Here is a 57,671-nt window from a genome sequence, read left to right as displayed (position 1 = left end):
GATGATTATACCCAATATACGGCGGTCATGTGCAGCGAAACGTGCAGCTACTATTATCACCACTATCAAAATAGGCAGGTTCAAAAAGTATGCTTACTGAAAGAAGACCTGGATAGGAAGGAGTTAAAATCGTTCCAGGCCAATCAAGAACAGGCGATCCACTCGCTTCAATGAAAGAAGGAACGACATGCAAAACAAAGCAGCAAACAGACTTACCTTATTAGGCATCAGCTTACATATCATTTATTGGTTAATGATTTTATTGGCGTTTTTTCATTTCAAACATCAGTTTGACTCTTATACCGTTTGGAATCCAAATGTCGTGAGCGGTTACACACAGGCTGCGACTTTCGTAGACATGCTTAAATTGATGGTTTACTCGGGCACTTTGTTTAACTTGGCCCTCCTTTTCATTTTGATCATGCTGATCGGCATTCTAGTGCAGTCGCTTATTTTTATTGCCCTGGAAATTACGTCCTATATAAAAATTAGAAAAAATCCATATTCGGCGTGGGGCTCTTTTATTTTGGCAATGGGCATCAAAAATATTTTCACAAATTTGTCAGGCATTCCTTTTCTGATCGCCGGCTTTATTCTTCATAAGCAGCAGGAACCGGAAGAAGCCGGCACAAAGCAGACAAAACAAAGGAAAACAAGAAGAGCGCCTTCATTGCTTGGACGGAAAGCAGCGAAAGCTAAGAAGTTGAGAAATAAGGGTATAAAGCCTTAGTTTGCTTATACTGGGAGTAAATTGATTCTCACTATTCTATTTTTATATGACATTCGTAATGAAAGCGTTGACATAAACAAAAGCAGGTGCTAAAGTAAAGTTACAAACTAATAGCACCAAGTTCCTAAGGATTGTTACTGCTAAGCAGGCAAAACCTAAGTTACGCATCGTTCCGGGAGATTGTCCCGTCAGCGTTGGCGTAATTTAGGTTTTTTTTATGCCTGAAATGAGGAGGTGAGGCGAAATTACTAAAATCTTAATCAAAGAAACACAATAAAAAAAGCCGGGTGAAGGCGGCCACCTTCAGTCCGGCAGATTCCCCCAAAGAGGAGGTATACTCATATGGATTATAATAAAGTATCAAAAGACATTTTACAACTCGTAGGCGGTGAAGAGAACGTACAAAGCGTCATTCATTGCATGACAAGACTGCGTTTTAACCTTTATGACAACACGAAGGCAGACCGCGTGAAACTGGAAAATATGCCTGCTGTAATGGGCACGAATATCAGCGGTGATCAATTTCAAATTATCATTGGAAATGATGTGCCGAACGTGTATAAAGCGATCATCGCCAACAGCGGTCTTAGCGACGCAAAGGCAGGGCAACCATCTTCGCAAAAGAAAAACGTGCTTGCCGCCATCTTTGATGTCATTTCAGGCGTATTTACCCCGATTCTGCCGGCAATCGCCGGTGCGGGTATGATCAAGGGGATTATTGCGTTAGCCGTGACGTTCGGCTGGCTGAGCGAGAAGAGTCAGGCGCACACCATTCTGTCTGCCATCGGCGACGGGGCTTTCTACTTCCTGCCTTTATTGCTTGCAGTCAGTGCAGCGAGAAAATTCGGCAGCAACCCTTATGTTGCGGCGGCTATCGGCGCGGCGATTTTGCATCCTGATCTGACGGCTCTGCTTGCTTCAGGCAAAAGCATTTCCTTTATCGGATTGCCTGTAACCGCTGCCACGTATTCGTCGACGGTCATTCCAATTTTGCTTGCCATCTGGATTTCATCTTATGTAGAAAAATGGATTGATAGAATCACGCCGACTTCTTTGAAGCTCATCTTTGTACCGACCTTCACCCTGCTGATTGTCGTGCCCGTCACATTGATCACGGTCGGTCCGCTCGGAGCGATTATGGGAAACTACCTCTCTGTCGGTGTGAACTATTTATTCCAGCATGCCGGCCTCATTGCGATGGTTCTGTTGGCCGGAACGTTCTCACTCATCATTATGACGGGAATGCATTACGCACTGGTGCCGATTATGCTCAACAATATCGCTCAAAACGGATACGACTATTTGATGCCGGCCATGTTCCTGGCCAATATGGGGCAGGCGGGCGCTTCATTCGCAGTCTTTTTACGATCAAGAAATAAAACGTTCAAATCGTTGTCGATGACGACAAGCATCACGGCGTTGATGGGAATTACGGAGCCGGCGATGTACGGTGTCAACATGAGGCTGAAAAAGCCGTTTGTCTCTGCGCTTCTCGGCGGAGCCGTCGGCGGTGCATTTTACGGTATCACAGGAGTTGCATCCTACATCGTTGGCGGAAACGCCGGATTGCCTGGCATTCCAACATTCATCGGTCCTACGTTCGTTCAGGCGATGATCGGGCTCGTCATAGCATTTTTTGCAGCGACGATTATCGCTTTTCTGTTAGGGTTTGAAGATGTGCCTTCAGAGGAAGATGACGCTCAGGCTAAAGCCGAACCTCAAGGTAATGCGGCGGCAGGAGAAATTATTCACAGTCCCATGAAAGGCGAAGTCAAAGCGTTAAGCGAAGTGGATGATGCGACATTTTCCGGAGAAGTGATGGGGAAAGGTGTTGCCATTGAGCCTGAGGAAGGTGAAGTGGTGTCACCGGTATCAGGGACGATTACAACGGTTTTTCAAACGAAGCACGCGCTTGGCATCACAAGCGACAAGGGTGCGGAAATCATTATTCACATCGGGATCGATACAGTGAAATTAAACGGTGAACATTTTACGGTGCATGTCCAGGAAGGAGACGTTGTAACACCTGGTGACCAGCTCGTCTCATTTGATATGGAGGCCATCAAGAAAGCCGGCTACCAGCTGATTACACCGGTCATCATTACAAATACAGAGCGGTATCAATCGGTTAAACCTGTGAAAACTGCTGAAAACGTCAAACCTGAAGAAGCGCTGATCGTGTTAACGTAGAAATAGCGAGCCCGCTTTTAAAGGGTGTTGGCCGACAAACTATAGATGAGGTGAAATGATATGAGTAAAAATGCAAAAAAATTTCCTGAAGGTTTTTTATGGGGCGGCGCGGTTGCCGCAAATCAGGTGGAAGGCGCGTTTAATGCCGGCGGAAAGGGACTTTCTACAGCCGATGTATCACCGAACGGGGTGATGTATCCTTTTGATGAATCAATGGATTCATTGAACTTGTATCATGAAGGTATTGATTTTTACCATCGCTACAAAGAAGATATCGCCCTCTTTGCCGAAATGGGCTTTAAAGCGTTTCGTACATCGATTGCCTGGACGCGGATCTTTCCAAACGGCGATGAGAGCGAACCGAATGAAGAAGGCCTTCAATTTTACGACAATCTGTTTGATGAGCTCCTAAAATACAACATCGAGCCTGTGGTCACCATTTCCCACTATGAAATGCCGCTCGGCCTGATTAAAAAATACGGCGGCTGGAAAAACCGGAAAGTGATCGAATGCTATGAACGTTTTGCGAAAGCGGTTTTTACCCGGTACAAAGACAAAGTGAAATACTGGATGACATTCAACGAAATCAACATGGTTCTGCATGCGCCGTTTACAGGCGGAGGCCTTGTGTTTGAAGAAGGCGAAAACAAATTAAATGGGATGTACCAAGCGGCGCATCATCTATTTGTCGCCAGCGCCCTTGCCGTAAAAGCGGGCCGAGACATTATTCCGGACGCTAAAATCGGCTGTATGATCGCCGCAACGACGACATACCCGATGACGCCAAAGCCGGAAGACGTGCTCGCCGCAATGGAGAATGAGAGAAAAACGCTGTTTTTCTCAGACGTTCAGGCACACGGCGCTTACCCAGGCTATATGAAACGTTTCTTAAAAGAAAACAACATTACGATTGAAATGGCTGAAGATGATGAAGGCATCCTAAAGGAAAACACCGTCGACTATATCGGTTTCAGCTATTACATGTCAATGGTCGCGAGCACGAATCCGGAAGACTTGGCAAAAACGGAAGGCAACTTGCTCGGCGGAATTAAAAACCCGTATCTCGAATCTTCCGAATGGGGCTGGCAGATCGATCCTAAAGGGATCCGCATTACGCTGAATACATTGTACGACCGCTATCAAAAGCCGCTTTTCATTGTTGAAAACGGGCTCGGCGCCGTCGATGTCGTCGAAGAAGACGGCTCCATCCAGGATGACTACAGAATCGACTATTTACGCGACCATTTAAAAGAAGTGAGAGAAGCGATCGCAGACGGTGTCGACTTAATCGGCTACACATCATGGGGACCGATCGACCTGGTCAGCGCCTCCACCGCGGAAATGAAAAAACGCTACGGCTATATTTACGTTGACCGCGACAATGAAGGAAGAGGAACGCTGAAGAGAACGAGGAAGAAAAGCTTTTACTGGTATAAGAACGTGATTGAAACGAATGGCGAAAGTTTGTAAGGCAATGATAAAGAGCTGTTCCCTAGGGGAGCAGCTTTTTTCACTATACATTGAGCTTTACGGGGGAGGGGCAGAACTTAAATATAAAGGTAATACAGGATTTTGATGAGGGTTTAATCGATTGAATGTTCACAGTGAAACATATTTCTCTTTGATGAGATTTTTAGGGCCGGCCCTTCTCTGTAGCACATGAAAATGTTTTGCTATACACTTGACATATAAAAGAAAAAAGTGCGGTGAGTCCGATGTTTAAACTGTTGCTGATTGAAGATGATGAATCACTGTTTCAAGAAATGAAAGAACGTTTAACTGGATGGTCATATGATGTGTACGGCATTCAGGATTTCAACCAAGTGATGCAAGAATTTGCGGAGATTAAGCCTGATTGCGTGATCATTGATATTCAGCTCCCTAAATTTGACGGGTTTCATTGGTGCCGGTTGATCCGCTCCCGTTCAAATGTTCCGATTCTCTTTTTATCCTCGCGTGATCATCCGGCTGATATGGTGATGTCAATGAAACTCGGAGCGGATGATTTTATTCAAAAGCCGTTTCATTTTGATGTGCTGATTGCCAAAATCCAGGCCATTTTCCGTCGTGTTTATGACTATAATACGGAGCCCAACATTCTCAAATCCTGGTGCGGAGCGACCGTGGATATCGAACAAAATCTCGTCAGCAATGAGGCAGGCGCCATTGAACTGACAAAGAATGAAATGTTTATTTTAAAGCAGCTGATTGAACAAAAAAATAAAATTGTGAGCCGGGAAGAGCTGATCAGAAGCTTGTGGAACGATGAGCGTTTTGTAAGCGATAATACGCTGACGGTCAATATCAACCGTCTGAGAAAAAAACTGGATGCCTTGAATCTGGGGCAATATATCGAGACGAAGATCGGCCAGGGCTACAAAGCGAGAGAAGAAGGATCAGTATGATGATCAAAGCGTTTTTTACTGAAAGGCGAAGCTGGATTGCCATGTTTTTATTTCAGCAGGTCCTTATGCTGTTCATTGCCTATGTCGATTCGTCCATCCCATTAACGCCGATCCTTTATATGGTCTACGTGTCTATTCTGATCTTTATTGTTTTTGTCTTGATCCGCTGCCGGAAGGAAACAGCGTTTTATAAAAGTCTTAAAGCATGGGAAAACAACCTTGATGTCACAAATATCAGTGAAGCGGAAACGCCTTTTGAATCGATTATTGAGAGAAGCATCACAGGACAGACAGAACAATTAAAGCAATCGGCAACACGGCACCGTTTAGCGTTAGAGAATGAAAAAGATGAACTAATGGCTTGGATACATGAAGTAAAAACACCGTTAACCGCTATGCATTTAATCATTGAGAGAACAGAAGATCAATCGTTAAAATCCCAGTTGGCATACGAATGGCTGCGCATCCACCTGCTTCTCGATCAGCAGCTGCATCAAAAGCGGATGTCATTTATCGAAAATGACCTGTCAATAGAGGTTCTTGAGCTCAAATCATTGATATTCAAAGAGATTAAAGATTTACAATCGTGGTGTATTCAAAAAGGGATCGGTTTTGATATTCAGCTTGCAGCAGAAGAAGTGCTCAGCGATGCGAAGTGGCTCTCTTTTATCATCAGACAGCTGTTGACCAACTCAGTGAAGTATAGTGAAGCATCTGATATTTTGATTAGAAGCTATGAACAAGGTGAACAGGTGCATCTCGAAGTGGAAGATTTCGGGCGGGGTATTGATCCCAAAGATATATCACGCGTGTTTGACAAGGGGTTTACATCAACAACGGAGCATCATGACCAAACTTCTACAGGAATGGGGCTGTACTTGGCGAAAAAAGCGGCAAAGCAGCTGCTGATACAGATTGAAGTATACTCAACTCCGGGGGCTGGTACAACCTTTACGCTAATTTTTTCAAAACGAAATGAGTTGGCGCAGGTGATAAGCGTGTGACAAAAATGTCACATGCTTTTCTTTTTTGTTAGCTTAATCGAAGGAAAACCATTGTACTCCTTTCTATAATAAAATTATCCAACTTAAAGGAGAATAAAAATGATCATTTTAGAAGCTAATAAAATTCGAAAAAGCTACGGAAATAAGTTCAATAAACAAGAAGTATTAAAGGGAATCGACATTCAGATTCAAAAGGGTGAATTTGTCAGTATAATGGGTGCGTCAGGTTCTGGCAAAACGACTTTGCTCAATGTTCTGTCCTCTATTGATAAGGTGAGTGACGGAACCATTACCATTAACCAGAACGAGATGACCAATATGAAGGAAAGACAGCTCGCTGAATTCCGCAAACAGCATTTAGGCTTTATTTTTCAAGAATACAATTTGCTCGACACGCTGACAGTGAAAGAAAATATTCTGCTGCCGTTGTCGATTACGAAAATGTCTAAAAAAGAAGCCAATCGAAAGTTTGAGGAAGTAGCGAAGGAATTGGGAATTTACGATTTGCGGAATAAATACCCGAATGAAATTTCCGGCGGGCAAAAACAGCGTACATCAGCCGCAAGGGCGTTCATACATGAACCAAGCATTATTTTCGCTGATGAACCGACCGGTGCGCTTGATTCAAAATCGGCCTCGGATTTGTTAAATAAGCTGAGTCACTTAAATCAAAAGCGTCATGCCACGATTATTATGGTCACCCATGATCCGGTTGCCGCCAGCTTCTGCAGCAGAGTGGTTTTTATACAAGACGGTCAAATTTATACACAGCTGAATAAAGGCGGCCAGGGCAGGCAGATGTTCTTTCAGGATATTATGAAAACACAGGGCGTGTTAGGCGGGGTTCAGCATGAACATTAATCAGCTGATCATTCGCAACCTGAAAAAAAATATACGGAATTATTACCTCTATGTGTTCGCGTTAATTTTCAGCGTGGCGCTTTATTTCGCGTTTGTCACACTGCAATATGACCCTGCGATTAATGAAGTGAAAGCTTCGATTAAAGGGGCGGCGGCAATTAAAACCGCATCTATTTTGCTCGTGGCAGTGGTATCGGTCTTTATTTTATACGCCAATACGATTTTTATTAAAAGGCGGAGTCAAGAAATCGGTTTATTTCAATTAATCGGCATGACGAAGCATAAAATCTTCCGCATCTTGAGCGCGGAAAATGTCATGCTTTATTTCGGCTCTTTACTGGTTGGGGTATTTGCCGGATTTTCGATGTCAAAGCTTGCTCTTATGATTTTGTTCAAAATTGTAGATGTTAAAGCGAAAGCGGAACTGCACTTTTCCTGGGAAGCATTGGTCCAAACCATCATTGTCTTCTGTGTCATCTACCTTTTGATTATGGTCATGAATCTTACATTTATCAAAAAGCAAAGCATTTTATCTTTGTTTAAGGCGACTTCATCTACGGAAGATCAAGTCAAAAGAATATCCGTTTTCCAAATGCTGATCGGTTTGCTGGGGATCTTGTTTATTTTGTCTGGATATTATCTTTCCACCGAGCTGTTCGGCGGAAAATTCAAAACGATAAACGAATTGTTCTATGTGATGAGCTTGATTCTCGGGTCTGTCATCATCGGCACATACCTCTTTTATAAAGGTTCAGTCACCTTTATCTCGAATATCATTCGCAAAAGCAAGGGAGGATACTTGAATGTTTACGAAGTGTTATCCCTTTCGTCGATTATGTTCCGAATGAAATCAAACGCTTTATTGTTGACGATTATTACGACCGTTTCCGCGCTGGCAATAGGGTTACTGTCCCTATGCTATATTTCGTATTATTCCGCGGAGAAAACAGCTGATCAATCCGTAGCGGCTGATTTTGCCATGACCAATCAAAAGGGTGCAAAACAGTATGAGCAGTTATTAAACGAAAATGGCATTTCGTATAGCAAAGAAGAAATCCATGTAGCACAAGCGATCTTCAACTTAGAAAACATTGTAGAAGGAGAACCTGAAGATATGGCTGGAGATCCTCGGAAACTACAGCTCGCAGTGGTTAGCGATAAAGAGATTGACGGGATTGACGTGCCGAAGGGAGACGCGATTTTCTCCGGATATACCGATCTTCTGCAAAAGTTTATGGCTTTAAAAGATTCCGGCAGGATTACAATCAGCGGTCGGCATAAGACGAATTCATTAAACTATTTAGGTTTGAGAAAGGAGTTTCTTTTATCCTATAACTTTACCAGCGGGGGATTGCCTGTTGTCATTGTGGATGATGAACGATTTAAACAGCTGAACAATGATAAAGATCCGAAATTGCAGCAGCAACCGAGTGTTTTTATTGGGATCAATGTGAAAGATGATGGTCAGCTTCAGCAAGCAAATGAGCTTTTTGCAAACGTAAATAAAAGCGATCGGCATTTATCACGCCTTGATTACAGTGTCGCTCAAAAGTCCATTTATGGCATTGCCATGTTTATCGTAGGCTTTTTAGGATTAACGTTCCTGATCACATCGGGATGCATCCTTTATTTTAAACAAATGGGTGAAAGTGAAGATGAAAGACCGAATTATACCATTTTAAGAAAACTCGGTTTTACACGGGGAGACTTGCTGAAGGGGATACGCATCAAGCAAATTTATAACTTCGGCATTCCATTGGTCATTGGCCTTTTTCACAGCTACTTTGCCGTTCAATCCGGCTGGTTCCTATTCGGAACAGAGGTGTGGACGCCGATGATCATGGTGATGGCTGTATATACCGTCCTGTATTCTATTTTTGGTTTGCTGTCGGTCCTTTACTATAAAAAGGTGATTAAGTCAGCGCTGTAAGCAGAGATTAAAAATAATAAACGCCCATCGGATTTCTACCGATGGGCTTCTTTCATTTCTTACAACTCAACTTCATAAAGCGTTTCCTGCTGTCCGCCGCCAGGGCCGCCTCTCATGCCCTGATGTGTGGTGCTGTCTGTGTTGTTTGAGGAGCTGCTGTATTCGTCAGACGAAATTTCGGTTCCGTTTTCTTTGATCCAAGAGACGAGCTCACTGTTGCCTGAGTTATCGCTGATCAGGAAATATTTCACTTTTCCTTCTTTGACGAGATTCTTCAGCTCACTGACCGTCAGGATTGGGTCAGTGCCGTTAAAGCCGCCGAGCGCCATGACGGATTCGTCGGCATTGATGATATATGGTGCTGCGGTCACTGTCGTCAAGGTAGCGAATAAGTACTCTTCGCCCGTATTTTGTTCCCGAAGGTATGAGAGCAGCCCTTCATCCATTTCCGAACTGAACATTCCGCCGCCGCTTCCTCCCATTGAGCTTTTCAGCTGCGGTCCTGATTCAGGAAGGACGCTGTTTCCGCCGTATAAAAGCGGTGTCGCCGACCAATAGACAGGTGTGAGAAGAAAAATGAACAAACTGATGATGGTCAGCTGCTTGCCGAACGGATGGCTTCGCTTGAGCATGAGAAGGGCGATGGTGACGCCGAGTCCCAGGATTGCCAAGACGTACATCCAGGCGCTGCCGATTTGTTCCGTATAACCACTTAAAATATAGACTTGGAATGCGGCCGTGATCAATACGGCTGCCGGAAGCAGGTAGCTTGCCCAGTCTTTTTGATTTTTGTATAAGCCGTACATGGCGTACCATCCGATTCCGGACAGCGCGGCGATCGGCGGTGCCAGCATGATCAAGTAATAATGATGGAAGAACCCTGCGATACTGAAAAATCCGGCGACAGGGACGAGCCATGCGGCCCAGAAAAGGGTTTCTTTCATTTCATCCGCTTTTTCGCGGCGGTCGCGGAACCAGCTGATGATCATACCAAGCAGTCCGAACAATGCGAACGGAAGCATCCAGCTGATTTGGCCGGAAAGCGCTGATTGGAAGAGTCTCAGCGGGCCTGCGTCGCCGGTGCCGAACATGTTCATGCTTTGTCCGCCGCCATTGCCTCCTCCTGGACCTCCGTTTCCTCCGCCAGGTCCGCCTTGTCCGCCGTTCGGCGGCTGCATACCCCCGTTAGGAGTGTTGCCGTCTTGCGTTTGAGAATGGCCATCTGATGAACCGTTTCCGCCCGGCGGCTGCATGCTGCCGTTAGGCATGTTTCCGTTTTGACCATTGGAGCCGTCAGACGAGTTCTTTCCGCCCGGCGCCTGCATATCCCCTCCAAAGCCGTTCATGTCGCCGCGTGCGTTGCCTGTCGTTTGCCCGAGAAGGCGCTCTGTGCCGTTGTAGCCGAAAGCCAGCTCAAGCACGGAGTTGGTTTGGCTGCTTCCGACATAAGGACGGCTGTCCGCTGATGTATAGTCGACGACAAACGCCCATGAAAGTGATATGCCGGTGAGGACAATAAGCGACAGTACAGCTGAGATGATTTTTTTCTTCCATTTCGCCTTTGCCGCGATCAGGTAAAACAGCAGAAAGGCCGGGAGCACCATGAAGGCCTGAAGCATTTTCATATTGAATCCGAGTCCGACGAGGCCGAATGCCGCCAATAACCAGATGAGCTTGCCTTGTTTGACCGCTCTCATCAGACACCATGTGCCGAATAGCAGTGTGAACACGAGCATGCTGTCGATATTATTCGTCCGGCTGACGGCCACGGCGATCGGGGTCAGCGCCATCACAAGAGCTGAGATGCGTGCTGCGCCTTTTCCGAATCTGGGCTTTATCATGATGTAGAGCAGATAGACAGAACCGACCCCTGCCAGCGCCTGCGGCAAAATCACACTCCACGTATGGACGCCGAAGATCTTCGCAAAAATCGTTTGAATCCATAAAACAAGCGGCGGCTTATCAACTGATACAAATCCGGAAGGGTCAAATGAAGCATAGAAGAAATTGTGGAAGCTTTGCGTCATGCTTTTGACCGCTGCCAAATAATACTGGTTGGCAGCATCATCCTGCCAAATGTTATATGTATTCAGAATAAGGGCTGCCAACAAAATTGCAGCAAGAATGAAATCGGGTTTTTTTATTTTCATCATCAAGTTCACCTCTTTATAATCCCTATTCTAAAAGAAAAATATGAACAAGTTATGAATAAAAAGAGAACATTCTATTTTTTGTTTGAATGGAAAAAAATAATTATTTTTTGGAAAAAGTGTGTACATTTTCATTTTTGCGCAGTATACTGTACTACAACAGAAACAAAAAACAAAATCTGTGTTATAAAAGGAGTGAAAACAATGAGCATGAAAAGCCCGATGGAGTTTTTCAGAACGCTTCCCAAAAAAACGTGTCCTGAATGCGGGGAGCAGGTGGAGGAGCAGGCTGAATCCTATTTCATGGAATGTGAGCGCTGTCTTGCTAAGAAAGGTGAGTAAGGGAAACTGTTTGATAACAATGATGAAAAGGGCGGGGAGAAAAATGAAAACAGAAGTGAAAAGGATTCATATTACCGGATCGATGAATCCCCAGTATGAAGAGATTTTAACAAAGGAAGCGCTTCAGTTTATCGGACGTCTTGAGTACCATTTTGGCGGCAGAAGGCGGGATTTATTAAACCTCAGAAAAATCGTTCAGGCAGAAATTGACCAAGGGAAAAATCCTGATTTTTTGAAAGAGACGAAGCATATCAGGGAAGAAAACTGGACAGTCGCACCGATTCCGCCGGATTTGGAAGATCGCCGGGTTGAAATAACCGGCCCGGTTGACAGAAAAATGGTGATCAATGCCCTGAATTCAGGAGCAAAGGTTTTTATGGCTGATTTTGAAGATGCGAATTCGCCGACATGGAAAAATTGTATAGAAGGCCAGATCAATTTGCGAGATGCGGTCCGCGGGACGGTTTCCTTTACGAATGAGGCTGGAAAGCGCTATCAGCTGAAGGAAAACCCGGCTGTCATCAAGGTCAGGCCGAGGGGCTGGCATTTGGAGGAAAAGCATGTTTTGGCTGACGGCAAGCCTGTATCAGCGAGCTTATTCGATTTTGGCCTATATTTCTTTCATAACGCAAAAGCGCTGATCGAAAAAGGAAGCGGCCCTTATTTCTACCTTCCGAAAATCGAAAACCATCTTGAAGCAAGACTCTGGAATGACGTGTTTGTCTATGCTCAAAATGACTTGCGTATTCCACAGGGCACGATTAAAGCAACGGTCTTGATCGAAACGATTTTGGCGGCTTTTGAAATGGATGAAATTTTGTATGAATTGAAGGAACACTCAGCCGGCCTCAACTGCGGCAGATGGGATTATATTTTCAGCTTCATTAAGAAATTCAAGAACCGGGATGAAGTCATCCTTCCTGATCGCTCAGCCGTGACGATGACAGTCCCCAACATGAGAGCCTACTCCCTTTTGGCCATCAAAACGTGTCATAAAAGGCATGCCCATGCCATCGGAGGGATGGCGGCGCAGATTCCTGCTAAAGACAAACCGGAAATTAACGAAGCCGCTTTCGCAAAGATTCGTGAAGATAAGGAGCGGGAAGCAAAAGACGGCCATGACGGGACATGGATCGCACATCCTGGGATGATTCAAACAGCCCTTGACGTATTTAATGAACATATGCCGACGGAAAACCAGATTCATAGAAAACGAGAAGATGTCGAGATTGAGGGGAAAGACTTGCTTGAAGTGCCGAAAGGCCGAATTACGGAAGAAGGTGTCCGCACCAATATCAGCGCCGGCATCCGCTATCTCGCTTCCTGGTTGTCTGGCAGAGGTGCAGCACCGATTGACCACTTAATGGAGGATGCGGCAACGGCTGAAATCTCGAGAGCCCAGCTATGGCAGTGGATTCGCCATCCAAAAGGGATTCTTGACGACGGCAGGGAAGTGACGGTTGAGATGTTCAAGACGATGAAAGAGGAAGAAATGGAGAAAATCATCGGTGAAGTCGGTAGGGAACAATTTCAGAGCGGACGGTTCGAAGAGGCAGGACAGATTTTTGAACAAATGATTTTAGATGATGAATTTGCGGAGTTTCTTACGATTCCCGCTTATGAAAAAATGTAATGGGAGGAATTTCATGATGATGGCAGAAAAGGCAAGGCAGATTGAAGAAAGCTGGGAGCATGACAAACGCTGGGGCGGAATCACAAGACCTTATAAGGCATCTGATGTCATTCGCCTGAGGGGTTCGCTGGAGATTGAATACACGATCGCAAGGCACGGCGCCGAAAAGCTGTGGAAGCTTCTCCACACAGAGGATTTCATTGCTGCGCTTGGCGCTTTAACCGGGAATCAGGCGATGCAGCAAGTCAAGGCGGGATTGAAAGCGATTTATTTAAGCGGCTGGCAGGTGGCTGCGGATGCAAACCTTTCTGGAAGCATGTATCCAGACCAAAGCCTGTATCCGGCAAACAGCGTTCCAGATGTCGTCAAAAGAATCAACCGCGCCCTTCAGCGTGCAGACCAAATTCACCATATGGAAGGAAAAGATGATATAGATTGGTTTGCGCCGATCGTAGCCGATGCCGAAGCAGGCTTCGGCGGACAGCTCAATGTGTTCGAATTGATGAAAAGCATGATTGAGGCTGGCGCCGCGGGGGTCCATTTCGAAGATCAGCTTTCATCTGAGAAAAAATGCGGCCATTTGGGCGGAAAAGTATTGCTTCCGACGCAGACGGCGGTTCGCAATTTAATTGCCGCGCGCCTTGCCGCAGACGTCATGGGAGTGCCGACCATTCTCATCGCCCGTACCGATGCGAATGCGGCCGATCTCATCACTAGCGATATTGATCAATATGATGCGCCGTTTTTGACGGGAGAGCGCACATCTGAGGGTTTTTACAAAACAAAATCGGGTCTTGATCAGGCGATTGCCAGAGGCTTGGCATATGCGCCATATGCCGACTTGATCTGGTGTGAAACATCTGAACCGAACATTGAAGAAGCGCGCCGATTTGCTCAGGCGATCCATGAGAAATTCCCTGGCAAACTTCTCGCTTATAATTGCTCTCCTTCTTTTAACTGGAAAGCCAAACTGGATGATAACAGCATTCTGAATTTCCAAAAACAGCTCAGTGAAATGGGCTATAAATTTCAATTCGTCACACTTGCAGGATTCCATGCATTAAATCACGGGATGTTTGAGTTGGCTCGCCAATATAACAATCGAGGGATGGCGGCGTACTCTGAGCTGCAGCAGGCTGAGTTTGCCAGTGAAAAACACGGCTATACGGCGACAAGGCACCAACGCGAAGTCGGAACAAGCTATTTTGATGAAGTGGCGCAGGTCGTCACAGGCGGAACCTCTTCTACAACGGCGCTGAAAGGCTCGACGGAGGCAGAGCAGTTTCAGCCGTAAAAAGCCTTAAGGACATGAAAAAGCCGCCTATCTTAAATAGGCGGCTAGCTTATTGATGGTGTATGGAATGTGAATTTAGCAGTTGACGTCATTGGAAGGGGCTGTCAAAGGATGTTCCCGAAGTACAGTCAATTTACGATGCTGAGCCTTGTCACTTCTTTTGGCCGGCCGATTATCTTTGCTGAAAGAGTAAAACAAATACCCAGCCATTGTCAAAATCAAGATAAACATCATCATAATATCCCCTCCAAAAATTTTTTGTTTTCTATATATTAGACGGATGAGCTAGGAAAAAGTTTCAGAAAATTTATATTTTTCTATAAATATTTTAAAATTGTGTAAATCATATTGACAAAAACCCGCCAGGCAGAAGAGAGCGGCTTGGACACAATGGTCGGAAGTTTCTTCAAACCCGTCACAGGTTGACATCATGAACTTTGATGTGTAGAGTAAAAGTTAATGTAATAGGAAGTCCACTAGGGGAGCCATAAGCTGGCTGAGACAAGAAGTAATCTTGGACCCTTTGAACCTGATCTAGTTCATACTAGCGTAGGGAAGTGGAGTCGGTGTCTTTATGATGTTATCATGTCAAAGCCGCTCCATTTTGGGGCGGCTTTTTTGTATAAAAGAAGCCGCTTATTTCCCCCTGTGCCTTCCTTAAAATGATGAAGGAGGCTCTCTGTCATGAGTTTTTCAGCAGAACTACGCCGTGAGGCAGACCCCATTTTTGAAGCGATTTTTCAGCATCCATTTGTACAAGGATTGGCCTCAGGCCGCCTGGAAAAGGAACAGTTGATCCATTATGTGAAACAAGATTATGAGTATTTGAATTCCTTTATCCAAATCTATGGAATTGCGATTTCAAAGTGTCAGAACCGCAAAGACATGGAAATGTTTCACCAGCAGATTTCCTTTGTTTTAAACAGTGAAGTGCATCCGCATAACAATTTGTGCCGGGCTGCAGGCGTAGCCTATGAATCTCTGCAAGGCTATCCGCTGGCCCCGTCTGCCCATCATTATATCCGCCATATGCTGACGGCGGCGCATGAAGGCACGCTTGGAGAGATTGTAGCCGTTTTATTGCCTTGTCCGTGGACTTATTGGGAGATTGGCAAAAAGCTGCTGAAGGAAGTGCAGCCTGATCCGTCGCATCCATTCTATGACTGGATTCATTTTTACGGGGACAGAACCGATTCAATCACGACGATGTTCTGCACCCGTTTGGACGAATGGGCAGAAGCAGCGGGCGAGGCCGAAAAACAAAAAATGAAAGAGCTTTTTTTGCAGAGCTGCCAGCTGGAATACGGATTTTGGGAGATGGCTTACACAGTTGAAAATTGGCCGGTTGAAATGGAGGAGGCGAGACGATGAATTGGAATATGAAAGAAGTCGTAATGACAGTGATATTAGCGGTAGCCTGCGGTGTTATTTACTTAGGCTGGTCTACGTTGTGGATTCCTGTATCGGCCATTGTCGGCCCTGTCGGCGCAAACTTTATGTTTGGCATTTGGGTGATTGCCAGTCCGATCGTTGCTTATATCATCCGCAAACCGGGGGCAGCTCTGATTGCCGAGACGGCCGCAGCAGCGGTTGAGCTGTTGACAGGCAGCCATTTTGGCTTGTCCGCATTGCTGATCGGCGTTTTCCAAGGGGCCGGGGCGGAAATCGCGTTTGCGATGTTTCGCTATAAGCGCTATAACCTGTTTACTCTTATGCTTTCCGGTGCGCTGGCAGCGGTCGGCAGCATGGCATACAGCTTGATGGCAAACGGTTTTGCCTACTATACGACGGAAACGCTGATTCTGACCTTAGCCATTCAAATCATCAGCGGCATTATTCTGGGCGGCTGGCTTGCCAAAGCCGTTGTCGGAGCACTCGCGAAAACGGGTGTCCTTGATCAGTATGAAATCATGAAGGAGCACCGTAAAAAGGATGAATCAAATGAATTCATATCTAGGATGCAATAATCTCTCCATTCGCTTTTACCATCGGTCTGAAACAATATTGGACCGCGTCACCTTATCGATTCAAAAAGGAGAGAAAGTGTTAATACTCGGGCCGAGCGGAAGCGGAAAATCGACGCTTATTTCGGCTCTGTCCGGGATTATTCCCGAACACATTGAAGCGGATGTCAGCGGTGAAATAAACCGCAGAAGGAGTGCGGGCGTTATGTTTCAGGACCCGGATTCACAGTTTTGCATGCTTCATGTTGACGAAGAAATCGCTTTTAGTCTTGAAAACAGGTCTGTTCCCCGTCAACATATGGATCAAATGATCGGGGATGTAATGGAGCAGGTCGGATTGGACATCGACAGGAGGACGCCAATCGAAACCTTGTCAGGCGGGATGAAACAGCGGCTCGCATTAGCCTGTCTATTGGCTCTGGAGCCGGAAGTGCTGTTTTTTGATGAGCCGACCGCACAGCTCGATCCGGCAAGCAGAAAGGAGATATTTGCTTTACTGAAAGATCTATCCGCAAACAACGGGCAGACGATGGTATTTATTGAACATGTGCTGGACGGCTGCATCGAATGGATGGATCGCGTCATCCTTTTAGGCAAAAACGGACGGATCATTGCCGACGGGAAGCCGGAAGACATTCTGCATGACTATCAGCAGGAAATGAAAGAGGCAGGGATATGGCAGCCGAAGCTATATCCGGCTTCATGGCGTGAAGTCGTCGATGATGAACGTCATCCGCTTGCCGTCAAGCTCTCCGCCCGGCTGAAAATCAGAGCACTGGCGGAAAAAAGCGATCTGAAAAGCGGCGCCGCATTGATCCGCTCCGAAGATGCGGCAATCGGCTATCGGAAAAAGACGGTGGCAGAGGGCATCAATGTGCAGATTCCAAAAGGCGGATGGGTGTCGGTTATCGGGGAGAACGGCAGCGGAAAAAGCACCTTTTTAAAAAGCTTGATCCGGCTGGAAGCAGTGAAAAAAGGCCGGCTTTATTTAGAGGATTGCGACCTGAAAAAATGGTCTGACCGCCTATTGTATGAAAAGGCCGGTTTTGTTTTTCAAAATCCGGAGCTTCAATTTATTCAAGATACAGTGTTTGAGGAAATCGCATTTGGCGCAAGACAGAGAGGCTGGCCAGAGCAGCAGATCGAGGGGAAAACGGCTGAACTGCTGAAGGAATTCGGGCTGACTTCTCATGCGCAGGCACATCCTTTTACATTAAGTTTAGGGCAGAAACGGCGTTTAAGCGTAGCGACGATGCTTTTATTTGACCAAGATTTGCTCCTGCTTGATGAACCGACATTCGGCCAGGACGAAAAAACGGCAGGAGAACTGATTAGGCGGTTAAAAAATCGCCAAGAACGCGGAACGACGATCGTCATGGTTACCCATGATATGGATATCGTTGACCAGCATTCTGATCAAGTCATCGTTTTCCACCGGGGGAAGGCGGCTTATCAGGGAACACCATATCAATTATTTTCCGATCAAAGCCTGATTCGAGAGTTCTCATTGATCCCGCCCCTTCATTACCAGCTGATGCACGCCGCAAAGGAGAAAGTGCTGATATGAAAAGCAATCATTCGCTTCTTTCAAAACTGAATCCGAGCGCCAAGCTCTTTTCCCATCTGTTGGCGATGTGTATTCTAATGGCTGTATCAGATCCGAAAGCAACCTTGTTAATTTGGCTGCTCGCTGTTTCCATCGGCGTCTTTCTCGGCGGCTGGACATTGGCCTATTTGGCTAAGCGTCTTTTGCCTTATCTCGTGTTTTTCATTCTCGTATTTTGGATGATGGCCGCTTTTGGTAAAGGAGAAGAAACGCTGTGGCAATGGGCCTGGTTCCATGTCACAAAGGAAAGCGTGAGCAATGGCTTGACGATTGCGCTGCGGATGCTCGGATTTGTCACTTATGGACTGCTGTTTACGTCAACAACTGATTTAACACAGTTCATCATGAGCTTGATTCATCAATGCCGGCTGTCACCTAAATGGGCGTACGGTCTATTGGCGGGTTTTCGCTTTGTTCCGCTCTTTCAATCAGAGCTGGCGCAGATGAAAGCTGCCCATAAAATTAGAGGCTATAAGCAAAAAAACAGCCGGAAAGCCTTTATCCGCTATTCACTGCCGCTGTTTTCGCAAGGCATCCGCAAATCGGAAAGAATCGCGGTTGCCATGGAAGCGCGCGGATTTACGGGGACGAGAGACAGGACGTACTATCAAACGACCCGGCTATCCGTAAAAGATGGAGCATATTTAGCAGGTTTGCTTTTTGCTGTGGCGGTCATATTGCTTGCAGCTTAATTAAAGGAAATTATTAACAATTTTATGATTTCAGAGCCCAGACGCGGCTCTTTTTTTATAAATGCTGCAAGGACAGGGGTTCTGGTAATATAAAACATTCAAGGGAGATTGACTGAAAAACATTGACCTAGGCAAAATAGGTTGTACAATCAATGTGTAACATATGAAAAAAGAAATATAGAAAATCCCCTTATTTAAAAGATGGGAGTGGCGCGATGTGAAAATTGCCAAAGTGATCAACAATAATGTGATCAGTGTTTTAAATGAACAAGGTCAGGAATTAGTGGTCATGGGCAGAGGAATCGCTTTTCAAAAAAAGCCTGGCGAGCAGGTGGATGAAAAGAGAATTGAGAAGATTTTCAGGCTGGATAATAAAGATGTATCAGAAAGGTTTAAAACGCTTTTAGATGAAATCCCGATCGAGTTTATGGAAATGTCTGAGGAGATTATCAGCTATGCGAAAATGAAGCTCGGCAAAAAGCTGAATGACAGCATTTATGTATCGCTGACCGATCATATCCATTTTGCTGTCGAAAGGCACAAAAAGGGCTTGGATATTAAAAATGCTTTGCTTTGGGAGACGAAACGCCTTTATAAAGACGAGTTTGCCATCGGCAAGCAAGCATTGCAGATCATCGCAAATAAGACAGGGATCACTCTGCCCGAAGATGAAGCCGCTTTTATCGCGCTCCATATCGTAAACGCTGAATTGAATGAAGAAATGCCGAATATCGTGAATATCACGAAAGTCATGCAAGAAATTTTGAGTATCGTCAAATACCATTTTCATATTAATTTTGATGAAGAATCGCTCCATTATTACCGGTTTATTACCCATTTAAAGTTTTTTGCGCAGCGGCTGTTCAGCGGAACCTATATGGAAAGCAAAGATGATTTTTTATTTGAAACTGTGAAAAATAAATACCGGGATGCTTATGTATGCACAAATAAAATCAGACAGTACATTCAAAAGGAATACCAGCATGATCTGACAAGTGAAGAATTGCTGTATTTAACGATACATATCGAGAGGGTCGTTCACCAAGCATAAGGGGATGATACAAAAATGAAAGCGTTGACAATCGGTTGAATGTGTGCTAATTTTGATGTAAATCGACTCATAAATGTTTTCTTTAGGATTGTTACTGATCATGCAGGCAAAACCTAAATGACTGTGATGCGGGGCAGCTGTGCGCCTGTTTTTCATAGTGATTTAGGTTTTTTTCATTTTCATAATGATTACAGCAAGGATTGTTACTGTTCGGCAGGCAAAACCTAAACTAAGCCGTTTGAAACGGGCTTTAGTTTAGGTTTTTTATTTTTTACTAGATACATAGGTTCTTTTAGGAGACGGGAGATGGTCATGGATGGATGTTCAATCATTAGCCAAGGAAATTTTGAGGCATATCGGAGGAGAAAAAAATGTTGTTTCTCTAGTCCACTGTGCAACACGGCTGCGTTTTAAGCTGAAGGATCGCTCCAAGGCAGATAAGAAAGCGCTTGAAGAGACCGACGGGGTTGTGACGGTGGTCGAGAGCGGAGGACAGTTCCAAGTCGTCATCGGCAACCACGTTCCTGAAGTATACAAAGAGATTGGCAGGATATCCAATATACTGGAAGATTCCCCGGCTGATCAGAGCCAAAAAGAAAAAGGAAACCTGGCAGGAAGATTGGTAGATGTCGTGTCCAGTATTTTTACGCCTCTGCTCGGCGTGATGGCGGGAGCCGGGATTTTAAAAGGGCTGCTTTTGATTTGTACGAACGCGGGCTGGCTGACGGCCGAAGAGACGACATATACCATTCTGTACGCGGCAGCCGACAGTTTATTTTACTTTCTGCCTTTGCTGCTGGCCGTTACGGCCGCAAAGAAATTCGGGGCGAATCTATTTGTGGCCCTTACAATGGCAGGGGCGTTGATTTATCCATCCATTCTTGAATTGAAAAACAGCGGTGCAGATACGGAGTTTTTCGGGATTCCCGTTGTCTTGATGAATTATACTTCCACCGTGATTCCGATTATCCTTGCCGTATTTGTGATGAGCTGGCTTGAGAAGTACTGCATGCGTATCATCCATGATAGCGTGAAAAACTTTATCACCCCCGTAATCTGCCTTGTCGTGATGGTGCCGCTAACCTTGATCGTATTTGGTCCGCTTGGCGTATATACGGGGAACGGCATCGCCGCTGCGATTCTGTCCGTGTTTGATGTCAGCCCGATTCTGGCGGGTGCGATCATTGCGGCGTTGTGGCAAATCCTTGTCATCTTCGGGATTCACTGGGGCATCGTACCGGTGATTCTCAATAACATTGCCGTCCATGGGAAAGATTACATCAAGCCGGCGACGGCCGCCGCCGTGTTTGCCCAAACAGGTGCCGCTTTCGGCGTCATGCTCAAGACGAAAAATAAGAAGCTGAAGACATTGGCGGGATCAGCCGCCATAACGGGGATTTTCGGAATCACCGAGCCGGCTGTCTACGGTGTAACCTTGAGGCTGAAAAAGCCATTTGTATGCGGTGTCATCAGTGCGGCCGCAGGCGGCGCCATTATCGGCTATTCCCACAGCGTCGCGATCGCCTCGGGGGCACCGGGCTTGTTGACGATTCCGATATTTTACGGACCGGGATTTCTCGGGTTTATCATCGGAATCTCAGTCTCTTTTGTTTTATCGATCGTGCTCACTTATATTGTCGGGTTTGACGATCCTATTGACGAGAAACAGCAGCAGCATACCGGGAAAGGCTCCGGAGAAAAGATTTACAGCCCTTTGCAAGGAGACGTGCTGCCGCTGACAGAAGTATCTGATAAAGTTTTCTCATCCGGAGCGCTCGGAGAAGGGGTCGCGGTGCTGCCGGCAAAAGGAATCGTAGCAGCGCCGGCGGACGGCGTGGTGACAACTGCCTTTCCGACAGGGCATGCATATGGCATCACAACTGAAAGTCAAGCCGAAATCCTCATTCATATCGGTGTGGACACAGTAAAGCTGGAAGGGAAGCATTTTGATTCAAAAGTGGTGCAAGGACAAAAAGTGAAACGGGGTGATATTCTCGCAGAATTCGATTTGGAAGCTTTGATTCGTGAAGGTTTTGACGTGAAAACGCCTGTAGTCGTTACAAATTCAAATCAGTACAGTGATGTTGTTCAAACCGATCAAAAACGGGTTAGAACCGAAGATTTGATCATGATATTAATTTAATCACGCATAGGAGGGAAAAGGGATGAAATACAACACATTAGCTCCATTTCCTAAAGGGTTCTTATGGGGTGCTTCTACATCGGCCTACCAGGTGGAAGGCGCTTGGAAAGAGGATGGAAAAGGCCCGTCTGTCATCGATGCACGCGAAAGCTATCCCGAAGGTACGACCGATTTTAAAGTGGCCAGCGATCACTACCATCGCTATAAAGAAGATATCGCACTGTTTGCGGAAATGGGATTCAAAGCATATCGTTTTTCAATCGCCTGGACGCGTATTATTCCGGATGGCGATGGCGACATCAACCCAAAGGGCATCGAATTTTACAGCAATCTGATCGATGAATTGCTGAAATATGATATCGAGCCGATTGTGACGATGTATCACTTCGACCTGCCGAACGCTTTGCAGGAAAAAGGCGGCTGGTCGAACAGGGCGACGATTGATGCGTTTGAAAAGTATGCAAAAATCCTTTTTGAACACTACGGAGACCGGGTAAAATACTGGCTGACCATCAATGAACAAAATATGATGATCCTTCACGGTTCTGCATTGGGGACGCTTGATCCGAATTTGGAAGATCCAAAAAAAGAGCTGTATCAGCAAAACCACCACATGCTTGTCGCACAGGCAAAAGCGATTCATCTGTGCCATGAGCTGCTGTCGGAAGCAAAAATCGGACCAGCTCCAAACATCGCACTGATCTATCCCGCCTCTTCCCAACCGGAGGATGTGTTAGCCGCTTTTAACTATAATGCAATCCGAAACTGGCTTTATCTCGATATGGCCGTATACGGGCGGTACAACACAACGGCATGGGCCTATATGAAAGAAAAAGGCTGCACGCCGCAGATTGCCGAGGGGGACATGGAGATTCTAAAATGCGCCAAGCCGGACTTTATCGCATTTAACTATTACACATCGCAAACGGCCGAAGCAAGTAGAGATGATGGGAGCGATACGGCGGCCCGCGGCGGTGATCAGCATTTGCAGACCGGGGAAGCGGGCGTATACAGAGGCAGCAGCAATCCTCATTTGAAGAAAAATGACTTCGGCTGGGAAATTGATCCTGTGGGATTCCGCTCGACACTGCGTGAGATTTATGACCGCTACCAGCTGCCGCTGATCATTACAGAAAACGGCCTCGGAGCATTTGATCAGCTTGAAGAAGGAGATGTCATCAATGATGACTACCGCATCGACTATTTAAAGCAGCATATTGAACAAATTCAGCTGGCGGTAACCGATGGTGTTGATGTTTTCGGCTATTCGCCTTGGTCAGCGATCGATTTGATTTCAACTCATCAAGGCTGCTCCAAACGCTACGGATTTATTTATGTGAACCGCGATGAATTTGATTTAAAAGATTTGCGCCGTATCCGCAAGAAGAGCTTCTACTGGTATAAAGAGCTGATCGCTTCAAACGGAGAAAAGCTCGACTAGGCTTGGCGCCGGGAGGATTTTCAGAGACGATCTGAAAATCCTCTTTTTTTAGTTTGAAAGAAACAAAACGAGGGTAAATCTTAAAATAGCAATCAAGAAAACGACATAGATCAAAATAGGGAGGGAAGACAAGTGAATAAACATGAAGGACGCCGGAAGGTCAATGAGCATAGCAAGGATCAGCAGCTTGAACATTACCGTTCTGACAACCGGGGCAAAAAGATGACGACGAATCAAGGCTTGCGCGTATCTGAAGATGAGCACTCCTTAAAAGCCGGAGTGCGGGGCCCGACGCTGATGGAGGATTTTCATTTCCGCGAAAAAATGACCCATTTTGACCATGAACGGATTCCGGAGCGCGTCGTCCATGCGAGGGGATTCGGAGCGCATGGTTATTTTCAGGTTTATGAGCCGATGACAGAATATACGAAAGCGAAATTTTTGCAAGATCCATCGGTGAAAACACCGGTGTTTGTACGGTTTTCAACGGTTGCGGGTTCAAGGGGATCAGGCGATACAGTCCGCGATGTCAGAGGGTTTGCAACGAAATTTTACACAGAGGAAGGGAACTATGACCTCGTCGGAAATAACATCCCTGTTTTCTTCATTCAGGATGCCATCAAGTTCCCGGATTTGGTGCACGCATTTAAGCCTGAGCCCCATCATGAAATGCCGCAGGCTTCAACGGCGCATGATACATTTTGGGATTTTGTCGCCAACAATGAGGAAACGGCTCACATGATCATGTGGGCGATGTCGGACAGGGCGATTCCGCGCAGCTATCGGATGATGGAGGGCTTCGGCGTTCATACGTTCAGGTTTGTGAATGAACAAGGCAAGGCGCGCTTCGTTAAATTCCACTGGAAACCTGTACTGGGCATACATTCACTTGTCTGGGACGAAGCACAGACAATCGCCGGGAAAGACCCTGATTATCACCGTCGCGATCTTTGGGAAGCAATCGAAAGAGGCGATGAAGTCGAATATGAACTCGGTGTGCAAATGATAGATGAAGAAGATGAGTTCAAGTTTGACTTCGATATTCTCGACCCGACAAAGCTTTGGCCGGAAGAAATGGTGCCTGTCAAAATCATCGGTAAGATGACGCTGAACCGAAACCAGGACAACGTGTTTGCGGAAACGGAACAGGCGGCTTTCCATCCGGGAAATGTCGTGCCGGGCATCGACTTTACGAACGATCCGCTTCTGCAAGGCCGGCTCTTTTCATATACGGATACACAGCTGATCCGATTAGGCGGACCGAACTTTCATGAAATTCCGATCAACAGGCCGGTCTGTCCGTTTCACAACAATCAGTATGACGGCTACCACCGGATGACGATCAATCAAGGGCCTGTCGCATATCATAAGAACTCGCTTCAAAACAACGATCCGGCGCCTGCTTCAGAGGAAGAAGGCGGATATGTACATTACCAAGAAAAAGTCGAAGGCCGAAAAATACGCCAGTGCAGCGAGAGCTTTAAGGATCACTATTCACAGGCGAAGCTTTTTTGGAACAGTATGTCCCCTGTCGAAAAAGAACATATCATTTCCGCGTTTCGCTTTGAAGTCGGAAAGGTGAAAAGCAAAGACGTCCGCCGGCAGGTCGTTGCGATGTTCAACCGTGTTGACGGAGATTTGGCGAAGCAAATCGCCGCGGGCGTCGGCGTAAAACCGCCTGAAAAAGACGAGGGTTCCAAGGTGACGCTCAAGTCTCCGGCCTTGAGTCAGGAAAATACGGTTCAAACCCCTGTGACAAGAACGGTCGCTATTTTAGCTGAGCACGGCTTTGATGATACAGAAGTCGGCCGAGTGATGAAAGCTTTCCATAAAGCCGGCATCATTCCGGAAATCATCAGCACCGCTTTAGGGATAATCAAAGGTGATAACGGTAAAGAAATGGAAGCAGTCAATACATTGCAGACGGTTGATTCAGTCCTGTATGATGCCGTCTATATTCCGGGCGGCCATGAAAGCGTTGAACGTTTGAAGAAGCAGACAGCCGCTTTGGACTTTATTCATGAAGCCTTCGGACACTATAAAGCGATCGGAGCTTCAGGTGAAGGCATTGCCCTGCTGCTGTCCGCCGCCGGATCTCATGCTGGCTCACAACCCGGCGTCATCACGTCCCGCAATCACAAAGATACAGATTCTTTCAGCAAAGACCTGATTGAAGCCATCGCCAGACATCGCCATTGGAATAGGAAAGTTTGAAGAAAGCAGGCTGAGTGCCTGCTTTTATCATTAGGTTAAAATTTCTTTGATAAAATAATCCATGATGAAAATATTGTAATAATCTGCAATGAAACCAAAACCCGAACCACATCGACTGCCGCTAATGTGATAAAGCCCAGCTGCATTCCTAAAATCAGTACAAGAAAATATACGGATAAAGCGATCATGGAAAATTCCATTCCTTTTTGTCTAATAAGCTGTGATCGTTCATCCTTTTGTTTGAATTGCGGATAGAGATAGCCTGCGGCAAAGCTTAAAAATGCCATTGCCCCCAACATTAAAAGTTCTATCAAAGATAAAGAAGCAGTGGTTATTCCAACAACCATTTGCACAACAAATATAAAAACAAATAATCCCCCAATGATGTAGCAGCTTTTTCGATACGTCATAAAATCTCCTCCTCATTAAGGTTTTAACGATTCATCATCTAGAAAAAAATGCTCTCCACTTGTGTATGAAATGTACGCGCAATTTGCAGCGCCAGAGGGAGAGACGGATTATACTTGCCTTTTTCGATCGATATAATCGTTTGCCGGCTGACGCCGAGCAATTCAGCCAATCGATTCTGTGAATACTTATTCTGTTTTCGAAATTCAGCTAATTTATTTTTCAATCTCACAATCTCCCTTCACGGTCAAATGTGTTATTTTCCCATCAAACCTAATTGTAAAGTAAAGCAAATCACACATAAAGCTCACTTTACATATCGATCAAAAAAAACTTGCCAAGTCAATGGCAAGCTGATAATTCATCGATGTAAACCGGGCTGTTGGCTACCACACAAACAGCCCGACGATTCCGGCGCTCAGCAGCGAAACGGCCATTCCGCTGACAAGAAGCTTCCAAACGTTTTTTCCGATGATCGCTGATTTTTCTCCATTAAATAAGGAGTTATACGTTCCGTAGATCATGCCGATGGTGCTGAAGTTGGCAAACGATGTTAAAAATGTCGTAGCAACAGCGGCTGTATGGGGTGAAATCGAAGCTAATTGTGTTTTTAAATCCATCATCGCGACAAATTCATTTGTGGCAAGCTTCATCCCCATCAGCTGTGCGACATACATCGCGTCATGTACAGGCAGCCCGAGTAAAAATGCAAACGGACTGAAGATATAAGAAAAGATTTTTTGGATTGTCAGGCCATCCATGATCAGTCCCAGCATTCCGTTCACACATGATGTTAAGGCAACATAGCCGATCACCATGGCGAGAATGACAATGACCATATTCATCCCGACCAGCATGCTGTTGGAAATCGTTGAGAAAAAGTCTTTCTTTTCTTCTTTTGGCGGTACATAAATGATGTCTTCTTCTTTTTTGACTTCAACCGGATTTAAGATGCTGGCTAAAATCAGCGCATTCAAACAGTTTAATGGAATGGCTGTAAAGACGTATGTTGCGGGAACCATTGTTAAATAAGACCCGATGATGGAGCCGCTGATGCTGCTCATACTCATGATTCCAAATGTCAGCAGGCGGTTGTCTTTTAAAACGGCCAACTGCTGGCGAATAACGGCCAGCGCTTCTGTATTGCCCAAAAACATCATTTGAATGGAGAAGAAGCTTTCTAATTTAGGCAGCTGCGACACTTTTGAAATCACCCAGCCGATCTTATCGATCAGCCACGTTAAAATCCCAAAATAAGCGAGAATGTCAAAGAATGTGACGACAAAGATGATCGGCAGCAGGGCGCTGAAAAAAAAGTCTACTGTCTCATTGCTCATGACGGACGGAAAAGCAAAAGCGATTCCTTCGCTTGCACAGCCAATCAGCCAGGAGAAGAATGAGGCGATGAGGTTGATCACTGCTCCGCCTATTTTGGTGCCAAGCATGAACCACGTTACCAAAAGCTCAACTGCAAAAAGTGAAAGGATCGGTCTCCATTTGACTGTTCTCTTTTGCGGCGAACATAAAAAAATCACGGCCATGACAATGAAAATACCTAAAATATTAATAAGAAAAAACATGATTTCAACTCCCAGAAGTTTTTTGAAAATAAAAAAGCTCTTATTTTTCATGGGTTCCGAAAAATCAGAAAGCATGAAAAATAAGAGCAAATGAAAAATAGATATATTGTTTGGGCAATACACTTTTTAAATGTTCAAATCTATTCAAACTTTCTTGTAGTCTAGCGATTTACGGTTACTAGGTAGAGACAATCAGACCCTATTACTGATTATATACAAGAAGCAGTTTCTATTATTTTTGTCTGTATTTTATCCTGAGAATCTATGAAAATCAACCAAAATATATATTTTCACAATAATAAATTTTTTCAAAATGGAACTTTAAGTGAGGGATTTTCGTAATTATAGGGCAGGGTGCAGTTTCAGTTGCACGCAGATGCCGCCTTGCAGCAGAAACTGTGTTTCTTTCCGAAATCCCCTCCGCAAAGGCGATGGAATCTTATCATTCCTTCTTCATGTCAGCGGCTTACTCATACATTGCGAAATCCCCCCTTGAAGAACCGGTTTTAAATCAAAAGTCTCTGTTTTTGATTAGGTCTTATTTCACGGTACTTTAGTTCGTTGAATAAGATGTGACTTTTTTGCTATGATTTTCCTATGTTTTTACAACTTGACTGTATGTCCAATTTTAGAGAAAAAGAGGGGTATTTTATGCTTTTTAAAAAGAACTATCTTCCTGTCGGCAGTGTTGTCGGCTTACATAATGATTCAAGACGTCTGCTTGTTATCGGACGGCAAATGTTTTCTGAGACAAATCATGTGATCAGAGACTATGCCGCGGTCGAATATCCAAACGGCTTCACCGATCCGAAAGAGCAGCTCGTTCTGTTTAATAAACAAGATATAGAGGTCATTTATCATTACGGGTATGTCGATCAAAAAGAAATGCAGCTTGACGAGTTATTAATAGAAGCAGAAAAAAACGAAGATAAGGAGCAATAATGATGGGACATTTTCGCTTCAACAAAGAACTTTCACACAAGGCAGCGGGGACCATCAGTCAGCTTGAAAGCGCCTTTAGCCATGTATTTGAGAACATGGTGTTTTTTCGTGAAGAATTAGACCGGCACAGCGGCAAAGCCGCAGCAGCGCTTCAGAAAAAAATGAGCGACAACATCAACTTTTTCAGTAAAGCAAGCCGCAGTTTATTATATTTTGCCGATAGTGTGCGCTGTTTTGCAAAAGCGGTCGAAATGACAGACGAATCCGATAAACCGGCCAATGTGCAGCCGGAGTCAAGAGCAGAAAGAAGCCATACATTTTCCACTGAAAGAGTCAAAAGTGAAATTAAAATAACTGCGGATTCGCTGCATCAGGCAACGGCGAAGTTTGAAACCAATCTGTCTACTCTTGAGGAAGCTTTGCACCATTTCGATACAATGCTCAGAGAAATGATGTTTGAAACAGAGTTTCCTTGGGATGATGTCGATGCTATATGGTCTGAAGCGAAGTCGCACATTCATTCGGTCATAACGGAAATTAAAAAAAGAGTAAAAGAACTATCAAAAGACGCAAAAAAAATCATAGAAGAGTTACAGCGCGTCGATAACTTGATTTCACAACAACTGCAAAGAGTGAAATGATGGAAGGGAAATAGAGTTATGGCATATTATAATAGAGAGAAAGAAATCACAAACATTCTCAAAACCCACGAAAGAAATGCGAACCGGCTGCTGCAGAAAGCCCAATCAAGCCGTTTGCTTGAAGCTTTTAATACAATATGGGTATCGATTGAAAATAAAGAACTGCCAGTACCTATATCAAGCAATGTGATGACCTTTAACGCCGATGACATAAAATCTGAAATCGATGAATGGATAAAAAATTTGAAAGAATGTCAAGAAAATGCCCAACGCAAGTTTGAGTCGATGGAAGACCCGTCGCCCGATGACTTAAGCAAACGCAACAATATTACGAGTGACGTCGTTGTTTTAACTAGCCAATACGAAAATCTAAAAAATAGCATTGATCAGGTAGAACAAGATTTCAACAATTCCGTCCGCACCCACCGCGCCCCAATGCGCGAAGCCTTGACAGATATCTCAATCTTGTATAATTCAGTTAATCATGTAAAAGGCGATTTTTCTGATTATAAGAATGTTTCTGTTTATGTGCATGGGATTGAGGATAGTGGAAATGGTTTTTATAAAAGTGTTAAAAAAGCTGCGCAAAAAGGAGATCTTATCGTCCGTATTTCAAAAAATGAAAAAGACGAATATGTTTATGAATATTATTATATTGATAAATATGGAAAAAGGTATACAAAGGGAACCTATGAAGAGATAAAAGATCTTGAATACTTTAACACAAACGGTCGTCTCCATATTGTTTATGACACAAATGAACCAAATGAGCATCGGCAAGCAACAAGTGATGACTTAGCAGAAAAGCTCAATGAGATGGGGCTGATGAATGAGGAGACAAAGGTCGATATGTTCGGCCACAGCTACGGCGGGAGAAGATCGCTGCAATTTGCGATGGATTACCCTGACCATGTTCGAAGCATCACAACGATTGGAACCCCATATGATACAAATATTCTAGGCTCACAGGCTAACAAACATCGCTGGCTTGCTGACAAAGCGGCTGGAAGGGATACTACGAACACGAGTGATTATTTAGATTTTAATGAAGAGAACAGAAACAATGATGATGGAAAGGACTACAGTAATGCTTATACAGATATGGACAATGAGGCGATGAATGAGGATATTAATCATTTAAAATCTGCCAATTCTGAGATCTATCAAAAGCTTCAGAAAATGGACATTACCGCTGCGGCGGGATACAGAACAGAGGAAACTGTGAGTTTTTCCCCTTACTATACCGCAAGCGGAAAACATAAAATAAGCAGCGATGATATCGTTTCAGTCGAAAGTCAATACGGTGACATATTAGGCGATCTCATTGATGAAAAGCCAGAGTTCGAAGTGGAAGGTTCTGGTATTACTGATCCTGGACATATTTATGAAGTTGAAGACTCTGAATTTGTCGACTTGATTCAAGAGGTTAATAAAAAAGAAGCGGAATAGGAGCAGTTTCAATGATAAAAAAAAGGTTTATGAGTATAGGTGTTTTAATAGTATTCTTGCTGGTTATCACTGGCTGTGGCAAAGATAATGTTCAGGAAGTCATCTATAAAAAAGGATTACCAAAAGACAGTCCGGCATTTAGAGAATTTATGAGACATGAACTTGATTTAGCGACAGATGCAACTTTGAGTTATCAAGGCCATACATATACGATCATGCGCAGTGATAAAAAAGGGCTTCGGTATTATCAATATACGGATGAAGAACTAGAGGATTTTTACAGGCCTTTTCTTTCGGCTAAAAAATATCCTGCAACAAAATTATATAACTTGAAAACAACTGAATTTCTAAATAAAGAAAAACTCATTCACAATAAAATTGAACATGATCTTCCGGAGATGTCATTAGATAAAAAGAATGTCCTAGAAGTGAAAACAAAAAACGGAGAAAAAAAATTTGAGTTTCCATCAGCCAAAGGCAAAAAAGTACATCTGGCGCTAGAAGCAATTAGTAAAGACAGTTTGCTGATAAAAGTAGAAGTATATGAAAAATTAAAAAGTGGTGACTTAGGAGACAGACAAATATATTATCTTTTTTTAAAAAGAGATTTTTCAAAACACCGGATTGTCAAAGAAGAGGAATTAAATGCAACAATTGAGTCCGGGAAGTTAAAGGAATACTTCTCCGTCTTTCCAAAAGTGGTGGAGGATGGGTCATACCTTAAGTTATTTGATAAATACATTTTTGAAAAAAAGACCAACAAAGTCAAGACAATTAAAGACACTGATATTCTAAGCGAAGATGGTAAGTATGTTTATATTAATGGAGCAAAAGAAAAAGAAACAAATGTCATGGCTGATGGTATTCAAAAGATACAAACAGTAGAAAATTATCTTAAAGGAAATGATAAGTATGAAGCGCAATTTAAACTGGATTTTAAACAAATTGCGAAAGAGATGGAATTTAACTCTGGCAAGGCAAGGATAGCTGATATTCATTATTTTAATGAAAATTATGTAGTTTTGAATATTTCCTATCATGGGAAGACAATTGGTACAGCAGGATCCCTTAATGTACTGCTTGATTTTCAAAAAAACAAAAAACAGCCGACCGCTTACTTAGTTGATTTAGGAATTGAATAGTGGGACTGAAAAATTTTTGTTCAGTCCCGGCAGGTCTCAAAGTTGGGGCAAGCTGTCTAAAATCTTTGGTTATTTAATCAATTAAACGGGGGACAAAAAAAGAATAGGCAACAATTTAATGAAGAAAAGAAAGTTTATATATTTAGGCATTTTCATAATATGCTTGCTGGTGATCACCAACTGCGGAAAAGACGATGATGCATTCATATATATATAAGGATATCCAAAAGAAGACAGTTCGGCATTTAAAGAGTATATGAGAATTGAAAGTGGATTAGCGGGCGATGCGACGTTAAATTATAAAGATCATAAGTATACGATAATGCGCGGTGGTGTGGATGGGCTTCGGTATTATCAATATACAGATAAAGAGCTTCAGGATTCATATGAGTCGGTTTTTTCAGCTGATAAAATGTTTCACTCTCACGTAAACAATAGCAAGTTTTTGGATGTCAAAGGGCCCATTTGCTATAAAATAGAACGTCATCTGCCTGATTTGCGGTTGGATCATAAAAATATGCTGCAAGTGCAAACGGAACTAGGTGAAAAAAAGATAAAGCTGCCCATAAAAGCAACAGCAGATTCTGAAAATATTTATCTCTATCTTTATGCTGTTGATAAGAAAAACATGCTGATCGGAATAAAGGATTATACAGGTTATACAGGCGAAGGAGATGCAAAGACATATTATTTATTTTTAAAACAAAATCTCTTAAAATACCAAATCGTCAAAAAAGATGAATTACCCGCAACAATCGAGTCCGGAAAATTATATGATTACCTGTCTGTTTTTCCAAAAGTGACTGAGGAGGGGTCATATCTACACTTATTTGATAAATACATTTTCGAAAAAAAGACAAACCAAGTCAGAAAAATCAGTGATGATGATTATTTAAGCGAAGACGGCAAATATGTATATCTCAACGGGGCTGAAGACAAAGATGTCATGTCTGAAGGTGTCCAGCACATTCAAACGGTGGAAAATTATCTAAAAGGAAATAATAAGGATGAAGCGCAATTTAATTTGGATTTTGAAGAAGCTTTTGACGGAGCAGATTTGAAAGTGAAAAAAGTCGATTCAGCTAAAATTAAATATTTTAATGAGAATTATGTGGCCATCCATTTTTCATATGATTTCATCTGGTTTGGCTCGGGATATATTGACATGCTGATTGATTTGCAGGACAAAAAACAGCCGACTGCTTACTTGATTGATTATTAGTGATTAGATTTTGATTTACAGCATTCATCATGAATAAAAAACTGCACCTCCTATTGCTAACCATTGGGGTGCAGTTTTTTATTTATCCCTGTCTCACCTTATGCTGCGAATATCCATATGGATTGGCAGAATGCCAGTTCCAGGCGTCGCGGATGATGGCGATCAGGCTGTTGTGTTTCGGGGTCCAGCCTAATTCCTTTCTGGCGCGGGAAGAGGAAGCGATCAAGGCATCTGGGGCGTCTGTGCTGTCAGCGGATGGTGTGACGGGAATGAGGCCGATGCCTGTGACATACTGGGCGGCCTGGATGACTTGTTCGGCTGAATAGCCTTCGCCATAGCCGAGATTGAATGTCCGGCTCCCTTTTCCTTGCCGTAAATGGTTGATGGCGAGAACATGGGCTTCGGCGAGATCCTGGACGTGGACATAATCGCGAATCCCCGGCGTGCCTGCTGTCCTGTCATGTTTTGTTCCGAATGAGTTTTGGCCGATCGAGGCACACAGAACATTTGAAATCAGATGCGAATCATCCGTGCGGTCTTCGCCGATCGCTGCGGATGGATGAGCCCCTCCCACATTGAAGGAACGGAGAATCACATAGTTGAGGCCGTACGCTTTTTCCGCTTCCATCAGCATATTCTCCATCAGCCATTTGACTTTTCCGTGGGGATGAACAGGCTGTGGTTTTGATTCCTCTGTAATCGGCACATCTTTTGTGCTGCCGTAGACGGTCGCGCTTGAAGCAAAGACGATCTGCTTGACCGCGAATTCTTTCATGACGTCTAGCAGTGTTTCCATCCCTGCGATGTTTTCGTTGAAAGAGGAAAACACGCGATTTGACTGGGTTGAAATAGGAGAAGCTGCGAAATGCATCACCGTTTCGATGTCCTCGTTTTCGAATACCTGCCTGAGAAAATGCCGGTCCCGGATGTCGCCTTTGTAAAAAACGGCTTCAGGGTGGACGGCTTCTGCATGTCCGGTTGCCAGGGAGTCGACAACGACGGCTTTTTCATTTTTCTCAATTAATGTGTAAACGGCATGGGAACCGATATAACCGGCTCCCCCGACAACGAGTATACTCATCGAAATCTCTCCTTTTGGTTCTTAGTTGCTATATGATATGACGCTGCGGGGCGACAGGCCGTCTTTGTTCTTCAAATCCGTATTTTTCATCTACAATATAGAGCGGCCGGTCTTTCACTTCGTCATAAATGCGGCCGATGTACTCGCCGACCGCTCCGAGGATGATCAGGATGAATCCGCTGAACAGGCACTGCAGAATAATCATCGATGACCACCCGGTAATGGTGCTTGTCGTAAACAGCTTCAGGCAGACGACGATAAAAGCGTATATAAAGCCGATCGCTGACAGCGCGATGCCTGAGTAGCTTGCCAGTTTCAGAGGCTGAAATGAAAATGAAGTGATGCCGTCGAGCGAAAGCTTCAGCATTTTTTTGAGCGGGTACTTCGTTTCTCCTGCAAGCCGCTCATGCCGCTCGTAATAGACGGCCGTCTGCTTGAAGCCGAGCCAGCTGACAAGCCCGCGGACAAACGGATTTTTCTCTTTCAGCTTGTTCATTTCATTGACGACTTTGCGGTCCATGAGCCGGAAATCTCCAGTATCGACCGGGATATCGACATCTGTGAGCCGTCTTAGAATGCGGTAAAACATGGAGGCTGTCTGCTTTTTGAAAAACGTTTCACCTTCGCGCTTCGTTCGAACGGCGTAGACAACATCAAAGCCTTGGCGCCATTTTTCAGCCATTTCCAAAATCAGTTCGGGAGGATCCTGAAGATCGGCGTCGATGACGACGATCGCCTTGCCGGCAGCATAGTCCGTACCGGCGGTGATCGCAATCTGGTGGCCGAAGTTTCTTGAGAAATTGATGCATTTGACAGCCGGATCGGACTGAGCCAGCGACTTCAGCATATGCATGCTGTCGTCGCTGGAGCCGTCATTTACAAAAATCAGCTCGTATGTTTCTCCGGTTGAATCCATGACGCTTTTCAGTCTCTCATAGGTGCCGTCGAGGACTTCCGCCTCGTTAAAGACGGGAACAACAATTGAAAATGTGACGGGTTCGTTCATATTGATCACCTTTCCTTTCATCAATCCAGCTCCGCTTTATAGAGCGTCTGATTTCCACCAGGTCCGCCAGACTGTGAACTGTCGTCTGAAGAAGAGCTGCTGTATTCGCTTTTTGAAATCTTCGTTCCGTTTTCTTTAATCCAGCTGGTGAGTTCCGAATTATCTTGGCCTCGGCCGCCGCCAATCATGAAGTATTTGACTTCTCCGTTTTTGACGAGCTTCTCAAGTTCATCAACAGTCAGGATCGGGTCGCTGCCTGAGAATCCGCCCATCGCCATCACAGCTTTGCCTGTTTTGATGATGTAGGAGGAAGCGGAATTAGAATTTGAGACCGCGAACAAATACTTTTCTCCTGTGTTGTTCTTTTCCAGGTAAGACAACAGTTCTTCATCGACTGATTCGCCGCTTCCAGGGCTGCCGCCGCCCGCTCTGCCTTGCTCAGACTTGCTGGAGCTGTCTCCGTTCTCGTTTTGGCCGCTTTGTTCAGGATCCATGCCAGTTGGAGCTTCATTGGCGTTTTGGCTGTTTTGCTCAGAGTCAGAATCTGTTGCTCCGTTTTGACTGCTGTTTTCATTGTTGTCTGTTTGGCCGTCTTGGCTTCCAAATCCAGGAGGTCCGCCGCCGTTGTTCATCTTACCGCCGCCGCCAAATGACTGCGCCGATTGAGGACCTGCTTGCGGTATCATACCGTTCACCCCGTCAGCGAGAGTTGCCGTTGTCCAGTAAAAAGGACCGATCAGCATCCCGAGAAGTGCTGCAAGTGATACATAATAGCTGAATGACTTTCCTTTTTTAACAAAGAAGAGAAGACAGCTTGTGACGATTCCGAAAGCACCGATGAGAATACTCCAAATGATGCCGATGTCGCTGATGTAAGGATTCAAAATATATAATTCAAATGCAGTTGTCAGCAAAATGCCGATTGGAAGCAGCCATTTTTTCCAGCCGCTTTCCTCTTGGTAGAGGCGGACCAGTGACGTCCAGCCTGCACCAGCCAAAGCGGCAATCGGTGCTGCCAGCATGATCAGATAGTAATGGTGGAAGAATCCCGCGACGCTGAAGAATGCAGCGACCGGCACAAGCCACATCGTCCAGAATATCGTTTCATTCGTTGTGTCATTGAATTTTCTTTGACCGCGAAGGCCTGTAATCAGTAAACCGATAATACCGAATAATACAAACGGGATCAGCCAGCTTGCCTGACCTGAAAGCTCAGATTGGAACAATCTCAGCGGTCCCGGTGTACCTGTGCCGAAAGAGCCTGCACCATTTCCGCCGCCTCCGCCGCTTTGAACATCGCCTTGTTGACCGTCCGGTCCGCCAGCAGGCATCTCGCCTCCGCTTGGCGGAGTCATTTGTTCATTTGATGAGTCTGAACTGTTATCGGAACTGCTGTTTTCCTGCTGCTGGTTCTTTTGATCTTGATCAGAAGAAGCGGCTCCCCCGCCTCCGCCATTTTGTCCGGTGAGACGCTGGATTCCGTTGTAGCCAAAAGCGAGCTCAAGTACAGAGTTGGTTTGGCTGCTTCCGATATAAGGCCGCGAACTCTCCGGCTGGCTGTCGACGATGACTGCCCAGGAAACGGAAACACCTGCCAGGACAATGACTGATGTTATAAGAGATACAATTTTTTTGCGAATGGTCGTCTTAGCTGCAATCAGATAAAATAGCAGGAATGCCGGTAACACCATATAAGCCTGCAGCATTTTCACGTTAAAGCCGACGCCGACCATAAAGAAGGATGCGATGAGCCACAACATTTTTCCTGTGCGGACTGCTTTAAACAACATCCAGGTTGCAAGCATCAAACAAAGGACGAGAATGCTGTCAACGTTGTTTGTGTGGCTGACTGCAACGGCAATCGGTGTACATGCCATCACGAGAGCAGCAATTCTTGCCGCCGTTTTTCCAAAGGTCGGTTTTACAATAAAGTACAAGAGTGATACAGAGATCACTTCAGCAATCGCTTCGGGCAGAACGACGCTCCATCCGTGCACGCCGAATACGAGAGCGAATAGTGTTTGAATCCATAATGCTACAGGCGGTTTATCAACAGTTACAAAGCCTGCCGGGTCAAAAGATGCGTAAAAGAAGTTATGAAAGCTTTGGGTCATACTTTCCACGGCCGCCGTATAGTAGGCGTTGTCTGTGTCGTTATTCCAGATTCCGTAAAGATTTAAACCTGCGGATAATACGAGAATCAAAATTAGGAATATATCAATTTTCCTTTTCTTTTTCATTATTCGGTCACCTCACTTAAAAGCATTATAGAATCCAAATATGATCAAACTATGAACAAATCAAGAAGGATTTTTAAATTGTAAAAGTGGACAAAAAAAGAGACATACCTAAGGAAAGGTATATCTCAAAGTGATCTGAATTTATTTCCACACATCTTCTGCAATCTCAATCACATGGCGCAGCTTCTCCCACTGCTGCTCTTCAGTCAGCAGGTTGCCTTCTTCTGTAGAGGCGAAGCCGCACTGCGGGCTCAAACAAAGCTGGTTCAGATCAACATAGCGTGAAGCCTCTTCAATGCGCCGCTTAATCGCATCCGGACTTTCAAGCTCCCCGAATTTAGATGTGATGAGGCCGAGGACGATTTGCAAGTCTTTCCGTTTCACGAAACGAAGCGGGTCAAAGCCTCCGGAGCGTTCATCATCGAATTCAAGGAAGAGTCCGTCAAGGTTTAATCCGTCGAAAATGGTTTCCGCCGCGGCGTCGTATCCGCCTGATGCCGCCCATGTCGAACGGAAGTTTCCGCGGCAAATGTGCATTGTTACAGTTAAATCATCGGGGCGTCCGTCAAGTGCTTCATTGATGGTGTTGGCAAAGGATTGACGCAGCTCATCAGGTTTGCGGCCGAAGGCCTTGATCTGTTCTTGCCCCTTTTCTGAGAAAAATACTGCCCAAGCCGTGTCATCCAGCTGCAGATAACGGCAGCCGGCATCATAGAATGCGCGGATTGCTTTTTTGTAAGCCTGCGCTACATCATGATTGAACTCATCGAGATCCTTGTATGCACTTTCTTCCAGCTTCCCTCTGAAAAACAGCATATTCGGACTTGGAATCGTCATTTTCGGCGTGTGGGTGCCTGCAATACTATGAAGAAATTGATAATCTTCAAGCATCGGGTGATTCGTAAAATCAAGTTTGCCATTTACTTTTATGCCGCGTGCTTTTGTTTTCGTATTGTGGAATTGAATGCCGCTTTCAGGTACATAGCCTTCAACACCGTCTAAGCCTTCCAGAAAATCAAAGTGCCACCAAGCCCGGCGGAACTCCCCGTCCGTCACGGCTTTCAGCCCGATCTCTTTTTGCTTTTCTACGATGCGCTGAATCTCTTCATTCTCAATCTCACGCAATTGTTCAGCGGTCATCTCACCGGCCGATCTTTGGAGGCGCGCCTTTTTAACAGGTTCTGACCTTAAGAGGCTTCCTACTTGATCAGCTCGGTACGGCCCCTTTTTTTGTGTTCGCGTTTCCTGTGACCACTCAGTTGATTGTGTCATGATCGATCCCTCTTTCTTTTTTTGTCTTTATGGACATAAAAAAGCTCTTCCCTATCAGGAAGAGCTTGATATACAATCTCCTCCTTATCTTCAAGAACACGAATATGCTCTTAAGGATTTAGCACCGTTCTGTCATAGACAGCGGTTGCCGGGTTTCACAGGGCCAGTCCCTCCACCACTCTTGATAAGGAAAACCTTTTTTATGCGATTTTTATAATAATTTTAATATTAATACTTTTTGTGAAAATGTCAATGGGTTTACTCAAAATCTTTCCTCATGCTGCAAGAGGTTTAAGCATCTTTCCATACAGCTTTATACTTTTTTTGATATTTTTCATTTTCTTCCTTTGAAACCAAATCTATTGCGATCTGCTTGATTTCTTCGGCATTTATCGCATCGTATAAATGTCTGAGGCCTTGAATGATATCAAATCGAATCAACGTATGATTTTTTTCTGGCAAGCAGTTGTTAAAACGTTCAACAAGATGATGCAGGACCATCTCTCGCTGTTCTGTCCCGGCCAAGCCAACCCTCCAAATCGACTGCAGACTGTGCCTTGCGATGACAAACTTCTCATCTTTTGTTACTTTCCATAATTCAGGGAAATTCTTCAAGATCCTTTTATCCGGATCACTGACCGCTAAATAAGAAAGGAATTGTGCTGCTCTTGATCTTTTATGATGGTCTTGATGATGAAGGTCTTCTATTAATTGATCCCAAACCTCATATGCCCAGTCCACTTCTTTTTCAGCGGCGGCTAGAATGTTTTGATAGGCTTCATACTGGATATTTTTATCTTTGGACTCCAGGTTTGCAAAATACGTCTGAATGAAATGGTCCATTTAAGCATCTCCCATTTTGAAAATTGTTGAGAAAAGATTAACTGATTTATTGGGTTTTGACAAATTGCTTTTTCGGTTCTTTTTCGACAGAGTGGGATACATGTCATTTTAAATGAGGTGTCCCAATGAATGGAGTCCCCATGAATAACCTGGATAAGGCATACGACATGCTGGAAAGAATTGAATACAGTACTTATACACGTGAAAGCGCTGGCATTTGAAGTGAATACTTTGGATATTTTTTAAATTTTAACTTAAAATAGAAACTTTTTCCCTTCGTCATCGGTCTAAAATGTGTACCTATTTTGAAAATGGGTAATATAAAAATGACACTTTTAAGGAGGCTGAATGATGAACAAAATGACATTTTTGAAAGCTGCCGGTATTTTGATGACAGGGCTTTTGGTTTTTACGATGTTTGGCGGGACTGCTCAAGCGGCAAATGGCAATAAACCGATGGTGACGAGCCATACATATAAAAATGTGAAGGAGCTGAAATATCCGCAGGTCAAAAACTTGAGCAGCAAATCTCTGCAAAACAAGATCAACAATGACTTCAAAAGATATATTGAACAGTCTTATCAAGATTATCTAAAAAATAAAAAAGGCGGTGAACAGCACGGTTATCAAACGGCGTACCAAACGTCTTTCGAGGTAAAATATCTGAACGACAAAAAACTGAGTATCCAGACGGCGAATTATGTATATTCCGGGGGAGCACACGGCAATACAGCTGTTCGTTCGTTCAACTATGATCTGAAAGCGAAAAAGCGCGTATACTTGACCGATGTCTTAAACAAGAAATCAAAGGTTGAAAAAACAAGAAACTACATTTATGACTATATTCGAAAGCATCAAGATATTTTCTTCCCTGATGTGAAGAAAAAAGATATCGTTCTTGGTAAAAATACGGCCTTTTATTTTACAAAAGACGGAATCGCCATCGTGTTCCAACAGTATGACGTAGCTCCATATGCCGCTGGAAACCCTGTAGTGCATGTACCGAAATCGGTTTTCCAATAGATATGAGTCCCTGTCCGCAGGGATTTTTGTTTTGAAAAGAGGTATGGAAGAGGAGATATGACAGAGGTATTCAAGAAGCGCTGCGCCATAACTGACGGGCGAAAAATCAGCCCGGTGTCAGTTCGCAGATTTTTTCTAAATCAAACAGCTCGCAGACATAGAAGATGCATTGCTGTCCGCTGATGATTTGATACTTTTTAAAAACATACTGCCGCTCTGACGAAACAGGTACAAGGTGTGAGAAGTGCTTTCCCAAGGATTCGCCCGTGCTGAAAATGTCACGACGCGATTCCAGTTCTGCAATGATTTTTCCAATGGGGAGTCTTTCTTCTTGCAAATCTTTTTTGATGGCGGGCGGCAATGAATTTGTTTTGACATAGACATAATTATAGGACAAATAATCATCGCCCGTTTTCAGGGAGGAGGTCCTGAATAAGATCTCATCATTGCGTTGAAACAGTCTCGCTTCTTCAGCCGGCAGCTTGTCATAATCGATATAGCTTTGCTGAAAAACCTCAATTTCGGCTTTGTCGCCGATCAGTGTTTCAATGGCTTTGGTTGTTGAACCATCGGTTTTGGTTAACATGTCTTTTACAAGAGAAGCAAGAGATTCAGGGAGAAAATGGCTTGCTTTCAACTAAAGGCACCTCCATACAAAATTAGAATTTTTTGAAAACTTGTATTTAAAGTTATCATGTGGAGGAGAGTTTGTCTAGAAATATAAGTTAAATTTTAGGTGAGTAATGTAAATTTTATATTTTTTACAATTGGATAGATGAGAATGTGTGTAGGAAAAAGGAGACGTCAGTGTCTCCTTTTCATTCTGCCTTTATTTTAAGTCGTCCCGCCTTCCAAAAGTTGTACAGGTAAATAAGTTTCCAGCGGCAAATCATCGAATTCACCTTCAATGGCTTTTGACAAAATCTCGATCGCCGTCTTGGAAATGAGTTCGATCGGCTGCTGGATGGTTGTCAATTCCGGAAGGATGGACTGAACAGCTTCCGTCCCGTCGTAGCCGATCACTTTTAATTGCCCCGGGATGTCTTTTCTGCGTTTTTTCGCTTCTGTGATGACTGTAGCAGCCATAAGATCATCGCTGGCAAAAATGCCGTCAGCTGCAGGCTGTTCATCAAACAGCTTTGAGATGACTTCCTGGTAATTCTGATGAAATGGGACTTCATATGTAATAGGCTGTCTCCCGTGTTGCCGCATCACATCTTCATATGCTTTTCTGCGAAGATTTGCCGGTGTTTTCAGCTCAATCGGCCCGTTGATATGGATGATGTGCCGGCAGCCTTTTGCAATTAACAGTTCCGTCGCTTTTTTCCCTCCGTCATAATTATCGGAGCCGATGACGGGAATCGTTTCCGATAAGTAATGATCAATGGCGACAATCGGCAGGTTTTGCCGATGATAATTTAAAATCCCCCTGTTGTAAGTCACGGCGATGACGCCGTCCACCTGATTTCGTATCAGCATTTCCAAGTATTTTTCTTCTTTGTCTTTGCGGTGTAAGCTGTTGCAAAGCAGCAGTTTGTAGCCCATGGAAGCGCAGATGCTCTCAATATGAAAGGCCAGTTCGCCGAAAAACGGGTTGCTGGAGTTTGGGATGATGAGCCCTATTAAATTGGTTCGTTTACGAAATAAAGAGCGGGCCAAATCGTTTGGAAAGTAATTGATTTCTTCCATCGCCCTGTACACTTTTTCCTTTGTTTTTTCGCTAATATAGCCGCGGTTATTTAATACCCGCGAAACGGTTGTTGGTGAAACTCCCGCTATTTTTGCAACGTCGTGAATGCTAGGCTTCATTCCCTTGTCCCCCTGCTTTTTACTGAAATGGCTTACAAGTCTCGTCACGCACTTATTTTAGAGAATCAGGCTGATATGTGCAAGGAAATGCCATGATTCTGGGAAACGGACCAATGTGAATGAATTGAAAAACATATGTCAACCGGTTGACATATGAAACCGGTTGACATAAAATTTATTTGAAAGCGCTTTTATTTTATTGATTGATGAAAAGTGGGGGGAAGTGACAAAGATGAAGAGTTGGCTTTTGGGAATTTTATCGTTGTTGCTGATGTTTGCGCTGTGGGGCTGCAGCAATAGCAAAAGCGCAAATAGCCGTGGCGGGAAAACGCTTACCGTGTGGGTGCACGTGTCTGACGATAGTGAAGAAGGAAAGGTTTATCAAAAGCGTGTGGACGCTTTTAATAAAAAGTACGCTTCTGAAAATGTCGAGGCCAAAATTGATTTCATCCCCAGAAGCGGAAACGGTGGCGGATATGAAGACAAAGTGAACGCGGCGCTGACTACGAACACGCTGCCGGATGTTATCACTTTGGACGGACCGAATACGGCGGCATATGCGAAATCGGGCGTTATTGCGCCATTGGATGAGTATATCAAAGACCAGGATGATTTGTTGCCAAGCATTAAACAGCAGGGAACCTACCAGGGAAAGCTATATGCGATCGGCGTCAGCGAATCGTCGGTCGGCATTTACTATAACAAAAAGATGCTAAAGGGAGCCGGCGTTGATTTAGAAAAGCTGCCAACGGTTGATGATCCTTGGACATGGGACGAATTTCTTGAGCTTTGCAAAAAGCTGAAAAATAAATACGACAAACCGGCCATCGATATGCAATTACAGTCAAAAGACGAAATGCTGACGTATGCGCTGTTGCCATTTGTTTGGTCGGCCGGCGGCAATATCCTTTCAAAAGATGGTAAGAACGCGGACGGGGTTTTCAACGACAAACCGACCGTTGAAGCGATGACGTTTATTCAAACAATGCTCAAAGAAGGCTATACGACCCGGACCCCGGTCAAGCAGGCTTTTGAAACGGAAAAATATCCGATGAAAATGAGCGGTGTCTGGACGGTAACCGACATGAAAACAAATTTTCCCAATGTTGATTATGGCGTGATGCCTTATCCCGTTTCCCCAAAAACAAAAAAGCTTATGTCCCCTTCAGGAAGCTGGCAGTTCGCCATGACACAGACATCTGAAAACAAGGAATGGGCGGCAAAACTGGTCGATTGGATGACAAACAAAGATTCCAACCTTGAATTGAGCCGTTCGATCGCCGCGCTGCCTGTGCGTTATTCATCAGAGAAAGTGCTGACAAAAGAATTCTCGGATGAAATGAATGTCTTCATGCAGCAGCTGAAAGAATCAGGGCATGCACGTCCGGTTACACCGGCATATCCGCAGGTGACACGTGCATTTCAGCAAGCGATCGATGACATCAGCTTCTATGATCAGCATCAGGATATTCAACAAGTGCTGGATACGCGTGCAAAAGAAATGCAATCAGCCATTGATAAGGCAAACTAGAAGGTGGAGCCATGAATAAAATTCCGTTGAAAGAAGCCAGACCGGTCTTTCCGCTAAAAAGAGACCCAGCCAATAAAATACGGTGGCGGGACAATGCGGTGGCGTATATATTTTTAGGTCCGGCCCTGCTGATTTTGTCAGTGTTTCTCGTGATTCCTTCGATTATGGCCGTTTACTACGCATTTACAGATTATTATTTGTTAACACCTGATCTGCGCAAGTTTGTCGGTTTTGACAACTTTATCAAACTGTTCAAAGACCCTATATTCTTGAAAAGTTTGAGCAACACATTGAAATTCGTCGTCATTGTGATTCCGTTACAGATCGGGGCCGCTCTCGGGCTGGCCCTTCTGTTGAATAAAAAACGCAAGGCCAATACGTTTTTTAAAGTCGCATACTTTAGCCCCGTCGTCATGTCGCTTGTTGTCATCTCCGTTTTGTGGCTGTACTTGCTGAATCCGAATGAAGGGATGATGAATAACGTACTGACGCATTTCGGCCTATCGCCACAGCCGTTTTTGACAAGCCCTAAGCAGGCGATCTTTACGATTGTTGTCGTTTCCGCCTGGCAGGGAGCCGGATTTCAGATGCTGATTTTTTTAGCGGGTTTGCAAAATATTCCCGGGGATGTCTATGAGGCGGCGCAATTGGATGGCATGAATAAATGGCAGCGGTTTATTTATATTACATTACCTTTGCTGAAACCGACGTCTGTTTTTATCTTTATCACGACGCTGATCAGTGCCTTTAAGCTCCTCGTTCAGCCAATGGTTATGACCCAGGGCGGACCGGTCAATTCAACGATGACGGTTGTCTATTATATTTATCAAACGGGATTTACCGATCGAATGGTTGGCTATGCAAGTTCAATTGCGCTCTTGTTTGGCACGATTATTGGATTGGTGACGCTTGCGCAGCGCAAGTTGGTGAAGGAGGATGAAGCCGAATGAGACGGAAATTCGGACCTTTGACGATACTGGAATATATATGTCTTGTTTTGCTGGCGGTTCTGTTTATTTTTCCGCTGATTTGGATGGTCGCTTCATCGATGAAACCGGAAGCTGATATTTACAATAATATGAGCAGCATCAAAGCGTTTCTCCCGTCTTTTCATCCGTCGGAATGGTTTGCATCCTACAGGGAAGTACTGTCACGGTTTGATTTACTGATGTATATCGGTAACAGTTTGTTTTACGGTTTGTGTGTGGCAGCGGGATCTGTCGTCATCAACGGAATGGCAGGCTTCGCGTTCGCCAAGCTGCAATTCACAGGTAAAAAGGTGCTGTTTGCTATATTGCTGGCGCTTTTAATCGTTCCGTTTGAAACGATTTTAATCTCGCAGTTTACAATCGTTCATAAGCTTGGACTTGTTGATACACGCCTTGCCGTGATTTTGCCGACGCTGGCCGGGGCTTTCAATATTTATTTGTTCCGAAACTTTTTCATGGCGATTCCGGGAGAGATGATTGAATCGGCTAAGCTGGATGGGGCAAATACGTGGCAAATTTTCTGGCGGGTTATGCTGCCAATGTCTAAACCGGCTGTTGCTACAGTGGGGACATTGGCCTTTATCGGCAGCTGGAATGACTATATTTGGCCGCTGATGGTTTTGACGGATAAGTCGAAATTTCCGATCCAGGTAGCAATTACAGCCATCAACAACACCGAGCCGGTTTATACGAATCAGGTAATGGCGGTTTTGACGATTTCCACGATTCCGCTGATTCTGATCTACATTGTAGCCCAACGCTACATTTTAGAAGGTCTGGGCGGTTCAGGGACAGGTATCAAATAGATACATCCAAGTCGGGTTAAAGGAGCAAATGAAAATGAAAAGCTCAAACAGTCTGTATTGGAAACTAAGCGCTTATTTTTTCTTTTTCTTTTTTACCTGGTCTTCCAGCTACTCTTTATTTGCGATTTGGTTGGGGCAGGAAATCAATTTAAATGGGGCGGAGACGGGTATTATCTTTTCTGTAAATGCTATCTTTACGTTGTGTATGCAGCCCTTATACGGTTTTATCTCGGATAAGCTCGGGCTAAGGAAAAATATATTATTTATGATTAGTTTGCTGCTCGTTTTTACCGGGCCGTTTTATATCTTTGTCTACGGACCGCTTTTACAATATCATGTCATCCTTGGCGCCATCGTCGGCGGTATTTATTTAGGGACAGCTTTTCTGGCCGGGATTGGCGCCATTGAGACCTACATTGAAAAGGTCAGCCGGAAATATCAGTTCGAATACGGGAGAACAAGAATGTGGGGCTCGCTCGGCTGGGCTGCGGCAACGTTTTTTGCGGGGCAGCTATTCAATATCAATCCGAATATCAACTTTTGGGTTGCATCCCTGTCGGCCGTTATATTGGTGGCCATTATTATATCCGTAAAAATCGAGATGTCGGATGATGAAAGGGAAAGAGCCGATTCGATCCGGTTAAAAGACGTCGGAGGGCTTTTTCTATTAAAAGATTTCTGGTTTTTCATGGTGTACGTGATCGGTGTGACATGCGTGTACGGTGTGTATGATCAGCAGTTTCCAATTTACTACGCGTCTTTATTTCCGACTGCGGCCGTGGGGAACCAGGTATTTGGATATCTCAACTCATTCCAGGTATTTATCGAAGCGGGCATGATGTTTCTGGCACCCTTTATCGTCAATAAGCTCGGCCCTAAAAAAAGTTTGATTTTAGCGGGGCTTTTCATGTCTTTCCGTATTGTCGGCTCAGGCCTTGTCAGCGGACCTGTCGGAATTTCATCGATGAAACTTATTCATGCTTTGGAATTGCCGATCATGCTGATCGCGATTTTTAAATATTTGGCGTCTCATTTTGATACGCGTCTTTCATCCGTTCTTTATCTAGTCGGTTTTCAGTTTGCATCTCAGGTGGGTACATCGATTTTTTCGCCGCTTGTAGGTGGTTTATACGACAGCATAGGGTTTCGTCACACCTATCTCATGATGGGAACTTTAGTTCTTTGTTTCACCATTATTTCCATCTTTACCTTATTGGATTCGAAGAAAGGCGCTGTATACACTCAGCACATACAACAAAACAGATATAGAGGAGATGTCACAAATGGATAGAATCCACAGAGCAGAAAAGGCATTGAAGAAAGCCGAAGAAAAAATAAACGAAAGATATCGATTGGGATACCACATTATGCCCCGGGCGAACTGGATCAATGATCCGAACGGGCTGATTCAGTATAAAGGAGAATACCATGTCTTTTATCAGCATCATCCGTATGATGAGAATTGGGGGCCGATGCATTGGGGCCATGTAAAGAGTAAAGATCTCATTCATTGGGAGCATCTGCCGGTCGCTTTAACTCCGGGCGACGCATTCGATCAAAGCGGCTGCTTTTCGGGGAGCGCTGTCGATGATCATGGCACACTTGTTTTAATCTATACAGGCCATAATGTGATAGATCAAGAGAAAGACCTTTTCTATCAAAATCAAAATATTGCTGTCAGTCAGGATGGGATTGTGTTTGAAAAGCTTCAGCAAAATCCTGTTATTGCGGAAATGCCGGAAGACAGCGCCCGCCATTTCCGCGATCCGAAGGTATGGAAGCATAATGGAAGCTGGTATATGGTGGTCGGAAATTCCTCAAAAGAAAACGTCGGAAGGGTCATTTTATACCGCTCGCCTAATTTGCGGGATTGGGAATACGCAGGCGTCCTCGCTCAAAGCGACGGAAATCTCGGCTATATGTGGGAGTGTCCTGATTTTTTTGAATTGGACGGTAAACATGTCTTGCTGATTTCTCCCCAAGGCATCGATGCTGACGGTGACCGGTATCAAAATTTGTTTCAAACCGGCTATTTGGTAGGGGAATATGATGATGAGACGCATGAGTTTATCCATGGCTCATTTACAGAGCTGGACCATGGCCATGACTTTTATGCAGTGCAAACATTGCTGGATGATAAAGGACGCAGAATAGCGATTGGCTGGATGGATATGTGGGAATCAGAGATGCCGACGAAAGCGGATGGCTGGTGCGGGGCTTTGACGCTGCCGCGGGAATTGACATTGCGCGATGACCACAAAATCTTGATGAATCCTGTGGAAGAAACCGAGCTGTTGCGGCAAACCGAACATCGGGCATGTGCCAATCAATCGCTGTCAGGGAGTTATCTGGCTAAGACAGCTGAAGAGCTGCTTGAAGTGCAGGTCGTGTATGATATAACGGATTCTAGTGCGCAAACGATAGGGTTAACGATTCGGGGGCTGGAAAAGGAGGAGACAGTCATTCAGTATAGTTTAGCCGATCAAAGGCTGACGTTAGACTGCTCGAAGTCCGGAAAAGCAAATGACGGTGTAAGAAGCGTCAGGATTGAAGCGGGAGAGAAACTTGCTCTGCGGTTATTTATTGACAGATCTTCTATTGAAGTATTTGCAAATGATGGTGAAGCAACGATGACAAGCCGCATCTATCCGAAAGAAGGCAGGCTGGGAATCGAGCTGTTTTCTGAGATAGGCGATGTTAGAATTGAAAAATTTATCTATTGGACGTTAAAAGATATTTGGAAAGACGATGGATTGTTTGAATAGGGTATTTTGCATCGGTGAGACGCTCATTGATTTTATCCCAGCCCAAAGCAACTGCTCTGGACATTGGAGCCGGATTTGAATGCATTGCCGGCAGAGAGCCTTTGAATGTGCGATTGCTGTTGAAAATTCGGTGCGCAGCAGTCATGCTGACAAAGGAAGTTTCTAACGATCATTTTGGCGGTTACGTTATCGGCGTTATTGAAGAAAAAGGGGGAGATACTGCCTATATCGTTCGAAGCGATGACGGTGAAACCGGATTGAGCTTTGTATCTGCAGCAAGTCCAAGAAGCTTTCATTTTTACCGGAAAAATGCGGCCGATTTGCATGAGGTATACTCGGAATGTATCACAAAGGGGATATCCTTCATTTTAAATCAGCTTGATATAATAATTAAAAAAAGCAGGCCTTTTCACCCTGCTTTTTTTGTTTATATTCTAAGCTTTATTTTTTTGAAAGAAGTGAACAGAAATCAAAATAATGGGTAAATCATTACGTCAAACTGAAAATAATTCGATACACTTTCATTGCCATTACCATCTACCACATTCTTAGAGAAAGATAGAGAAAATAATTTTATAAAGAATATCATTAACAAATCAAATAAAAATGAAACAAATCCCAGGTATAAAATACATAAAAGCCCTCTCAAAATCAGTTTATAAAGGAAACATTAAAAATATCAAGATAAGATTATTTAAAATGTTTCCATGTTTTCTTTTTTAAAGTTATCACCTGTCATTTTTTACCGATGAATTCTTTTGTTAAATACTCTATCGGCTTCGTAAGAAATTGACTATCATAGAAACTCTCTTATCCAGTTGGAAAATGGCTTTTCATTTTGGTATTATGCCCTTTCTTCAAACAACTTCGCAATTTCCAAGACAACATTCACAGCCTTCACCATATTGTCGGCGGAAATATATTCGTATTTGCCGTGGAAGTTTTCCCCTCCGGTAAAGATATTCGGGCAAGGGAGCCCCATGTATGACAGCTGGGAGCCGTCCGTTCCGCCGCGGATTGGTTGGACGACAGGCTCGATGTCCAAGTTTTTCATCGCCTGATAGGCAATATCGACGATCTCTTTGACCGGTTCAATTTTTTCCCTCATGTTGTAGTATTGGTCATTCATATCGACAGTGATGCTGTCTGCTCCATATTCAGCTCTCAGTTCATCAGCGATTTTTTCGACCGTCGCTTTTCTCTCGTTAAAACGGTCTCTGTCAAAATCTCTGATAATATAATGCAGCTTTGTTTCTGACACATCTCCGTCGATGGAAAGCAGATGATAAAAGCCTTCATAGCCCTCTGTAAATTCGGGAGCTTCATTTTCCGGCAGTCCGGCATTGAATGTCATTGCGATTTTGGCGGAGTTAACCATCTTTCCCTTCGCCGTGCCGGGGTGGACGTTTGTCCCTTTGCACGTAATTTTCGCTGCGGCAGCGTTAAAGCTTTCATATTGCAGTTCGCCGAGGGGGCCGCCGTCAACTGTATACGCAAATTTCGCATTGAAGGCCTTCACATCAAATTTGTGCGGGCCGCGGCCGATTTCTTCATCAGGCGTAAACGCGACCCGGATGTTTCCGTGTTTGATTTCGGGGTGATTGATTAAATATTCCATCGCCGTCATGATTTCTGCGATGCCGGCTTTATTGTCGGCTCCGAGAAGCGTCGTTCCGTCTGTTGTGATCAATGTGTGCCCCTTATAACCCGCAAGCTCGGGAAATTCTTCGGGAGATAAGACGACGCCGAGCCCTTCATTGAGGACAATGTCTTTTCCGTCATACTGTTCGATGATCTGCGGATTGACATTCTTTCCGGTAAAGTCAGTCGCTGTATCGACATGGGCCAAAAAACCGATTGTCGATACTTGTTTATCCGTATTGGCGGGAAGCGTCGCCATCACATAGCCATTCTCGTCGATCGTGACCTCTTCCATGCCGATTTTCTTTAATTCTTCAACTAGCATATTGGCGAGTGTCAGCTGGCCCGGTGTGGAAGGAGTAGTTTCACTGTTTTCATTTGACTGTGTGTCGACCTTTGCATATGAAGTGAGTCGTTCAATCAATTTGTTCTTCATGTTTCCTTCATCTCCATTTGTTGGTTTTATCTTTATCTTATCACTCCTGATCGAGCAATGGGATGCCGAAATCTTTTGCTCTTCCTTTTATAGAAAAATCTAGTATAATAGATATAAATGGTTCTATCGGACGGGGTAATATGAACTATCTTTTGGAAACTATAAACAACAGCTGTAAGGAGAGTAAAGAAATGGCGAAAGGTTTTACTAATGAAGGCGCAAAATGGGAGATCGCACATTCCTTTTGGATATTGTTCACATGGGTTCCATTTGCGTTTCTAAGCTGGTTTGCATTTATTTATATAGGAGCGCGGACAAAGCAGAAAAAGTGGCTTCTTGCCGGAGTCGCCTATGCGGCGGTTGTCCTCTGCACCGCCTTTACGGCCAGAACGCTCTTTTTCGATTTGGCCATGAAAATGCTGCTCATCGTTTGGGTCATCTCGATTATTCATGCGTTTAAGATAAGGCCGGAATTTTTGGTTCGCCTGGAAGCTGTATATCAGATTAAACGGTCGGAAATGAACGAGCTTCGCCAAGAGCTAGAAAATGAGAATTTCCCGGAGCCGTCCGGCCAAAATCGATCTTCTCGAGTGACGCTTACAAAAAAATGAACAGGGCTTTGTTGTTCACCAAACCGCTATTTTTCAAAAATAGCGGATCATTTCCCCCTCAGAAAAAATCACTAAACACTCTCATGGTCTATCCAAGAAGCATCAATGATTTCTCTGCCATCTTCCGGTTGGCGATATCAAAACATATGTCTGATATCTTCTGTTGATATTCTTAATTTAAAATTTTCCTCTCCCTAAGGAAAAAATATGCATCCAAATGAAACCGTTTTCAAGATAAGGTGAAAGCAAGTCAAATAAAGGGAGGGATAAATGTGAGCAAAATAGCGAAGGTGACGCAAATCTTGGAGCAAGCAGCTTTTAAAATTACCAGTTTCAAGTATATTAAAGCCATTAAATCGGCATTTGTTACATTAATGCCTGTCATCATTGTCGGCGCTTTTGCGGTTTTGATGCAGAACATGGTGATGAGTCCTGAGACAGGTCTTGCGGTGTTTCCGGCTTTTCGATTTTTGGCTGCTTTGGAGCCGGTCATGGCGTCAATCAATTATGCAACATTGAATTTTATCACGATAGGTGCGGTATTTTTCATTGGGATTGAATTGGGGAAATTAAATGGGCTGAAATCCTTTTTTCCTGGTCTTATGGCGTTGATGTCCTATATTTCAGTCATTCCTTCTACAGTGATGTTAGAGGTCAATGGCTCTATGCAGGAAGTGGTCAACGTCTTGGCTAAAGAATTTACGGACCCTAAGTCGCTCTTTTTGGGAATGTTTATATCGATCGCATCAGTAGAAATCTTCAGCAAGCTTGTGAACATGGATAAGCTGAACATCAAAATGCCGGATAGTGTGCCGGCCAATGTCTCGCTATCATTCGCCTCCTTAATTCCTTCTATCATCACCATCACGTTTATCGCCAGTTGCGGTTTTGCTTTTTATCAACTAACAGGTGTCTATCTGCATGAGGCCGTCTATAATGTCGTGCAAAAACCGCTTGAGGGGGTTATCCAAGGTCTGCCTGGCATCCTCACTTTAATGTTTGTCGCCCAGTTTTTTTGGGTCATCGGTATTCATGGCAACCAAATGGTAAAGCCGGTAAGAGAGCCTTTGCTGCTTGCTTCAATCACCGTCAATATGAATGCTTATGCGGCGGGTGAAACAATTCCCAATATTATTACGATGCCGTTTTGGGATGTATATATGAGCATCGGAGGCTCCGGTGTAACGCTTGGTTTGCTGATTGCGATTTTCATTGCCGGAAAACGGGAAGATATGCGCAGTATCACAAAACTGTCGTTTGGCCCGGGGATTTTTAACATCAATGAGCCGGTGATATTCGGACTGCCCGTCATGCTGAATCCGTTAATGGCGATTCCGTTTGTGATCACACCGCTAGTAACGGGTACGATCGGCTACTTCGCGACGGCGGCCGGTTTTGCAGGAAAAGCTGTTGTCATGGTGCCTTGGACGACGCCCCCGCTTATCAACGCGTGGCTTTCGACGGGAGGAAGCCTCGGGGCGGTCCTGACACAAATTGTTTGCATCATTGCTTCTGTCTTCATTTATTTGCCGTTTGTCATTCTGATGAACCGCAACTATGACGTCAGCACTGAACAAAATATGACCGTATAAAACAGGAGGGAGCATGGTAAATGAGCACACAAACTTGGAAGATACCTGATGGATTTATCCTTGGTGCAGCGGCATCGGCTTGGCAGACTGAAGGTTGGGACGGGAAGAGGCCGTCACAGGATTCTTATTTGGATATGTGGTATAAAAATGCTGCACACATTTGGCACAACGGGAACGGGCCTGCGGTGGCAACCGATTTTTACAACCGCTACAAAGAGGATATTGGGTATATGAAAGAGATTGGGCTGACTCATTACCGGACATCGATTAACTGGTCGCGCTTTCTGATTGACTATGAAACGGCTGAAGTTGACGAAGTGTATGCCGGTTATATTGACAACGTCATCAATGAGTTAATCGCATCAGGTGTGGAGCCGATGATATGTCTTGAGCATTATGAGATTCCCGCTGCGCTGATGGAAAAATACGGGGGATGGGGGTCTAAACATGTCGTGGATTTATACACGGCGTATACGGAAAAAGTGTTGCAACGATATGGAGACCGGGTGAAATACTGGTTTACTTTTAATGAACCGATTGTGCCGCAAACGCGCATTTATCTTGATGCAATTCGTTATCCGTATGAGCAGAACACGAAAAAATGGATGCAGTGGAACTTTAACAAAGCGCTGGCGACGGCAAAGGCCGTTCAGCTTTTCCGGGCCGGGAAGGCCTGGCTCAGAGAAGACGCAAAAATCGGTGTTATTTTGAACCCGGAGGTTACGTATGCGAGATCAAGTGCACAGCATGATCAAAAAGCGGCACATATCTATGATTTATTTTTCAACAGGGTCTTTTTAGATCCATGCATCAAGGGGGGTTATCCGGAAGAACTGATGGAACTCTTGGTGAGACATGAGATTGTTTTTGACCATGATGAGGATGAGCTTGACCTCATCAAGCAGCACACGGTTGATTTTGCAGGCATCAACCTTTATTATCCGTGCAGGGTCAAAGCGCCTTCCAGACAATGGAATGATTCAACGCCGTTTCATCCTGCTTACTATTATGAACATTTTGAGCTGCCCGGCAGAAAGATGAATCCATTCAGAGGATGGGAGATTTATCCCCGCATTGTCTATGACATGGCGATGAGAATGAAAAATGAGTATGGCAATATCGAGTGGCTGATTGCGGAAAACGGGATGGGGGTTGAAGATGAAAAACGATTCAAAAATGAAGATGGAATCATTCAGGATGATTACCGGATCGAATTTATCTCATCCCATTTAGCCGAAGCCGTGAAAGGAATCACGGACGGATCGAATTGCAAAGGTTATATGCTTTGGGCTTTTACAGACAATGTATCTCCGATGAATGCATTTAAAAATCGCTACGGCCTTGTTGAGATTCATTTAGAGCAGAACCGCAGGCGGGCGCTGAAAAAATCGGCGCATTTTTATCGGCAGATTATTCAGAACAGACAGTTTGAAACAGAACTGGACCGACTGTATAAGTAAAACAAGAAATGCATGTTGTGAATCATCCCGTTAACAGCGGGATGATTCAGCGTGTCGACAAACTCTCGCATTCGTTGTCAGGCCTGCTGAGTCGGTGCTCACGTTCAAGGAAGGAACGGCCGCTAATCGCTAAGACGTCCTGCCTGAACGCTGCCGTCATCACACCTAAAAGTAAGGAACGACGGTTAAGTGCGCGGACGTCCTGTCCGAACACCGTTGTCATCACGTCCTGTGAAAGCCCGATGCTCGCCCTTCCTAGACAGCAAAGGTTTCGGGTCACGCTGAAAAGATGACAAAATCCTAAAACTTTAAACTGTTTTAGGATTTTGTCAACAGTCTCGATTTTTTCTGATCATCTGTAAGGCGCTTTGCCTCCTGTCTTGGTTTGAAACATAATCTTGATTTGGGTCCCGCGCCCGGGCTCGCTGAAAATGTCAATATCACCTTCGTGAGCGTAGATGATCTGCCTGGCAATGGTCATGCCCAACCCGGTTCCCGAGGTATTTGAAGAGGCGTTCGTTCCTCTGTAATAGCGATCAAATAGATGCTCCAATGTTTCCTTTTCCATGCCGATGCCGTCATCTTCTATGAGGATCGTTACATGATGCGGTTCATGTAAAATACTGACCTTTATTTTTGTATCGGGCGGATTATGCTTGATGCTGTTGGCGATCAGGTTTTCCAATGCACGCTGCATGTATTTTTCATCCATATAAAACGCAATTGCGCTTTTGTTCGACTGAAAATCGAAATGTTTATCTTGGGATTCGGGTATGCTTTTCAGTCCGGATAATGTTTCTCTTAATAAGCCTACTATGTCTTTTTCTTCCTTTTGAATCGGAAGGGCATCATTTTTCAAGCGAAACGTGAGATTGAATTCTTCTATTAATTCTTCCATATACTCTACCCGCTCTTGCATAATGTTTGCGAAGTCCCGTACTTTTTCCTGATTCCATTCATGTTTTTCAGATGATAAAAGAATGGTATAACCTTTAATGACGGATAGCGGCGTTTTTAAGTCATGTGATACGCCTGTCATCCATTCTTCGCGTGTTTGTTCCAGCTTTTCGCTTTCAGCCTTGTTTTTCTGAAGGATTAAAGTAAGGTTGCTCATTGCGTTCATTAGTTCCTGGTATAGTTTATATCCGGGTTTCTTCTTTTTCTTTGGAATGAAAGAAGAAAATACCGGTTCAGCATATGTTCCCTTGGACAGGTTTTCAATCCATGAAACAATATAAAGCAATGGCGCACCAAGCTGTTTTCCGAAGTACAGGGCAACAATGATCCCCATCACGATCATAGAAAGAATCCATAACTGGTTTGTCCAATAAAGAAACGGGTTGTCAGCTTTAAATGGTTCACCTAAAATCCACGTTAATGTCTGATTTTCTTTCGTATCAAACCATGTTGATAGATGAAAGCCTTTTTTAGCGGGGTAGACATAATCTGAGACAAGTTCACCTGGAATATAATGCTTTGGGATATTGTGCGGCTTCTGATATGAATAAAGCTCGTTCCCCTCTTCATCAAGGATTTGCAGCCACATATTGTATTGCTTTAAATGGCTGATGGTGTCATCTTCAATGGATATTTTCCCGTCTTTCAAAGATGTTTGACGAACAACACTTGATAAAGAAAGCGGAGAGCGATGCGTCTCTTTATCATTCAGAAAAAAAGTGAAAAATAATGTGCTGATGATGAATAAAGCGATACAAATGACGATCAGGAGAATAATCCGGGATATGAAGTGAAAAGCAATACGTTCTCGTAACTTCATTGCTCTCCACCTGTTGGGTGATCTTCAAAAATATAGCCAAGCCCCCTTACCGTTTTAATCCATTTTGGCCGGCTCGGGTCTTTTTCAATTTTTTCCCGGAGCCGGCGTACATGCACCATGACCGTACTATCGCCATTGTAAAATTCTCCCCAAACATCCCTGTAAATCTTTTGCTTGCTTAAGATTTGATTGGGGTGGTTGCAAAAATACAATAAAAGCTTAAATTCCTGAGCCGGACACTCGATCTTTACTCCATCAACAATGAGTTTTCCTGATGTTTTATCAACTTGAAAATCTCCAAAATCATAAGACGATCCGGACGTTGGGGGTGTAAAATCTTTATATCGTTTCAGCTGGGCTTTTACACGGGCAACGACTTCCAGAGGGTTGAAAGGTTTTGTAATGTAATCGTCTCCCCCATAGCTGAACCCTTGCAGTTTATCTAAATCAGACGTTTTGGCTGTAAGAAAAAGAACGGGGATATTGGTAAATTGGCGGAATTGATTGCAAAGGGTGAATCCATCTGAATCCGGCAGCATGACGTCAAGCAGTACGATATCCGGCTGCTGTTGTTTTAACAGATGGAGCGCTTCCTCTCCATTTTTGGCATTTAAGACATCTGAAAACCCCTCATTTTCAAACACCACGTTTAATAAATCTAAAATGTGCTGGTCATCATCAACGATTAACACTTTAAATTCTCCAAAAGAATGATCCATATTATGACCTCCATTAATGATACGCCTTCATTTTTACATGAATGAGCATGTAAAGGAAGTTATGCAGGGGTAAATTTAAGCGATGTTTAAATTTCTTAAAATTAAGACTTCTAAATAGTAGCCCTTCATATGAGTAGAACATCATCCCATTTTCCTCATTCTTTCAGCTCTCTGACCTGAGAATGTTAACAATGATTAAGAAGAATATTTTAATTATAACTCATATTCACCTAAAAATATTCCAATTTTAGAAGGTAATGATATATTTGTATTACACTAAATAGGAGGTGAAAAACATGAGTAAAGAAAATATTGTTCTTTCTTGGAAAGATCCTCTATCCCGCAAAAATAATCTGCAAAATCCGGCAGGAAATCCATTTACAGAGCTTGAAGAAGCTCAAATGGATAAATTAGCCGGCGCAGGTGATATGGAGGCTGCATGTACATGGACATTGCCTGGCGGAGGCGGTGTATGTACAGTCACTTCTGAGTGCATTTGCTAATTTCATCATTTTCATATTGCCAAAGGCTGTTTTTCTTAAATAAGAAAAACAGCCTTTTTATATGTTTGTTTAGGTAATGTTCAGGAAGAGTTTAAGGCGCATTAATACAAATGAGTCTATGATGAAGGTGAGGTGAGGAACAATGGTACAAAATATTGTATTAACAAAAAATTTAACAAAAAAATTCGGAAAACAAACATCTGTTAGCGGTTTAGAGATGAGCATTGAAAAAGGACAAATATATGGATTCCTAGGGCCGAACGGGGCTGGAAAAACGACAACGATCAGGATGTTACTAGGATTGATCAAGCCTACAGAAGGCGACATTCAGCTCTTTGGCCAGGATATCCGCAAAAATCGTCTGCAAATCTTGCAGAGAATCGGCTCACTCGTTGAATCTCCATCTTATTACGGAAATTTAACCGGAAGGGAGAATCTTGAGGTGATTCGCCGGGTGCGTGATTTGCCTGAAGCGCGGATTACGGAAGTTTTGGAGATCGTTCGTCTGACAAAGGTAGCTGATCGATTAGCGA

General features: G+C 44.2%; 51 protein-coding genes and 3 riboswitches (2 of these 54 cut by a window edge). Of the genes, 36 read left to right on the top strand and 15 right to left on the bottom strand.

Features of this window, described 5'->3' with window-relative positions:
* The 8 genes from yxeI to BTA30_RS04715 all read left to right on the top strand — a co-directional run.
* Positions 1–174, top strand: partial view of a penicillin V amidase gene (yxeI, locus tag BTA30_RS04750; protein WP_076759902.1) — the end only. 813 nt of this gene lie to the left of the window's left edge; only the last 174 of its 987 coding nucleotides appear in the window; the start codon falls outside the window, past its left edge; it ends in the stop codon at positions 172–174.
* Positions 175–187: 13 nt separating this feature from the next.
* Positions 188–730, top strand: coding sequence for a hypothetical protein (locus BTA30_RS04745; RefSeq protein WP_076759900.1), 543 nt, complete (start codon positions 188–190; stop codon positions 728–730).
* Between the two features lie 342 nt (positions 731–1,072).
* Positions 1,073–2,920 (top strand): beta-glucoside-specific PTS transporter subunit IIABC, encoded by a 1,848-nt coding sequence (locus BTA30_RS04740; RefSeq protein WP_076759897.1) that lies wholly within the window; start codon positions 1,073–1,075, stop codon positions 2,918–2,920.
* Positions 2,921–2,980: 60 nt separating this feature from the next.
* Positions 2,981–4,390, top strand: a complete 1,410-nt coding sequence (gene bglH / locus BTA30_RS04735) for an aryl-phospho-beta-d-glucosidase (protein WP_076759895.1) — start codon at positions 2,981–2,983, stop codon at positions 4,388–4,390.
* A 245-nt stretch (positions 4,391–4,635) separates the two neighbouring features.
* The gene (locus BTA30_RS04730; protein ID WP_076759893.1) at positions 4,636–5,325 is read left to right on the top strand and encodes a response regulator transcription factor; all 690 of its coding nucleotides are present in this window, start codon (positions 4,636–4,638) and stop codon (positions 5,323–5,325) included.
* Positions 5,325–6,329, top strand: coding sequence for a sensor histidine kinase (locus tag BTA30_RS04725; protein WP_076760265.1), 1,005 nt, complete (start codon positions 5,325–5,327; stop codon positions 6,327–6,329). The genes BTA30_RS04730 and BTA30_RS04725 overlap by 1 nt, the downstream gene beginning before the upstream one ends.
* 99 nt (positions 6,330–6,428) lie before the next feature.
* On the top strand, positions 6,429–7,190 hold the full coding sequence (locus BTA30_RS04720) for an ABC transporter ATP-binding protein (RefSeq protein WP_076759891.1): 762 nt from the start codon (positions 6,429–6,431) through the stop codon (positions 7,188–7,190).
* Positions 7,180–9,120 carry an ABC transporter permease gene (locus tag BTA30_RS04715; protein WP_076759889.1) on the top strand — a complete coding sequence of 647 codons (1,941 nt, stop codon included), beginning with the start codon at positions 7,180–7,182 and terminating at the stop codon, positions 9,118–9,120. The genes BTA30_RS04720 and BTA30_RS04715 overlap by 11 nt, the downstream gene beginning before the upstream one ends.
* Positions 9,121–9,179: 59 nt before the next feature.
* Here BTA30_RS04715 and BTA30_RS04710 read toward each other — a convergent pair whose 3' ends face one another.
* A complete protein-coding gene (locus BTA30_RS04710) occupies positions 9,180–11,270 on the bottom strand; it encodes an ArnT family glycosyltransferase (protein WP_094777297.1) in 2,091 nt (696 codons plus the stop codon).
* A gap of 204 nt (positions 11,271–11,474) precedes the next feature.
* On the opposite strand from BTA30_RS04710, the gene yhfH reads away from it, so the two are divergent.
* From yhfH to aceA, 3 genes are read left to right on the top strand one after another with little or no spacing between them, the layout of a single operon-like run.
* Complete coding sequence (gene yhfH, locus BTA30_RS04705) at positions 11,475–11,612, top strand: protein YhfH (RefSeq protein WP_076759884.1); 138 nt, start codon at positions 11,475–11,477, stop codon at positions 11,610–11,612.
* Between the two features lie 43 nt (positions 11,613–11,655).
* Entirely contained in the window at positions 11,656–13,245 is a 1,590-nt protein-coding gene (gene aceB / locus BTA30_RS04700) for a malate synthase A (protein ID WP_076759881.1), read from the top strand.
* Positions 13,246–13,261: 16 nt separating this feature from the next.
* Positions 13,262–14,539 carry an isocitrate lyase gene (gene aceA / locus BTA30_RS04695; RefSeq protein WP_076760264.1) on the top strand — a complete coding sequence of 426 codons (1,278 nt, stop codon included), beginning with the start codon at positions 13,262–13,264 and terminating at the stop codon, positions 14,537–14,539.
* Between the two features lie 75 nt (positions 14,540–14,614).
* Here aceA and BTA30_RS23310 read toward each other — a convergent pair whose 3' ends face one another.
* Positions 14,615–14,776 (bottom strand): hypothetical protein, encoded by a 162-nt coding sequence (locus BTA30_RS23310; protein ID WP_164470216.1) that lies wholly within the window; start codon positions 14,774–14,776, stop codon positions 14,615–14,617.
* Between the two features lie 231 nt (positions 14,777–15,007).
* Positions 15,008–15,112, top strand: a riboswitch (TPP riboswitch).
* A 111-nt stretch (positions 15,113–15,223) separates the two neighbouring features.
* On the opposite strand from BTA30_RS23310, the gene tenA reads away from it, so the two are divergent.
* From tenA to BTA30_RS04655, 8 genes are all read left to right on the top strand, one after another.
* The gene (gene tenA / locus BTA30_RS04690; protein ID WP_076759879.1) at positions 15,224–15,910 is read left to right on the top strand and encodes a thiaminase II; all 687 of its coding nucleotides are present in this window, start codon (positions 15,224–15,226) and stop codon (positions 15,908–15,910) included.
* Positions 15,907–16,506, top strand: a complete 600-nt coding sequence (locus BTA30_RS04685) for an ECF transporter S component (RefSeq protein ID WP_076759877.1) — start codon at positions 15,907–15,909, stop codon at positions 16,504–16,506. The genes tenA and BTA30_RS04685 overlap by 4 nt, the downstream gene beginning before the upstream one ends.
* Positions 16,481–18,070 (top strand): ABC transporter ATP-binding protein, encoded by a 1,590-nt coding sequence (locus BTA30_RS04680; RefSeq protein WP_076759874.1) that lies wholly within the window; start codon positions 16,481–16,483, stop codon positions 18,068–18,070. Before BTA30_RS04685 ends, BTA30_RS04680 begins: the two co-directional genes overlap by 26 nt.
* Positions 18,067–18,801 (top strand): energy-coupling factor transporter transmembrane component T family protein, encoded by a 735-nt coding sequence (locus BTA30_RS04675; RefSeq protein WP_076759873.1) that lies wholly within the window; start codon positions 18,067–18,069, stop codon positions 18,799–18,801. Before BTA30_RS04680 ends, BTA30_RS04675 begins: the two co-directional genes overlap by 4 nt.
* 217 nt (positions 18,802–19,018) lie before the next feature.
* Positions 19,019–19,852: a BglG family transcription antiterminator LicT gene (gene licT / locus BTA30_RS04670; RefSeq protein WP_076759870.1), complete on the top strand. Its 834-nt coding sequence runs from the start codon at positions 19,019–19,021 to the stop codon at positions 19,850–19,852.
* A 316-nt stretch (positions 19,853–20,168) separates the two neighbouring features.
* Positions 20,169–21,995 (top strand): beta-glucoside-specific PTS transporter subunit IIABC, encoded by a 1,827-nt coding sequence (locus BTA30_RS04665; protein ID WP_076759867.1) that lies wholly within the window; start codon positions 20,169–20,171, stop codon positions 21,993–21,995.
* 22 nt (positions 21,996–22,017) lie between these two features.
* Positions 22,018–23,436, top strand: coding sequence for a glycoside hydrolase family 1 protein (locus BTA30_RS04660; protein ID WP_076759864.1), 1,419 nt, complete (start codon positions 22,018–22,020; stop codon positions 23,434–23,436).
* Positions 23,437–23,568: 132 nt separating this feature from the next.
* Positions 23,569–25,650, top strand: a complete 2,082-nt coding sequence (locus tag BTA30_RS04655; protein ID WP_076759862.1) for a catalase — start codon at positions 23,569–23,571, stop codon at positions 25,648–25,650.
* 35 nt (positions 25,651–25,685) lie between these two features.
* Here the strand turns inward: BTA30_RS04655 and BTA30_RS04650 are convergent, their stop codons facing one another.
* From BTA30_RS04650 to BTA30_RS04640, 3 genes are all read right to left on the bottom strand, one after another.
* Positions 25,686–26,060 (bottom strand): hypothetical protein, encoded by a 375-nt coding sequence (locus tag BTA30_RS04650; RefSeq protein ID WP_076759859.1) that lies wholly within the window; start codon positions 26,058–26,060, stop codon positions 25,686–25,688.
* Between the two features lie 38 nt (positions 26,061–26,098).
* The gene (locus tag BTA30_RS04645; RefSeq protein ID WP_076759857.1) at positions 26,099–26,284 is read right to left on the bottom strand and encodes a helix-turn-helix transcriptional regulator; all 186 of its coding nucleotides are present in this window, start codon (positions 26,282–26,284) and stop codon (positions 26,099–26,101) included.
* Positions 26,285–26,444: 160 nt separating this feature from the next.
* Complete coding sequence (locus BTA30_RS04640; protein ID WP_076760263.1) at positions 26,445–27,638, bottom strand: nucleoside transporter C-terminal domain-containing protein; 1,194 nt, start codon at positions 27,636–27,638, stop codon at positions 26,445–26,447.
* A gap of 137 nt (positions 27,639–27,775) precedes the next feature.
* Positions 27,776–27,877, bottom strand: a riboswitch (purine riboswitch).
* Positions 27,878–28,289: 412 nt separating this feature from the next.
* Between BTA30_RS04640 and BTA30_RS04635 the strand changes: the two genes are divergently transcribed.
* The 5 genes from BTA30_RS04635 (at position 28,290) to BTA30_RS04615 (ending at position 33,034) form a co-directional block, all read left to right on the top strand.
* Complete coding sequence (locus tag BTA30_RS04635; RefSeq protein WP_076759855.1) at positions 28,290–28,580, top strand: DUF4176 domain-containing protein; 291 nt, start codon at positions 28,290–28,292, stop codon at positions 28,578–28,580.
* A 2-nt stretch (positions 28,581–28,582) separates the two neighbouring features.
* Positions 28,583–29,221, top strand: a complete 639-nt coding sequence (locus BTA30_RS04630; protein ID WP_076759852.1) for a hypothetical protein — start codon at positions 28,583–28,585, stop codon at positions 29,219–29,221.
* Positions 29,222–29,239: 18 nt separating this feature from the next.
* Complete coding sequence (locus tag BTA30_RS04625; RefSeq protein WP_076759849.1) at positions 29,240–30,670, top strand: alpha/beta fold hydrolase; 1,431 nt, start codon at positions 29,240–29,242, stop codon at positions 30,668–30,670.
* Between the two features lie 11 nt (positions 30,671–30,681).
* Positions 30,682–31,812, top strand: coding sequence for a hypothetical protein (locus BTA30_RS04620; protein ID WP_076759846.1), 1,131 nt, complete (start codon positions 30,682–30,684; stop codon positions 31,810–31,812).
* Between the two features lie 256 nt (positions 31,813–32,068).
* The gene (locus tag BTA30_RS04615; RefSeq protein WP_239693601.1) at positions 32,069–33,034 is read left to right on the top strand and encodes a hypothetical protein; all 966 of its coding nucleotides are present in this window, start codon (positions 32,069–32,071) and stop codon (positions 33,032–33,034) included.
* An 82-nt stretch (positions 33,035–33,116) separates the two neighbouring features.
* Here the strand turns inward: BTA30_RS04615 and galE are convergent, their stop codons facing one another.
* The 5 genes from galE to BTA30_RS04590 all read right to left on the bottom strand — a co-directional run bounded on the left by galE (position 33,117) and on the right by BTA30_RS04590 (position 39,476).
* Positions 33,117–34,115, bottom strand: a complete 999-nt coding sequence (gene galE, locus BTA30_RS04610; protein ID WP_076759843.1) for a UDP-glucose 4-epimerase GalE — start codon at positions 34,113–34,115, stop codon at positions 33,117–33,119.
* 28 nt (positions 34,116–34,143) lie between these two features.
* Positions 34,144–35,142 carry a glycosyltransferase family 2 protein gene (locus BTA30_RS04605; RefSeq protein ID WP_083696873.1) on the bottom strand — a complete coding sequence of 333 codons (999 nt, stop codon included), beginning with the start codon at positions 35,140–35,142 and terminating at the stop codon, positions 34,144–34,146.
* The gene (locus tag BTA30_RS04600) at positions 35,142–37,361 is read right to left on the bottom strand and encodes a glycosyltransferase family 39 protein (protein ID WP_076759841.1); all 2,220 of its coding nucleotides are present in this window, start codon (positions 37,359–37,361) and stop codon (positions 35,142–35,144) included. The genes BTA30_RS04605 and BTA30_RS04600 overlap by 1 nt, the downstream gene beginning before the upstream one ends.
* A gap of 141 nt (positions 37,362–37,502) precedes the next feature.
* Positions 37,503–38,633, bottom strand: a complete 1,131-nt coding sequence (locus BTA30_RS04595) for a 5-methyltetrahydropteroyltriglutamate--homocysteine S-methyltransferase (protein ID WP_076759839.1) — start codon at positions 38,631–38,633, stop codon at positions 37,503–37,505.
* Between the two features lie 81 nt (positions 38,634–38,714).
* Positions 38,715–38,824: riboswitch (SAM riboswitch) on the bottom strand.
* A 100-nt stretch (positions 38,825–38,924) separates the two neighbouring features.
* Entirely contained in the window at positions 38,925–39,476 is a 552-nt protein-coding gene (locus tag BTA30_RS04590) for a hypothetical protein (protein ID WP_076759836.1), read from the bottom strand.
* Between the two features lie 351 nt (positions 39,477–39,827).
* Between BTA30_RS04590 and BTA30_RS04585 the strand changes: the two genes are divergently transcribed.
* On the top strand, positions 39,828–40,499 hold the full coding sequence (locus tag BTA30_RS04585; protein ID WP_076759834.1) for a DUF3298 and DUF4163 domain-containing protein: 672 nt from the start codon (positions 39,828–39,830) through the stop codon (positions 40,497–40,499).
* Between the two features lie 106 nt (positions 40,500–40,605).
* Here the strand turns inward: BTA30_RS04585 and BTA30_RS04580 are convergent, their stop codons facing one another.
* Positions 40,606–41,136 carry a chorismate--pyruvate lyase family protein gene (locus BTA30_RS04580; protein WP_094777289.1) on the bottom strand — a complete coding sequence of 177 codons (531 nt, stop codon included), beginning with the start codon at positions 41,134–41,136 and terminating at the stop codon, positions 40,606–40,608.
* 197 nt (positions 41,137–41,333) lie between these two features.
* Positions 41,334–42,308, bottom strand: a complete 975-nt coding sequence (locus tag BTA30_RS04575) for a LacI family DNA-binding transcriptional regulator (protein WP_076759832.1) — start codon at positions 42,306–42,308, stop codon at positions 41,334–41,336.
* A 232-nt stretch (positions 42,309–42,540) separates the two neighbouring features.
* Between BTA30_RS04575 and BTA30_RS04570 the strand changes: the two genes are divergently transcribed.
* Genes BTA30_RS04570 through BTA30_RS04545 form a run of 6 tightly spaced genes read left to right on the top strand, consistent with a single transcriptional unit; the run spans position 42,541 to position 48,884 of the window.
* The gene (locus BTA30_RS04570) at positions 42,541–43,839 is read left to right on the top strand and encodes an ABC transporter substrate-binding protein (protein ID WP_076759829.1); all 1,299 of its coding nucleotides are present in this window, start codon (positions 42,541–42,543) and stop codon (positions 43,837–43,839) included.
* A gap of 11 nt (positions 43,840–43,850) precedes the next feature.
* Positions 43,851–44,789 carry a carbohydrate ABC transporter permease gene (locus tag BTA30_RS04565; protein ID WP_076759827.1) on the top strand — a complete coding sequence of 313 codons (939 nt, stop codon included), beginning with the start codon at positions 43,851–43,853 and terminating at the stop codon, positions 44,787–44,789.
* Entirely contained in the window at positions 44,786–45,634 is an 849-nt protein-coding gene (locus tag BTA30_RS04560; protein ID WP_076759825.1) for a carbohydrate ABC transporter permease, read from the top strand. The genes BTA30_RS04565 and BTA30_RS04560 overlap by 4 nt, the downstream gene beginning before the upstream one ends.
* 34 nt (positions 45,635–45,668) lie before the next feature.
* Positions 45,669–46,925, top strand: a complete 1,257-nt coding sequence (locus BTA30_RS04555) for an MFS transporter (protein WP_076759823.1) — start codon at positions 45,669–45,671, stop codon at positions 46,923–46,925.
* The gene (locus BTA30_RS04550; RefSeq protein ID WP_076759819.1) at positions 46,918–48,399 is read left to right on the top strand and encodes a glycoside hydrolase family 32 protein; all 1,482 of its coding nucleotides are present in this window, start codon (positions 46,918–46,920) and stop codon (positions 48,397–48,399) included. The genes BTA30_RS04555 and BTA30_RS04550 overlap by 8 nt, the downstream gene beginning before the upstream one ends.
* Before the next feature lie 14 nt (positions 48,400–48,413).
* A complete protein-coding gene (locus tag BTA30_RS04545; RefSeq protein ID WP_125921350.1) occupies positions 48,414–48,884 on the top strand; it encodes a carbohydrate kinase family protein in 471 nt (156 codons plus the stop codon).
* Between the two features lie 359 nt (positions 48,885–49,243).
* On the opposite strand, the gene pepT is transcribed toward BTA30_RS04545, so the two are convergent.
* Positions 49,244–50,476: a peptidase T gene (gene pepT / locus BTA30_RS04540; protein ID WP_076759814.1), complete on the bottom strand. Its 1,233-nt coding sequence runs from the start codon at positions 50,474–50,476 to the stop codon at positions 49,244–49,246.
* A gap of 191 nt (positions 50,477–50,667) precedes the next feature.
* On the opposite strand from pepT, the gene BTA30_RS04535 reads away from it, so the two are divergent.
* The 3 genes from BTA30_RS04535 (at position 50,668) to BTA30_RS04525 (ending at position 54,139) form a co-directional block, all read left to right on the top strand.
* Positions 50,668–51,087, top strand: coding sequence for a hypothetical protein (locus BTA30_RS04535; RefSeq protein ID WP_076759812.1), 420 nt, complete (start codon positions 50,668–50,670; stop codon positions 51,085–51,087).
* A gap of 272 nt (positions 51,088–51,359) precedes the next feature.
* Entirely contained in the window at positions 51,360–52,679 is a 1,320-nt protein-coding gene (locus tag BTA30_RS04530; protein WP_076759810.1) for a PTS sugar transporter subunit IIC, read from the top strand.
* Positions 52,680–52,699: 20 nt separating this feature from the next.
* Complete coding sequence (locus tag BTA30_RS04525) at positions 52,700–54,139, top strand: glycoside hydrolase family 1 protein (protein ID WP_076759807.1); 1,440 nt, start codon at positions 52,700–52,702, stop codon at positions 54,137–54,139.
* Between the two features lie 352 nt (positions 54,140–54,491).
* Here BTA30_RS04525 and BTA30_RS04520 read toward each other — a convergent pair whose 3' ends face one another.
* Both BTA30_RS04520 and BTA30_RS04515 read right to left on the bottom strand, forming a co-directional pair.
* Positions 54,492–55,916: a sensor histidine kinase gene (locus BTA30_RS04520; RefSeq protein WP_076759806.1), complete on the bottom strand. Its 1,425-nt coding sequence runs from the start codon at positions 55,914–55,916 to the stop codon at positions 54,492–54,494.
* The gene (locus BTA30_RS04515) at positions 55,913–56,635 is read right to left on the bottom strand and encodes a response regulator transcription factor (protein WP_076759804.1); all 723 of its coding nucleotides are present in this window, start codon (positions 56,633–56,635) and stop codon (positions 55,913–55,915) included. The genes BTA30_RS04520 and BTA30_RS04515 overlap by 4 nt, the downstream gene beginning before the upstream one ends.
* A 296-nt stretch (positions 56,636–56,931) precedes the next feature.
* Between BTA30_RS04515 and BTA30_RS04510 the strand changes: the two genes are divergently transcribed.
* Both BTA30_RS04510 and BTA30_RS04505 read left to right on the top strand, forming a co-directional pair.
* Positions 56,932–57,138 (top strand): plantaricin C family lantibiotic, encoded by a 207-nt coding sequence (locus BTA30_RS04510; RefSeq protein ID WP_076759801.1) that lies wholly within the window; start codon positions 56,932–56,934, stop codon positions 57,136–57,138.
* Between the two features lie 142 nt (positions 57,139–57,280).
* Positions 57,281–57,671: the beginning of an ABC transporter ATP-binding protein gene (locus BTA30_RS04505; RefSeq protein WP_076759799.1), read on the top strand. It continues 524 nt past the right edge of the window; only the first 391 of its 915 coding nucleotides appear in the window; the start codon lies at positions 57,281–57,283; its stop codon lies beyond the right edge, outside the window.

It is taken from the genome of Bacillus swezeyi (assembly GCF_001969815.1).
Lineage (GTDB): Bacteria > Bacillota > Bacilli > Bacillales > Bacillaceae > Bacillus > Bacillus swezeyi.
The sequence above is the reverse complement of the archived record's forward strand: the minus strand, read 5'-3'. Positions and strand labels throughout refer to the sequence as shown.

Coding starts and splice junctions, on each gene's coding strand:
- BTA30_RS04565 (WP_076759827.1), top strand. CDS start 43,851: ATGAATAAAATTCCGTTGAAAGAAGCCAGACCGGTCTTTCCGCTAAAA.
- BTA30_RS04640 (WP_076760263.1), bottom strand. CDS start 27,638: ATGTTTTTTCTTATTAATATTTTAGGTATTTTCATTGTCATGGCCGTG.
- BTA30_RS04600 (WP_076759841.1), bottom strand. CDS start 37,361: ATGAAAAAGAAAAGGAAAATTGATATATTCCTAATTTTGATTCTCGTA.
- BTA30_RS04715 (WP_076759889.1), top strand. CDS start 7,180: ATGAACATTAATCAGCTGATCATTCGCAACCTGAAAAAAAATATACGG.
- BTA30_RS04535 (WP_076759812.1), top strand. CDS start 50,668: ATGGCGAAAGGTTTTACTAATGAAGGCGCAAAATGGGAGATCGCACAT.
- bglH (WP_076759895.1), top strand. CDS start 2,981: ATGAGTAAAAATGCAAAAAAATTTCCTGAAGGTTTTTTATGGGGCGGC.
- BTA30_RS04710 (WP_094777297.1), bottom strand. CDS start 11,270: ATGAAAATAAAAAAACCCGATTTCATTCTTGCTGCAATTTTGTTGGCA.
- BTA30_RS04585 (WP_076759834.1), top strand. CDS start 39,828: ATGAACAAAATGACATTTTTGAAAGCTGCCGGTATTTTGATGACAGGG.
- BTA30_RS04635 (WP_076759855.1), top strand. CDS start 28,290: ATGCTTTTTAAAAAGAACTATCTTCCTGTCGGCAGTGTTGTCGGCTTA.
- BTA30_RS23310 (WP_164470216.1), bottom strand. CDS start 14,776: ATGATGATGTTTATCTTGATTTTGACAATGGCTGGGTATTTGTTTTAC.
- BTA30_RS04660 (WP_076759864.1), top strand. CDS start 22,018: ATGAAATACAACACATTAGCTCCATTTCCTAAAGGGTTCTTATGGGGT.
- tenA (WP_076759879.1), top strand. CDS start 15,224: ATGAGTTTTTCAGCAGAACTACGCCGTGAGGCAGACCCCATTTTTGAA.
- BTA30_RS04575 (WP_076759832.1), bottom strand. CDS start 42,308: ATGAAGCCTAGCATTCACGACGTTGCAAAAATAGCGGGAGTTTCACCA.
- yhfH (WP_076759884.1), top strand. CDS start 11,475: ATGAGCATGAAAAGCCCGATGGAGTTTTTCAGAACGCTTCCCAAAAAA.
- BTA30_RS04560 (WP_076759825.1), top strand. CDS start 44,786: ATGAGACGGAAATTCGGACCTTTGACGATACTGGAATATATATGTCTT.
- BTA30_RS04520 (WP_076759806.1), bottom strand. CDS start 55,916: ATGAAGTTACGAGAACGTATTGCTTTTCACTTCATATCCCGGATTATT.
- BTA30_RS04510 (WP_076759801.1), top strand. CDS start 56,932: ATGAGTAAAGAAAATATTGTTCTTTCTTGGAAAGATCCTCTATCCCGC.
- pepT (WP_076759814.1), bottom strand. CDS start 50,476: ATGAAGAACAAATTGATTGAACGACTCACTTCATATGCAAAGGTCGAC.
- BTA30_RS04605 (WP_083696873.1), bottom strand. CDS start 35,142: ATGAAAGGAAAGGTGATCAATATGAACGAACCCGTCACATTTTCAATT.
- BTA30_RS04570 (WP_076759829.1), top strand. CDS start 42,541: ATGAAGAGTTGGCTTTTGGGAATTTTATCGTTGTTGCTGATGTTTGCG.
- BTA30_RS04590 (WP_076759836.1), bottom strand. CDS start 39,476: ATGGACCATTTCATTCAGACGTATTTTGCAAACCTGGAGTCCAAAGAT.
- BTA30_RS04675 (WP_076759873.1), top strand. CDS start 18,067: ATGAAAAGCAATCATTCGCTTCTTTCAAAACTGAATCCGAGCGCCAAG.
- BTA30_RS04515 (WP_076759804.1), bottom strand. CDS start 56,635: ATGGATCATTCTTTTGGAGAATTTAAAGTGTTAATCGTTGATGATGAC.
- BTA30_RS04630 (WP_076759852.1), top strand. CDS start 28,583: ATGGGACATTTTCGCTTCAACAAAGAACTTTCACACAAGGCAGCGGGG.
- BTA30_RS04725 (WP_076760265.1), top strand. CDS start 5,325: ATGATCAAAGCGTTTTTTACTGAAAGGCGAAGCTGGATTGCCATGTTT.
- BTA30_RS04550 (WP_076759819.1), top strand. CDS start 46,918: ATGGATAGAATCCACAGAGCAGAAAAGGCATTGAAGAAAGCCGAAGAA.
- BTA30_RS04665 (WP_076759867.1), top strand. CDS start 20,169: ATGGATGTTCAATCATTAGCCAAGGAAATTTTGAGGCATATCGGAGGA.
- BTA30_RS04595 (WP_076759839.1), bottom strand. CDS start 38,633: ATGACACAATCAACTGAGTGGTCACAGGAAACGCGAACACAAAAAAAG.
- galE (WP_076759843.1), bottom strand. CDS start 34,115: ATGAGTATACTCGTTGTCGGGGGAGCCGGTTATATCGGTTCCCATGCC.
- BTA30_RS04745 (WP_076759900.1), top strand. CDS start 188: ATGCAAAACAAAGCAGCAAACAGACTTACCTTATTAGGCATCAGCTTA.
- BTA30_RS04525 (WP_076759807.1), top strand. CDS start 52,700: ATGAGCACACAAACTTGGAAGATACCTGATGGATTTATCCTTGGTGCA.
- aceB (WP_076759881.1), top strand. CDS start 11,656: ATGAAAACAGAAGTGAAAAGGATTCATATTACCGGATCGATGAATCCC.
- BTA30_RS04680 (WP_076759874.1), top strand. CDS start 16,481: ATGAATTCATATCTAGGATGCAATAATCTCTCCATTCGCTTTTACCAT.
- BTA30_RS04740 (WP_076759897.1), top strand. CDS start 1,073: ATGGATTATAATAAAGTATCAAAAGACATTTTACAACTCGTAGGCGGT.
- BTA30_RS04620 (WP_076759846.1), top strand. CDS start 30,682: ATGATAAAAAAAAGGTTTATGAGTATAGGTGTTTTAATAGTATTCTTG.
- aceA (WP_076760264.1), top strand. CDS start 13,262: ATGATGGCAGAAAAGGCAAGGCAGATTGAAGAAAGCTGGGAGCATGAC.
- BTA30_RS04615 (WP_239693601.1), top strand. CDS start 32,069: ATGAGAATTGAAAGTGGATTAGCGGGCGATGCGACGTTAAATTATAAA.
- BTA30_RS04685 (WP_076759877.1), top strand. CDS start 15,907: ATGAATTGGAATATGAAAGAAGTCGTAATGACAGTGATATTAGCGGTA.
- BTA30_RS04625 (WP_076759849.1), top strand. CDS start 29,240: ATGGCATATTATAATAGAGAGAAAGAAATCACAAACATTCTCAAAACC.
- BTA30_RS04730 (WP_076759893.1), top strand. CDS start 4,636: ATGTTTAAACTGTTGCTGATTGAAGATGATGAATCACTGTTTCAAGAA.
- BTA30_RS04720 (WP_076759891.1), top strand. CDS start 6,429: ATGATCATTTTAGAAGCTAATAAAATTCGAAAAAGCTACGGAAATAAG.
- BTA30_RS04555 (WP_076759823.1), top strand. CDS start 45,669: ATGAAAAGCTCAAACAGTCTGTATTGGAAACTAAGCGCTTATTTTTTC.
- BTA30_RS04650 (WP_076759859.1), bottom strand. CDS start 26,060: ATGACGTATCGAAAAAGCTGCTACATCATTGGGGGATTATTTGTTTTT.